General features: G+C 73.9%; 49 protein-coding genes. 25 read left to right on the forward strand and 24 right to left on the reverse strand.

Going from position 1 to position 50,005, the window contains the following annotated elements; translation table 11 throughout:
• Nucleotides 1-283 (forward strand): hypothetical protein (locus MNY60_RS12985; RefSeq protein WP_242360749.1); only part of this gene is annotated, 283 nt, incomplete at its 5' end.
• 42 nt (nt 284-325) lie between these two features.
• Nucleotides 326-781 (forward strand): hypothetical protein, encoded by a 456-nt coding sequence (locus tag MNY60_RS12990; protein WP_242360751.1) that lies wholly within the window; start codon nt 326-328, stop codon nt 779-781.
• A 59-nt stretch (nt 782-840) separates the two neighbouring features.
• Here the strand turns inward: MNY60_RS12990 and dnaE are convergent, their stop codons facing one another.
• The 4 genes from dnaE to MNY60_RS24300 all read right to left on the reverse strand — a co-directional run bounded on the left by dnaE (nt 841) and on the right by MNY60_RS24300 (nt 8,108).
• Nucleotides 841-4,506 carry a DNA polymerase III subunit alpha gene (gene dnaE, locus MNY60_RS12995; protein WP_242360752.1) on the reverse strand — a complete coding sequence of 1,222 codons (3,666 nt, stop codon included), beginning with the start codon at nt 4,504-4,506 and terminating at the stop codon, nt 841-843.
• A 504-nt stretch (nt 4,507-5,010) separates the two neighbouring features.
• A complete protein-coding gene (locus tag MNY60_RS13000) occupies nt 5,011-5,691 on the reverse strand; it encodes a YkgJ family cysteine cluster protein (protein ID WP_242360754.1) in 681 nt (226 codons plus the stop codon).
• 183 nt (nt 5,692-5,874) lie between these two features.
• Nucleotides 5,875-6,801 carry a tetratricopeptide repeat protein gene (locus MNY60_RS13005; protein WP_242360756.1) on the reverse strand — a complete coding sequence of 309 codons (927 nt, stop codon included), beginning with the start codon at nt 6,799-6,801 and terminating at the stop codon, nt 5,875-5,877.
• Nucleotides 6,798-8,108, reverse strand: coding sequence for a 26S protease regulatory subunit (locus MNY60_RS24300; protein WP_242360757.1), 1,311 nt, complete (start codon nt 8,106-8,108; stop codon nt 6,798-6,800). The genes MNY60_RS13005 and MNY60_RS24300 overlap by 4 nt, the downstream gene beginning before the upstream one ends.
• A gap of 209 nt (nt 8,109-8,317) precedes the next feature.
• Between MNY60_RS24300 and MNY60_RS13015 the strand changes: the two genes are divergently transcribed.
• Entirely contained in the window at nt 8,318-9,772 is a 1,455-nt protein-coding gene (locus MNY60_RS13015; RefSeq protein ID WP_242355554.1) for a DNA-3-methyladenine glycosylase 2, read from the forward strand.
• Nucleotides 9,769-10,269 (forward strand): methylated-DNA--[protein]-cysteine S-methyltransferase, encoded by a 501-nt coding sequence (locus MNY60_RS13020; RefSeq protein ID WP_242355552.1) that lies wholly within the window; start codon nt 9,769-9,771, stop codon nt 10,267-10,269. The genes MNY60_RS13015 and MNY60_RS13020 overlap by 4 nt, the downstream gene beginning before the upstream one ends.
• Nucleotides 10,270-10,428: 159 nt before the next feature.
• Here MNY60_RS13020 and MNY60_RS13025 read toward each other — a convergent pair whose 3' ends face one another.
• From MNY60_RS13025 to MNY60_RS13035, 3 genes are all read right to left on the reverse strand, one after another.
• Nucleotides 10,429-11,310 carry a neutral zinc metallopeptidase gene (locus tag MNY60_RS13025; RefSeq protein WP_242355550.1) on the reverse strand — a complete coding sequence of 294 codons (882 nt, stop codon included), beginning with the start codon at nt 11,308-11,310 and terminating at the stop codon, nt 10,429-10,431.
• Nucleotides 11,311-11,441: 131 nt separating this feature from the next.
• Nucleotides 11,442-12,092 (reverse strand): DUF6448 family protein, encoded by a 651-nt coding sequence (locus MNY60_RS13030; RefSeq protein ID WP_242355548.1) that lies wholly within the window; start codon nt 12,090-12,092, stop codon nt 11,442-11,444.
• Nucleotides 12,089-12,781: a TetR/AcrR family transcriptional regulator gene (locus MNY60_RS13035; protein ID WP_242340134.1), complete on the reverse strand. Its 693-nt coding sequence runs from the start codon at nt 12,779-12,781 to the stop codon at nt 12,089-12,091. Before MNY60_RS13035 ends, MNY60_RS13030 begins: the two co-directional genes overlap by 4 nt.
• A gap of 116 nt (nt 12,782-12,897) precedes the next feature.
• Here MNY60_RS13035 and MNY60_RS13040 point away from each other — a divergent pair, with 116 nt between their 5' ends.
• The gene (locus MNY60_RS13040) at nt 12,898-13,455 is read left to right on the forward strand and encodes a YceI family protein (RefSeq protein WP_242355546.1); all 558 of its coding nucleotides are present in this window, start codon (nt 12,898-12,900) and stop codon (nt 13,453-13,455) included.
• Nucleotides 13,456-13,535: 80 nt separating this feature from the next.
• Here MNY60_RS13040 and MNY60_RS13045 read toward each other — a convergent pair whose 3' ends face one another.
• Nucleotides 13,536-14,849 carry a hypothetical protein gene (locus tag MNY60_RS13045; RefSeq protein WP_242340132.1) on the reverse strand — a complete coding sequence of 438 codons (1,314 nt, stop codon included), beginning with the start codon at nt 14,847-14,849 and terminating at the stop codon, nt 13,536-13,538.
• Between the two features lie 336 nt (nt 14,850-15,185).
• Between MNY60_RS13045 and MNY60_RS13050 the strand changes: the two genes are divergently transcribed.
• The 10 genes from MNY60_RS13050 to MNY60_RS13095 all read left to right on the forward strand — a co-directional run bounded on the left by MNY60_RS13050 (nt 15,186) and on the right by MNY60_RS13095 (nt 26,123).
• Nucleotides 15,186-16,889 carry a methyl-accepting chemotaxis protein gene (locus tag MNY60_RS13050; protein WP_242340131.1) on the forward strand — a complete coding sequence of 568 codons (1,704 nt, stop codon included), beginning with the start codon at nt 15,186-15,188 and terminating at the stop codon, nt 16,887-16,889.
• Between the two features lie 15 nt (nt 16,890-16,904).
• Complete coding sequence (locus MNY60_RS13055; protein ID WP_242340130.1) at nt 16,905-17,780, forward strand: phosphate/phosphite/phosphonate ABC transporter substrate-binding protein; 876 nt, start codon at nt 16,905-16,907, stop codon at nt 17,778-17,780.
• A 60-nt stretch (nt 17,781-17,840) separates the two neighbouring features.
• Nucleotides 17,841-18,371 (forward strand): chemotaxis protein CheW, encoded by a 531-nt coding sequence (locus MNY60_RS13060; RefSeq protein WP_242340129.1) that lies wholly within the window; start codon nt 17,841-17,843, stop codon nt 18,369-18,371.
• Nucleotides 18,372-18,423: 52 nt separating this feature from the next.
• Nucleotides 18,424-19,617, forward strand: coding sequence for a methyl-accepting chemotaxis protein (locus MNY60_RS13065; protein ID WP_242360759.1), 1,194 nt, complete (start codon nt 18,424-18,426; stop codon nt 19,615-19,617).
• Nucleotides 19,614-19,982 (forward strand): PleD family two-component system response regulator, encoded by a 369-nt coding sequence (locus MNY60_RS13070; RefSeq protein WP_242340127.1) that lies wholly within the window; start codon nt 19,614-19,616, stop codon nt 19,980-19,982. The genes MNY60_RS13065 and MNY60_RS13070 overlap by 4 nt, the downstream gene beginning before the upstream one ends.
• Complete coding sequence (locus MNY60_RS13075) at nt 19,979-20,479, forward strand: chemotaxis protein CheW (protein ID WP_242340126.1); 501 nt, start codon at nt 19,979-19,981, stop codon at nt 20,477-20,479. The genes MNY60_RS13070 and MNY60_RS13075 overlap by 4 nt, the downstream gene beginning before the upstream one ends.
• A 3-nt stretch (nt 20,480-20,482) precedes the next feature.
• Nucleotides 20,483-22,915, forward strand: a complete 2,433-nt coding sequence (locus MNY60_RS13080; protein ID WP_242340125.1) for a response regulator — start codon at nt 20,483-20,485, stop codon at nt 22,913-22,915.
• Nucleotides 22,912-24,003, forward strand: a complete 1,092-nt coding sequence (gene cheB, locus MNY60_RS13085; protein WP_242355544.1) for a chemotaxis-specific protein-glutamate methyltransferase CheB — start codon at nt 22,912-22,914, stop codon at nt 24,001-24,003. Before MNY60_RS13080 ends, cheB begins: the two co-directional genes overlap by 4 nt.
• Before the next feature lie 123 nt (nt 24,004-24,126).
• Nucleotides 24,127-24,456, forward strand: coding sequence for a hypothetical protein (locus MNY60_RS13090; RefSeq protein WP_242339853.1), 330 nt, complete (start codon nt 24,127-24,129; stop codon nt 24,454-24,456).
• 17 nt (nt 24,457-24,473) lie between these two features.
• Entirely contained in the window at nt 24,474-26,123 is a 1,650-nt protein-coding gene (locus MNY60_RS13095) for a hypothetical protein (RefSeq protein WP_242339855.1), read from the forward strand.
• A 75-nt stretch (nt 26,124-26,198) separates the two neighbouring features.
• Here the strand turns inward: MNY60_RS13095 and MNY60_RS13100 are convergent, their stop codons facing one another.
• The 5 genes from MNY60_RS13100 to MNY60_RS13120 all read right to left on the reverse strand — a co-directional run bounded on the left by MNY60_RS13100 (nt 26,199) and on the right by MNY60_RS13120 (nt 31,014).
• Entirely contained in the window at nt 26,199-26,786 is a 588-nt protein-coding gene (locus MNY60_RS13100; RefSeq protein WP_242339857.1) for a hypothetical protein, read from the reverse strand.
• 170 nt (nt 26,787-26,956) lie between these two features.
• A complete protein-coding gene (locus MNY60_RS13105) occupies nt 26,957-28,699 on the reverse strand; it encodes a hypothetical protein (protein ID WP_242355542.1) in 1,743 nt (580 codons plus the stop codon).
• A gap of 171 nt (nt 28,700-28,870) precedes the next feature.
• Entirely contained in the window at nt 28,871-29,326 is a 456-nt protein-coding gene (locus MNY60_RS13110; protein WP_308197064.1) for a polymer-forming cytoskeletal protein, read from the reverse strand.
• Between the two features lie 166 nt (nt 29,327-29,492).
• Entirely contained in the window at nt 29,493-30,236 is a 744-nt protein-coding gene (locus MNY60_RS13115) for a DUF4440 domain-containing protein (protein ID WP_242360761.1), read from the reverse strand.
• 154 nt (nt 30,237-30,390) lie between these two features.
• The gene (locus tag MNY60_RS13120) at nt 30,391-31,014 is read right to left on the reverse strand and encodes a 1-acyl-sn-glycerol-3-phosphate acyltransferase (RefSeq protein ID WP_242339862.1); all 624 of its coding nucleotides are present in this window, start codon (nt 31,012-31,014) and stop codon (nt 30,391-30,393) included.
• 130 nt (nt 31,015-31,144) lie between these two features.
• Here MNY60_RS13120 and MNY60_RS13125 point away from each other — a divergent pair, with 130 nt between their 5' ends.
• From MNY60_RS13125 to MNY60_RS13155, 7 genes are all read left to right on the forward strand, one after another.
• Nucleotides 31,145-32,125, forward strand: coding sequence for an OmpA family protein (locus tag MNY60_RS13125; protein WP_242339864.1), 981 nt, complete (start codon nt 31,145-31,147; stop codon nt 32,123-32,125).
• Between the two features lie 399 nt (nt 32,126-32,524).
• Nucleotides 32,525-33,730: an NrfD/PsrC family molybdoenzyme membrane anchor subunit gene (gene nrfD / locus MNY60_RS13130; RefSeq protein WP_242339866.1), complete on the forward strand. Its 1,206-nt coding sequence runs from the start codon at nt 32,525-32,527 to the stop codon at nt 33,728-33,730.
• A 248-nt stretch (nt 33,731-33,978) separates the two neighbouring features.
• A complete protein-coding gene (locus tag MNY60_RS13135; protein WP_242339869.1) occupies nt 33,979-35,088 on the forward strand; it encodes a hydrogenase small subunit in 1,110 nt (369 codons plus the stop codon).
• A 3-nt stretch (nt 35,089-35,091) separates the two neighbouring features.
• Nucleotides 35,092-35,973 carry a hydrogenase 2 operon protein HybA gene (gene hybA, locus MNY60_RS13140; protein ID WP_242339870.1) on the forward strand — a complete coding sequence of 294 codons (882 nt, stop codon included), beginning with the start codon at nt 35,092-35,094 and terminating at the stop codon, nt 35,971-35,973.
• On the forward strand, nt 35,970-37,187 hold the full coding sequence (gene nrfD / locus MNY60_RS13145) for an NrfD/PsrC family molybdoenzyme membrane anchor subunit (RefSeq protein ID WP_242339872.1): 1,218 nt from the start codon (nt 35,970-35,972) through the stop codon (nt 37,185-37,187). The genes hybA and nrfD (MNY60_RS13145) overlap by 4 nt, the downstream gene beginning before the upstream one ends.
• Nucleotides 37,184-38,887 carry a nickel-dependent hydrogenase large subunit gene (locus tag MNY60_RS13150; RefSeq protein WP_242339873.1) on the forward strand — a complete coding sequence of 568 codons (1,704 nt, stop codon included), beginning with the start codon at nt 37,184-37,186 and terminating at the stop codon, nt 38,885-38,887. The genes nrfD (MNY60_RS13145) and MNY60_RS13150 overlap by 4 nt, the downstream gene beginning before the upstream one ends.
• Nucleotides 38,888-38,997: 110 nt before the next feature.
• Nucleotides 38,998-39,588: a hemerythrin domain-containing protein gene (locus MNY60_RS13155; protein WP_242355540.1), complete on the forward strand. Its 591-nt coding sequence runs from the start codon at nt 38,998-39,000 to the stop codon at nt 39,586-39,588.
• Between the two features lie 290 nt (nt 39,589-39,878).
• On the opposite strand, the gene MNY60_RS13160 is transcribed toward MNY60_RS13155, so the two are convergent.
• A complete protein-coding gene (locus tag MNY60_RS13160; protein WP_242339875.1) occupies nt 39,879-40,778 on the reverse strand; it encodes a hypothetical protein in 900 nt (299 codons plus the stop codon).
• A 228-nt stretch (nt 40,779-41,006) separates the two neighbouring features.
• On the opposite strand from MNY60_RS13160, the gene MNY60_RS13165 reads away from it, so the two are divergent.
• Entirely contained in the window at nt 41,007-41,372 is a 366-nt protein-coding gene (locus MNY60_RS13165; protein ID WP_242339876.1) for a hypothetical protein, read from the forward strand.
• A 127-nt stretch (nt 41,373-41,499) separates the two neighbouring features.
• Here the strand turns inward: MNY60_RS13165 and MNY60_RS13170 are convergent, their stop codons facing one another.
• The 8 genes from MNY60_RS13170 to MNY60_RS13205 all read right to left on the reverse strand — a co-directional run bounded on the left by MNY60_RS13170 (nt 41,500) and on the right by MNY60_RS13205 (nt 47,466).
• Nucleotides 41,500-41,940 carry a hypothetical protein gene (locus MNY60_RS13170; RefSeq protein WP_242339877.1) on the reverse strand — a complete coding sequence of 147 codons (441 nt, stop codon included), beginning with the start codon at nt 41,938-41,940 and terminating at the stop codon, nt 41,500-41,502.
• 34 nt (nt 41,941-41,974) lie between these two features.
• Complete coding sequence (locus tag MNY60_RS13175; protein ID WP_242339878.1) at nt 41,975-42,493, reverse strand: polymer-forming cytoskeletal protein; 519 nt, start codon at nt 42,491-42,493, stop codon at nt 41,975-41,977.
• 128 nt (nt 42,494-42,621) lie between these two features.
• The gene (locus MNY60_RS13180) at nt 42,622-43,884 is read right to left on the reverse strand and encodes a type II restriction endonuclease (protein ID WP_242339879.1); all 1,263 of its coding nucleotides are present in this window, start codon (nt 43,882-43,884) and stop codon (nt 42,622-42,624) included.
• 74 nt (nt 43,885-43,958) lie between these two features.
• Nucleotides 43,959-45,059 (reverse strand): winged helix DNA-binding domain-containing protein, encoded by a 1,101-nt coding sequence (locus MNY60_RS13185; protein WP_242360764.1) that lies wholly within the window; start codon nt 45,057-45,059, stop codon nt 43,959-43,961.
• A 57-nt stretch (nt 45,060-45,116) separates the two neighbouring features.
• The gene (locus MNY60_RS13190; RefSeq protein WP_242339881.1) at nt 45,117-45,383 is read right to left on the reverse strand and encodes a hypothetical protein; all 267 of its coding nucleotides are present in this window, start codon (nt 45,381-45,383) and stop codon (nt 45,117-45,119) included.
• A 111-nt stretch (nt 45,384-45,494) separates the two neighbouring features.
• Nucleotides 45,495-46,394 carry a glutathione S-transferase gene (locus MNY60_RS13195; RefSeq protein ID WP_242360766.1) on the reverse strand — a complete coding sequence of 300 codons (900 nt, stop codon included), beginning with the start codon at nt 46,392-46,394 and terminating at the stop codon, nt 45,495-45,497.
• Nucleotides 46,395-46,443: 49 nt separating this feature from the next.
• Entirely contained in the window at nt 46,444-46,938 is a 495-nt protein-coding gene (locus MNY60_RS13200; protein ID WP_242339883.1) for an asparaginase domain-containing protein, read from the reverse strand.
• Nucleotides 46,939-47,016: 78 nt separating this feature from the next.
• The gene (locus tag MNY60_RS13205; protein ID WP_242339884.1) at nt 47,017-47,466 is read right to left on the reverse strand and encodes a hypothetical protein; all 450 of its coding nucleotides are present in this window, start codon (nt 47,464-47,466) and stop codon (nt 47,017-47,019) included.
• A gap of 155 nt (nt 47,467-47,621) precedes the next feature.
• Between MNY60_RS13205 and MNY60_RS13210 the strand changes: the two genes are divergently transcribed.
• Nucleotides 47,622-48,080 (forward strand): hypothetical protein, encoded by a 459-nt coding sequence (locus MNY60_RS13210; RefSeq protein WP_242360768.1) that lies wholly within the window; start codon nt 47,622-47,624, stop codon nt 48,078-48,080.
• Nucleotides 48,081-48,109: 29 nt separating this feature from the next.
• Here the strand turns inward: MNY60_RS13210 and MNY60_RS13215 are convergent, their stop codons facing one another.
• Entirely contained in the window at nt 48,110-48,295 is a 186-nt protein-coding gene (locus MNY60_RS13215; protein WP_242339886.1) for a hypothetical protein, read from the reverse strand.
• A gap of 170 nt (nt 48,296-48,465) precedes the next feature.
• Complete coding sequence (locus MNY60_RS13220) at nt 48,466-49,263, reverse strand: hemerythrin domain-containing protein (RefSeq protein WP_242339887.1); 798 nt, start codon at nt 49,261-49,263, stop codon at nt 48,466-48,468.
• A 135-nt stretch (nt 49,264-49,398) separates the two neighbouring features.
• On the opposite strand from MNY60_RS13220, the gene MNY60_RS13225 reads away from it, so the two are divergent.
• Nucleotides 49,399-50,005 (forward strand): hypothetical protein (locus MNY60_RS13225; protein ID WP_277956992.1); only part of this gene is annotated, 607 nt, incomplete at its 3' end.

The raw sequence follows: 50,005 nt of genomic DNA on the forward strand, positions 1-50,005 counted from the left end.
CGGAGCGGCGGCGGCGCCCGCGGCGACCGCCACGGCCGCGCCGAGCGAGGCGCCGCCGGCTCCCGCCGCCGGGCTGCACGAGCCCTGCCCGGAGACCGGGTGCGCGACCGGGCAGACCTGCGTGGAGTACTGCGGCATCGCCGGCTGCGGCCCAGGCAAACCGACGTTCCGGACCTGCGAGATCCGCTGCGAGACGAGCGCGGAGTGCCCGCAGGGCCTCACCTGCGGCACGATCGCGGACGGCCCCGGGCGCGTGTGCACGCTCTCGCGACCTCCGCTCTAGCGGCGCGCCGCGCGAGAGGGGCGGGATGCGCAGGTTCTCCGCATGGAAGCGACTGCACTCCCGCGCAGGCTGGCGCTCGCCCAGGGCGCGTACTGGGTGGCGACCGGGATCTGGCCGATCGTCCACCTTCGAAGCTTCGAGGTCGTGACCGGGCCGAAGCAGGCGGGCTGGCTCGTGAAGACGGTCGGCGCCCTCATCGCGGCGGTGGGCGGGACGCTCGTCCTGGCGGGGGCCCGGCGCCGCGTGACGGAGGAGATCGCGTTCCTCGGCGCCGCGTCCGCGGCGGCGCTCGGCGGCGCCGGCGGCTGGTACGCGGCGCGCGGGCGGATCCGGCGCATCTACCTCGCGGACGCCGCGCTGGAGGCGCTCACCGTCCTCGGGTGGTCACTCGCGTGGCCGGAGACCCGCGGACGCGCCGCCCGGGGGCGGCGTGGAGCCGGGGAGTTCCGCGCGCGCGTCATCCCCATCGAGCGGAGCGAGGCGGTCCCGGAGATCTAGGTCGTTGCGTACGGGGCGGAGGATCGTCGCCGAGCTGTCCTGTCCCGGCGGCGGCCGGCTCAGCGCAGCTCCACCTCGAACCCGAGCCGCCGCGCCGACTCGAGCAGGTCGTCCGTCGGCTGCACCTTCGCCGGAACCGAGACGGTCGTCTCGCTCTGCTCCGGGACGACGGCGCGCACGGTGACCGTGCAGGTGCCGGGGTTGCGGGCGAGGAGCGCCTTCAGGTCGGTCGCGCGCTCCTTCGAGAGCCGCTCCGCGTCGATGCGGAGCGCGATCTCCGAGGTCTTCTGCTTGCGCACGAGCGAGAGCGGCTCGATGTCGATGGCGGTGATCTCCGCCCGCGGGTTCTCCTCCTCGCGGTTGTTGATGCGGACCTCGCCGTGGACGAGCAGCGGCTCGTCGGACTTGCAGAAGACCTCCCAGTCCGTCCAGCCCTTCTGCGCGGGCCGCTGGCCGGTCGCCGGGCGCGAGGCCCAGCACACCACCTCGACCGTGCCGGTGAGATCCTCGAGCGTGAGGAAGCCGAAGCGCGTGCCCTTCTCCTTGTTCATCCGCTCGCGCACCGCCGCGACGACGCCCACGACGGAGACCTTGTCGCCGTGCCGCTTGTTCGCGACCGCGGCGCAGGTGGTCGAGGCGTACCGTCGGACCTCCTTCTCGTAGCCCTGCAGCGGGTGGCCGGTGAGGTAGAAGCCGAGCGCCTCCTTCTCCAGCGCGAGCCGCACGCGCTCCGGCCACTCCTCGACGGTGAGCTCGCCGATGACGTCGCCGGGCCGCGGGTAGCGCGGCTTCTGCTCGACCTGCGCGGCGGGGAGGGCGCCGAACAGGCTCGCCTGGCCGGAGGCGCGATCGGCCTGCGCGGAGGCGCCGGCCGCGAAGGCGGAGTCGATGCCGGCGAAGAGTTGCCAGCGCGGCACGCCCTCGAAGTCGAGCGCGCCGGACTTCACGAGCGCCTCGACCACCTTCTTGTTGATCTTCTTCGAGTCCACGCGCGAGGCGAGGTCGTAGAGGCTCTTGAACGGCCCGCCCTCCGCGCGCGCCTCCAGGATGGCCTGCACGGCGGAGTCGCCCACGCCGCGCACGGCGCCCAGGCCGAAGCGGATCCGCCCCTTGGAGTTTTTGCCGGGGCGGCCCTCGCTTCGCCCACTCCCCCCCGCCTCCGCCGGGCCGAACGCGCCGAAGTCCTTGAAGGACTCGTTCACGTCCGGCGGGAGCACCTCGATCCCGTCGGCGCGCGCCTCGGAGATGTGCAGCACGACCTTGTCGGTGTTCGACGCCTCGCTCGAGATGAGCGCGGCCATGAACTCGACCGGATAGTGCGCCTTGAGCCAGGCGGTCTGGACGGTGAGGAGCCCGTACGCGGCGGAGTGCGACTTGTTGAAGCCGTACGCCGCGAACTTCTCCATGAGGTCGAAGATGCCGCCGGCGACCTTCTCGTCCACGCCGCTCTTGACGGCGCCCGCGAGGAAGCCGACGCGCTCCTTGGCCATGACCTCGGCCTTCTTCTTCCCCATCGCGCGGCGAAGGAGGTCCGCCTGTCCCAGCGAATAGCCCGCCAGGACCTGCGAGATCTGCATCACCTGCTCCTGGTAGACGATGACGCCGTAGGTCGGCTCCAGGACCGGCTCGAGCTTGGGGTGGTCGTAGACCACCTTCTCGCGGCCGTGCTTGCGGTCGATGTAGACGTCCACCATGGTGCGGCCGTCCTCGAGCTTCTGGTCGAGGGGGCCGGGCCGGTAGAGCGCGCCCGCGGCGATGACGTCCTCGAACCGCGAGGGCTTCATCTTGATCACCATCTCGGTGAAGCCCGAGGACTCCATCTGGAACACGCCGGCGGTGTCGCCGCGGCTGATGAGCTCGTAGACCTTGGGATCGTCGATGGGGATGTCGGCGGCGGTGAAGTCCTTCATCTCCGGGTGGTTCTGCTTCACCATCCGGAGGGCGTCGTCGATGACGGTGAGGGTCTTGAGGCCGAGGAAGTCGAACTTCACGAGGCCCGCCGCCTCGACCTCCTCCTTCGCGAACTGCGACACCAGCATCTCGGACTTGTCGTCCTTGTACGCCGGCACGTACTCCCAGAGCGGCTTGTCCGCGATGACGACGCCCGCGGCGTGGAGCCCGGCCTGGCGGTTCAGGCCCTCGAGGCTCATCGCGATGTCGAGCAGGTCCTTGGTCGTGACCGTCTGCTGGACGCCCTTCTCGTCGACCCACTGCGAGATGACGGTCGGCTTCTTGTAGAGCTCCTCCAGCCGCGGCTCCGCCGGCAGCTTGTCGCTGCCGAACACGAGCTCCTTGAGCGGCGGCGTCTTGCCCTGGACGGGGTCCGGGACGAGCTTCGCGATCTTGTCGCCCTCGGCGAAGGGCAACCCCATCACGCGGATGACGTCGCGGATGACCGAGCGCGCCTTGAGCGAGCCGAAGGTGATGATCTGGCCGACGTTGTCCTTGCCGTACTTCTCGCGGACGTAGTCGATGACCTCGTCGCGCCGGTTCTGGCAGAAGTCGACGTCGAAGTCGGGCATCGACACGCGCTCCGGATTGAGGAACCGCTCGAAGAGCAGGTTCCAGCGGAGCGGGTCGAGGTCGGTGATGCGGAGCGACCAGGCGACGATGGAGCCCGCGCCCGAGCCGCGGCCGGGGCCGACCGGGATCTGGTGCTGCTTCCCCCAGTTGATGAAGTCCTGGACGATGAGGAAGTAGCCGCTGAACCCCATCTTCTTGATGACGCCGAGCTCCATCTCCAGCCGCTGCCGGTAGGCGTCGCGGTCGTGCGGGTACTTGCCGTCGATCTCGCGGAAGCGCGCGTCGAGCCCGTCCTTCGCGAGCTTCTCGATCCAGGCCTCCTCGGAGACGCCGTCGGGGAGCTGGAAGCGCGGGAGGAAGGACTTCCCGAGCTGCAGCTCGACGTTGCACAGCTCGGCGATGCGGAGCGTGTTGTCGATCGCCTCGCGGTAGTCCGGGAGCGCCGCGACCATGTCGTCGGGCGACTGGATGAAGAGCCCGTCGGTGTCGTGGCGCAGGCGCTTCGGGTCCTGGAACGTCTTGTTGGACGCGATGCACATGAGGACCTCGTGCGCCTTCGCGTCCTGCCGGGAGACGTAGTGGGCGTCGGCGGTGGCGACGAGCGGGATGCCCTCGTCGCGCCCGAGCTGCGCGAGCTTGGCGTTCACGTCGAGCTGCTCGCGCATCCCGTTCGACTGGACCTCGAGGAAGAACGAGCCTGGCTCGAAGATGTCGCGGTACTCGCGCGCGACGCGCCGCGCGCCGTCCATGTCGCCCTGCCGGGCGAGGCGCGGCACCTCGCCGGCGAGGCAGGCGGTCATCCCGATGAGGCCCTTCGAGTGGTCGCGCAGGAGCTGCTTGTCGATGCGCGGGTCGTAGTAGAAGCCCTCGGTGAAGGCCTTGGAGGAGAGGAAGCGGAGGTTCGCCCAGCCCTCGGCGTTCTTCGCGAGGAGGATGAGGTGGCGGCCGATGCGCTCGGAGCGGTCGTGCCGGCCCTTCTCGCCGGCGACGTACGCCTCCATGCCCATGATGGGCTTCACGCCGGCTTCCTTCGCCTTCTTGTAGAAGTCGACCGCGCCGAAGAGGTTGCCGTGGTCGGTCACGGCGACGCTCTTCATGCCCTTCGCCTGGACGGTCTTCAGCAGGTCCTTGATGCGGATCGCGCCGTCGAGGAGGGAGTAGAGCGTGTGCAGGTGCAGATGGACGAAGTCGGTGCCGGGCATCGAGCGCTGGGTTGTAGCAGGGGGGGCTGACGCCTGCCAGGCAGCGCAACCCCGCGTTGAGTAAGCAGGTTTTATCGTCGGCCCGCGGCGGGCGCCGGCGGAGCGCGCGGCCCGGGGCGGCGCGCGCGGGGATCCCCGGTCTCGCCGGCTCGGTCCCGCGTCCCCGATCCGATTGCGCGTGCCCGTCGACGGCATCCCGTCTACAACTGCGGCCACAGGAGAAGATCATGCCCGTCAGCCCGAAGCGGAAGAAGAAGGGAAAGCCCGTGCACCGTGCGCAGCCTGCGGCTGCGGACGCGGCGGCAGAGGGCGCGTCGGCGTCGCCCGACGTCGCGGAGCATCAGAGGAACGTCGAGCGTCGCGTCGGGAAGCCGCGGAATCCGTTCGTCGAGAAGCAGGGCCCCCGGGCCTCGCAGCGCGGACGCTGACGGTCGATCGGGACCCCCCGCGTCCGCGAGGTTCGCGGCCGGGGGCGCGCGCGTCCAGGCAGCTCGGCAGGGAGGCTCACTCGAGCGGGATCCGGCTCCCTGCGAGGAACCCGGCGACCGCTGCCGGGCCGCCGAGGAATGTTGCCGTCATCCCGGACACGTCCCGCTGGCGCGCGTCGAGCCCGCGCGCGGCGAGCGCGCGGGAGAGGGTCTCGCGCGCGGTGTCGTGAAGCGCCTTCTGCAGCGTATCCATGGCCACGAGCCCCGGCTCGTCCTCCGCGAGCTCGCCGAGAGCGCGGCGACACTCGGCGGGATCGAGCGAGCTGATGCTCCGGCAGGCGAGCGGCCTCGCCGCGTGGATGGCGCAGCGCCCGGCCGCGTCCGCGAACGGGCACGCGATGCGGCCCGAGATGCGCTCCCGGTCCTCGAGCCACCGGACGCGGTCGTGGAACGCGCGGAGCCTCGCCGCGAGCGCGGACAGCTCGCCCGCCGGGACGTCTCGCCGGAGGAGCGCCGCCGCGACCGCCCCCTCGATCGTGAGCGTCCCGACGTTCACCGTGCAGCACGCCGCGCACCCCGGACCGCACGCGGGGGCGGGGCTGCCCGCAGGACGACCGGACGCGAGCTCCTCCTCGACGATCGCCCACACCCCGCCGAGCAGCTCGGCGAGGTCGGCCTCGTCGCGCGCCCGCGCGAGCGACGCCGCAGCGAGGGAGGCGACGCGTTCCTCGCAGCGGGCGACGGGGTCGTGGAGCATGGCTTTGGCGGCATTGTCGGCGGCGGCGGCGAGCGCGGGAAGGGCGAGGACGGGGCGTGCCGGGGGAAACGCCGGGTTCGCACGCGGGGTGACGCGGGCGGCCCCACGCGTCCGCGCGCGCGGCTGCGCTCCGCCCGCGCGGGGCAGCTCGCGCGACCGGATCCGCCTTCGCGCGTGCCGCGGCTACGACCGCAGCCGCCCCGCCTTCCGGTCGGCCTCGAGCCGCACGTAGATCGCGTGAAGCTGCGGATCGGTCTCCGCGAGCCGCCGGATCCCCGCCGTGCGGCGCCAGAACCAGATCCCCCACGTCGCGACGGCGCCTGCGAGCACCACCGCGAGCGCGACCCAGCGCAGAGACTCGCTCCCGCCGCGGCCGATGCGCTCCAGGAGGCGCGCGCCCTGCGTCACCCCGATCGCGACGGCGAACAGCGTGCCGCCCCCCGCGAGCTTGCGGACGGACGCGTGGGTGTTCTGCTTCGCCACGGTGAGCGTCGGGTCGAGGATCACCGCGGAGCGGAAGGCGAGCGCGGCGTCGCGCGTCCGCTTCTGCGCGTTCAGCGCGACGCCGAGGTTGTTGAGGGTGGCGGCGCGCTCCGGATCGAGCGCGAGGCTCTCCCGGTAGTGCCGCTCGGCGCGCGCAGGATCGCGCGCGAGGCAGAGGTCGCCGAGCTGCGCGTGGTAGCTGGCGTCCTCCGGGTCGAGCTCGACCGCGCGCTCGGCGGACTCGCGCGCCTCGGGGAGGGCCTTCATGGCCTCGAGGACGACCGAGCGCACGTAGTGCGCCGGCGCGAGGTCCGGGGCGAGGCGGACCGCCTCGTCCGCGGCGGCGCGCGCCTCGTCGCCGCGCCCCATCGCGGAGAGCGCGAGCGCGCGGAGCCGGTGGAGCCACTCGGAGTCCGGCGTCGCGCCGATCCCCGCCTCCGCCGTCCGGAGCGCCTCGTCGTGCGCGCCGCGCTGGAGCTGCACGCGCGCGAGCAGCGCGTGGCCCTCCTCGGCGGCGGGATCCACGGCGAGCGCACCGCGCGCGGCGCGCTCCGCCTCGTCCAGGCGACCGAGGTCGAGCGCGGCGCGCGCCCGCCCGATCAGCCCCTGCAACCCCGGCGCGCTCATGCGAGCTTGATCGCCTTTAGGTGCTCGAGGAGGTCGTCGTAGGCGCCCCCCTCGTTCGCGTAGATCGCGTGGTTGCGCGCCACCTCGAACCAGGCGCGCGTGGAGGGCTTCACGTCCTTCGCGGCGCGCGCGAGGAGCGCGTCGTCGATGGGCTGCTCCGCCTTCCTCTTGCGGGTCGCCTCGATCGCGAGCTCGGTGGCGGCCTCGACCAGGGCGGAGAGGTCCGCGCCGCTGAAGCCGTCGGTCATGCGCGCAACGCGCGCGAGGTCGGTGCCGCCCGCGACGGGCCGCTCCCCGAGCTTCAGCTCCAGGATGCGCTGCCGCGCCTCCGCGTCCGGCGGGGGGACGAAGGCCAGCCGGTCGAAGCGGCCGGGCCGGCGCAGGGCCGGGTCGAGGTCCCAGGGGTGATTCGTGGCCGCGAGGAAGAACACGCCCTCGTTCCGCGACGCGAACCCGTCCATCTCCGAGAGGAGCTGATTCACGAGGTTCCTCCCGGCGGTGCCGCGCAGCTGCGAGCGGCGCTGCCCGAGGGCGTCCACCTCGTCGAAGAACAGCACGGTCGGGGCGCGGCGCCGGGCGTTCTCGAAGAGCTCGTGGAGCCGCCGCTCGCTCTCGCCGAACCACATGTCGAGCACCTGGGACAGCCCGACCTCCGTGAAGCGCGCGCCGATCTCGCCGGCGAGCGCTCGGGCGAGGAAGGTCTTCCCGCAGCCGGGCGGCCCGTAGAGCACGATCCCGCCGCCGATCTTCTTGCCGAAGCGGCGGTACGTCTCGGGATCGCGCAGCGGCCCGAGGAAGCTCCGCTCGAGCCGGGCCTTGAGCTCGTCCATCCCGCCCACGTCGGCGAACGCGACGGAGGGAGGCGCGTCGTCCTCGATCGGCTCGCCGTCGCTGGAGAGGAGGCGGAGGTTCGGTCCGCCCGCGAGCCGCTCGCCGCGGGACGGCGTCTCTTCCTCGTCGTCGTCCTCGTCCTCCTCGTCGACGTCACCGCGGGCGTCGGGCACGCGGACGGCCGGGGAAGGGGTGGAAAGCGGCGTCGCGGGCGAGGGCGGGCCCGCGAGCGCCTTCGCCGCGAGCCGGTACGCGGCGGCGCGGCCGGGGTCGCCGGCGGCCTCGGCCGCACGGGCCGCGCCGTCGAGGAGCGGCCCCGAGCCGGGCGCGAGCCGGAGGCCGGCCTCGAGCTCGTCGAGCGCCTCCCGCGGCGCGCCGGATCCGAGGAGGTGCTCCCCGAGCGCGGCGCGCAGCTCGGCGGAGTCGTTCGCCGCGATGGCCGCGCGGAGCGCGAGCACGACGGGATCACTGGTCACGGTGCGATGCTACTCGCTCGGCCGCTCGCTTTGGAACCCGCGTGCTCGCTCATGGCGTGGCGCAGCGGGCCATGCCGCTGCCGCGCACACCCGCTCACGCCGGCGCCAGGAACGCGCGCGGGTCCGCCCGCCCCGGTGCGCGTTCTCGCCGTCGCCCCCAGGTCCGAAAACGGCCAGACGCCGTCCGCGCGAGCGGCTAGACAGGGGGCGTGATCCTCGACGCCGAAACCTGCTTTGGCGCGCTGACCGCGCGGGACCCCCGCTTCGACGGCCGCTTCTTCGTGGGCGTCCGGACGACCGGCGTCTACTGCCGCCCGGTGTGTCCGGCGCGCACGCCGCGCCGCGACCGCTGCGTGTTCTTCGCGCGCGCGGCGGAGGCGGAGCGCGAGGGCTTCCGCGCCTGCTTCCGCTGCCGGCCGGAGCTCGCGCCCGGGGGTGGCCCGGTGGACGCGGTCCCGCGCCTCGTGTCCGCGGCGGCCGCGCGGATCGGGGAGGGCTTCCTCAACGAGGCCTCGGTGGACGACCTCGCCGCGGCGCTCGGCGTCACGTCCCGCCACCTGCGCCGGGCGGTGGCCGCCGAGCTCGGCGTCACCCCGATCGAGCTGGCGCAGTCGCGTCGGATGGCGCTCGCGAAGCAGCTCCTCCACGACACCGCGCTCCCGATGGCCGAGGTGGCCTTCGCCGCCGGGTTCTCGAGCCTGCGCCGGTTCAACGCGCTCTTCCAGCAGCGCTTCGGCCGCCCGCCCTCGGCGATCCGGCGCGCCCACGGCGACGGCGCCGCGACGAGCTCGCTCGTCCTCCGCCTCGACTTCCGCCCGCCGCTGGACTGGGAGGCGCTGCTCGGGTTCCTCGCCGCGCGCTGCACGGCGCGGGTGGAGCAGGTGGAGGGCAGCGCCTATCGCCGGACGGTGCGCCTCGGCGGGCGGAGCGGCTGGGTCTCCGTGACGCGCGACCCTGGGCGGCCCGCCCTGCGAGCCGAGGTGTCGCTCTCGCTGGCGGGCGCGCTCATGCCGCTCGTGGCCCGGCTGCGCGGGCTGTTCGATCTGGACGCACGGCCCGACGCGGTCGCGACGTGGCTGCGGCGCGATCCGGTCCTCGCGCGCTCCGTCCGTCGTCGCGAAGGCCTGCGGGTCCCGGGGGCGTTCGACGGGTTCGACGCCGCGGTGCGCGTCGTCGTGGGACAGCAGGTCAGCGTCGCCGCGGCGACCACGGTGGCCGGGCGGCTCGCCGCCGCCCTGGGCGAGCCCGTCGAGACGCCGTTCCCGGGGCTCGACCGGCTCGCCCCCACGCCGGAGGCGGTGGCGGCGGCCGGGGTCGACCGGATCGCCGGGGTCGGCATGCCCGGGGCACGCGCCCGGACGATCCTGGCGCTGGCGGAGGCGGTGGCCGGCGGCGGCCTCTCGCTGCACCGCGGCGCCGACGTAGAGGCCGTACGGTCGGGGCTCCTCGAGCTGCCCGGCGTGGGCCCCTGGACCGCCGAGGTGATCGCCATGCGCGCGGCCGGCGATCCCGACGCGTTCCCTGCCGCGGACCTCGGCGTGCTCCGCGCGCTGGGCACTGCCTCGGCCCGGGTCGCCGAGGTGCGCGCCGAGGCCTGGCGCCCGTGGCGCGCCTACGCGGTGATGCACCTGTGGACCCCGGCGACGAAAGGAGCGGAGAGATGACCTTGCGTGAGCGGGTGATGGAGAGTCCGGTGGGCAGGCTGCGGCTCCTGGCGGACGGGGACGCCCTCGTGGCCGTGTACATGGAGGATCAGGGCGGCGCGCCGGTGCTCGCCGCGGAGGACGTCCGGGGAGACGCCCTGCTCGAGCGGGCGTGCCGGCAGCTCGAGGGCTGGTTCGCGGGAGAGCGGACCACCTTCGACCTCCCGCTCCGCCCCCGCGGCACGCCGTTCCAGCTCGAGGTGTGGCGCGCGCTCGCCGAGATCCCGTTCGGCGAGACGAGGACGTACGGCGAGATCGCCGCTCGCCTGGGCGCGCCCTCGGCGGCGCGGGCGGTGGGCGCGGCCAACGGTCGTAATCCCCTCGCCATCGTGATCCCGTGCCACCGGGTGATCGGCGCGGGCGGTGCGCTCACCGGCTACGCGGGCGGGGTCGAGCGGAAGCGGTGGCTGCTGGAGCACGAGCGGGCGGCGCGCCCCTCGTCCTGCTCAGGACAGTGACGGCGGCTCGGCAGACGGCTCCAGCTCCAGGTCGCGGTGGGTCACGAGCGTCTCCGGAGCGTGTGCACGGTGTCAGTGACGAGCGCGAGGACCCTCACGGCCACGTTCCAGCCTGGCAGCTGACCCGCGACTCGGCTGCGTCGAGTCCGTCGCAGGAGGTCACGGCTCCGGGGCTGACCGCCCGCGCGGCCTCGGCGCGCTCCGGTCCTCCCCGTCGCCGGCGATGGCGCCGCCGAACGTGTCGCACGCGTCGAGCCTCGCGGTGTCGTAGCCGCGGCGGAACCAGCGCGCCCGCTGCTCGGCCGTGCCGTGCGTGAAGCGCTCGGGGTGCACGCTCCCGGTGGTGGTCTGCTGGATCCGGTCGTCGCCGACCGCCGCCGCCGCGCGAAGGCCGGCCTCGAGGTCGCCGGGGTCGAGCTGCCCGCGGTCGGCCACGGTCCGGGCCCAGGCGCCGGCGAGGCAGTCGGCCTGGAGCTCCATCTTCACGGAGAGCGCGTTCTGCGCCGACGGGTCGCGCTCCTGCGCCTCGCGCACCCGGGGGGCGATCCCGAGGACGTTTTGCACGTGGTGACCGACCTCGTGGGCGATGACGTACGCCTGCGCGAGCTCGCCTGGCGCGCCGAACCGGCGCGCGAGCTCGCGATAGAACCCGAGGTCGATGTAGACCTTCTCGTCGAGCGGGCAGTAGAACGGCCCCATCGCCGAGGAGGCGTCGCCGCAGCCGGAGCGCGTCCCGTCCCAGAACAGCACGAGCCGCGACGGGCGGTAGCGCCGGCCGAGCTCGCGCGTCCAGACGTCCTGGGCGTCGTTGAACGACGCGACGGCGACGTCCTCGAGCGGGGACTCCTCCGCCTTGCGCTGCTCGACCTGCTCGGGGGACGACGGCGCCTCGCCGCCGCCCACCATCGAGAGGAAGTCCTTCCCGAAGATGAGGCTCAGCGCGGCCACGACGAGCGTGCCGCCGAGCCCCAGGCGCAGCCCCGCCCCGCCGAGCCCACGCCGGTCCTCCACGTTCGAGCTGTCCCCCCTGCCGAGTCGCATGCGTCCGCCCTCCCTTTCACAAGATGATGACGGAGGGCGGCCCTGGCGGTCGAGCCGTTGCGGGAAGCGTCGCCGGCGCTCGCGGGGATCCGGCGCGGCGGGCGTGTCCACCCGGCCGCGCCGGACCGGCGTCAGTGGACGTGGCGGGCGTCGGTGCCGCGCGCCGGCTCACGCCGGGCCTGCTCCGGAGCGTGAGCGGCCTCGGGCGCGCCCGCGTGGCCGTGCGCGCCGGGGCCCGCCGCGGCGGCCTGCACCCCCTCGACCCAGTGGACGAACGGGACGTAGGCGGCCACCCAGCGGCGGCCGGCGGCCACGTCGTCGGCCGGAGGCTTCTCGGCCGCGAGCCGGCGCCAGCGGGCCTCGAGGCCACCGTGCACGGAGTCCCGGAGGAACGCGTCGATGGCCCTGGGATCGCCCTTCGCGATCGCCTGGTCGACCACCGCCACCGCGGGCTCGACCTCACCCGCGGGCTTGAGGCCGGTGTAGGGCGCGCCCTCGCTGGCGCGGTGGACGCGGACCACGGTCTCGAAGAACCAGCGGTCGGCCACCTCGCGGGCCTCCTTGCCGGTCTTGCGGGCCGCGCGGGTCTTGGCGAAGGCCTCGCGGATCTCGGCCTCGCCGGAGGCCGGCACCCACGCGAGGACCGGGTTCAGCTGGCCCGACTCGAGGGCGGACCGGGCGGCCACGACCACCGGCCCGTCGAGCGTGTCGCAGTGGGCGTGCGCGAGCGCGGGGGAGAGGAGGGCGGACAGGGCGAGCGGCAGCAGCAGCATCGTCTTCATGGGAGTTCTCCTGGGCTTCGAGTACGGGTCAGGTGCCGTCGGGTGGGGGGCGGCGGACGGCGGGCCGCGCTCCGCGGGCGGGGAGCGGCCCCGCGGAGAAACGTCTCGAGCGTGCTCCAGACGCGCTCGGGCAGATCGGCGACGTCGCCGGGCGGCACGGCGCGCGAGTGGGCCAGCGCGAGGAGCGCGCCGAGCACCACGAGCGAGGCCTCCTCGACGCGGAGCCCCTTCGCGAGGGCGCCGCTCCGGAGCGCCTCGGCGATGCAGGCGCGGACGAAGTCCGTGGACCGGGCGCGGAACTCCTCGAGCCGCTCCGCGCCGGCCGCGGGCGCCGCGTGCGCGAGCTCCTCGGAGGCGAAGAGCCGGGCGATGCCGGGGCGGCCGCGGATCACGGCGACGCGCTGGCGGAAGAAGTTGCCGAGCCGCCGGATCGGATCGGCGTCCTGCGGCGGGAAAGCCTCGAACAGGAGCTCACCCACGCGGTCGATGGCCGCGAGGACGATGGCCTCCTTGGTCGGGAAGTGCCGGAACAGCGCCGCGTCGGTGACCCCCACCTCGCGCGCGATGGCGAGCGCGGTGAAGCGGCCGACCCCCTGGCTGGCGATGACGCGCAGGGCGGCGTCGGCGATCTCGCGCCGGCGGTCCTCGGCGGGCTTTCGTTCGCGGAGAGGTTCGGTCGTCCGTGGCATGCCGGGCTTTGTAAGTAAGTACGAACTAACTTGCCAGCCACCGCGCCGATGGGACCCATGAGGTGCGCGCGCCGCCCGTCCTTGCTCCTCCCATGGGACGACGCCATCCTGCGGCCATGGCGGACCCGGCGAGCCTGTCGAGGCGGAGCTACGGACCCGACGCGGCCCGCTGCGAGGTCCTCACCTTCCGCGAGGGGGCCCTCTCGGCCTTCGCGCACGATCTCCTCCTGCGCGTCACCGCGTTCGAGCTCGTCGTGGACCCGGTCGTCCCGTCGGTCGCCGCGCGGCTCGATCCGGCGTCGCTGCGCGTGGTGGGGGCGATGCGCGACGGCCGCCCGCTCGCGGGAGCGCTCCGCGCGACGGACGCGCGGGAGATCGAGGAGGCGATCGCGGCCACGGTGCTGCGCGCGCGGCGCTTCCCGGACATCCGCTTCGCGTCCACGGGCGTCTCCCGGCGCGACGGCGGCGGCTACGACGTCCGCGGCGCGCTCACGCTCGTCGGGGTGACCCGGCCGATCGAGGTCGCGGTGAGCCGCGACGGCGAGCGGCTCGTCGCGGAGGTGCCCCTGCACCAGCCCGCGTTCGGCGTGAGGCCGTACAGCGCGATGCTCGGGACGCTCCGCGTGAAGCCGGACGTCCTCGTGCGCCTCTCCGTGCCCGCCGAAGGCCTCTGACGCCGCCGCCCAAGAATGCGCCGGCGGCCGCCCCCGCGAGGGAACGGCCGCCGGACACTAAGTCACCGCCTCCGGCGAGCCTACTTCGGGAACTTCGGCTGCCAGGTCTCGCCGCTCTCGTTCACCCAGCCCTCGAAGCGGATCTTCGAGTCGACCTTGCGGTCGTCCCAGTAGATGTCGCTCGTGGCGACGTACTTGCGGAGCGCCTCGAGGACCGTCTTGTAGTCGCGGCGGTCCGTCGCCGGGAGCGTCGCGTCGTAGACGCGATCGTTGAGCATCGCGATCGTGGACTTGATCATCAGGTCCTGATCCTTCCTCGGCCACTTCACGAGCACGATGTCGTTGTTCGGGTCGGCGTCGTAGCGGTTCACCTCGAGGATGTACCTCAGGGCCGCGCCCTGCTGGCGCATGTTCTCGCCGTACGACGCGAGCACGTGGTCACGCGCCACGCTGTACGCGAGCGTCTGCTGCGCGGTGTTGAGCGAGCTCCACACCTGCTTGTTGACGATCATCCAGGTGATGAGGAACTGCTGCTGCCAGCCGGGGAAGTGGACGTAGCGGACACCCACCGTGCCCGGGTTGTCGGCGGTGTTGAAGAGCGACGAGACGTCGTCGAGCGGCGTCGCGAACTCGAAGCCCTGGAGGTAGCCCAGCTTCACCGCGTCGACGAGCGAGCCGCCGCCCGGGATGGGCGCGATGAACTTGAGGTTCTTCTGGGGGATGACGCCCCGGGCGACGAGGTCGTCGCAGGCGCGGTTGAGCGTGTACTCGCCGGGCGGGAGGTAGCGGAGCGTCCAGTTCCGCTGGCACAGGCCTTCGAGTCCGATGCCCGCGCGCCCGGGGGCCTCGCCGATGGGCTCGTAGAAGTAGCCGGACAGCTGCTCGGCGTTGCCGACGATCGGGAGGACGACGACGTTCCGGTTGTTGAGGTCGAGGATCGACTGGAGCAGCTCGAGGCCGGAGCGCTGCCCGTCGTCCACGGACTTCCCGAAGAGGAAGCCCAGGTACTCGTCGAAGCCGGGCCCGAACGGCACCCCCGAGTTGAAGAGGAAGCCCCAGGTCTTGTTGAGCTCGCTGCCGGAGTTGTACGCGGCGTCGAAGCCGCCGCCGGCCGCGCCCGCCCCGACGGCGGCGACGATGTCGCCCTTGAACTGCGAGGGGATTGCCGGGATGCCCGGCAGCTTCACGAAGTTGACCCTGCCGGCGGGGCCGAGCGTGAGGTCCGTGATGCTCGCCAGCTTCGCGCCGTAGTCGTCTGCCGGCGGCCCCATGGCCGCGGCGGTGCTGAAGCTTCGGAAGTAGATGTCCGTCGCGAGCGCGGGCGTCGCCGCCAGCGCGAGGACGCCGGCGAGGAGCGCCGTGCCCGCCGCGTGCAGTGGGTTGCGAGTGTTCATGAGGTCCCCTTCAAATGCGTGGTCAAACGCTCGGTGATGGTTCACAGACCGAGGTGATTCGCGGATGGTACAGCGCGCCCCCGGGCCCAGTCGACGTGATCTCGAGCGGGAAAATCGTTTTTCAACGCGGTCGTTTCCGACCCGGTGGACCCGTGTCGGCGAGCGACCGACAGTGAGATTGAGCCGCGCACACGGACGGTGCAAAAGGGGAGCGGTTCATTTGACGCACGCGCTGTCCCCAGCTTAGGGTTCTTCACTCGCTGGAAATCTGCTCCGCCCGGCGAGACGGGCCGGGGGCTCCGTGAGCACGAGCGGCGTTCATCAGAGGTGGCGCGCATGCAGACAGCGGCGAGCACGTCCGGGCGCGAGGCGTCCCCCCGAGTGCTCGAGGCGGCCCGGAGGTCCCGGTTCGGCCTGAGCCTCAAGATCATGGCGATCGCCGGGGCGTCCACGGCGATCGTCGCGATCATCCTGGCGCTGTCCTTCGGTCGCGAGGTGGAGAAGCTCCTCGAGCGGGAGCTGACGAGCCGCGGCCGCCTGGCGGCCCTCACGGTGGCGAACACCTCGGCGAGCCTGATCTTCGCGCAGGACAGGGCGGGGCTCGAGGCGCTCAGCGCGGCGACGCTCGGCGACGTCCCGGGCGCGGCGTACGTCATCGTGCGCGACGAGCGCGGGCGCCCGCTCGCCGAGGCCCTGAAGGACGAGTTCGGCGTCGCCCGGCCGGAGGCGGTGAAGCTCGCGGACCTCGAGCTCGGGACCCGGCTCCTCGAGCGGTCGGTGACCGTGGGGGGCCGCCAGGTCCTCCACGTGGTCGCGCTCGTGACCTTCAAGGCAAAGTCCGACGCGCAGTACCTCGATCCGCTCGGGCTGGAGGAGGCGCTCGGCGCCGGGTCCGCCGGCGACGCCGGCGTGAAGGTGCTCGGCTCGGTGGAGATCGGCTTTCCGTACGCGGACCTGAGGAGCCAGATCGCCGAGGCGAGCCGGCGCGCGCTGGGGCTCGCGTCCGTCGTCTTCGTCGCCTGCCTGCTCGCGATGTTCCCCATCGCGCGCTTCACCACGAAGCCGCTCATGGAGCTCTCCCAGGCCGCCCTCGGGATCGCCGAGGGGGACCTGCGCCAGGAGGTGCGGCGCTCCGGGAGCGACGAGGTCGCGGCGCTGGGGCGCAGCTTCGCGCACATGGTCGCGGAGCTGCAGTCGATGCTCGGCGAGCTCAAGGAGGCCGCGGCGGCGCTGGCGCAGGAGTCCGACGCCATGCTGGGCGCGGCGACGCGGCAGGCCGCCATGGCCGCGCAGCAGTCCGCCGCGGTCGCGGAGATGAACGCCTCGACCCAGGAGATCGCGCAGACCTCGAGCGCGGCCATCGAGCAGGCGGACCGCGTGATCACCGTGACGCAGACGGCGGAGGAGTCGTCGCGCGCCGGCGAGGGCATCGTGGAGGAGGCGGTCGGCAGCACGACGCACGTCGAGCAGCAGGTCTCCGCCATCGCCACGCGCCTCGGCGCGCTCTCGACGCGGGTGGGCGAGATCGGCGACATCATCGGCAAGGTCAAGGACCTCGCCCTCCGCTCGAACGTGCTCGCCCTGAACGCGGCGATCCAGGCGGCCCGCTCGGCGGAGAGCGGCGCGAGCTTCTCCGTGATCGCGCGGGAGATGCGCGCGCTCGCGGAGCAGTCGAGCGCCACCGCCGGCGAGGTCCCGAAGCTCCTCGGGGAGATCGCGGAGAGCAGCGAGGCCGCCGCCGCCGCGACCCAGCAGGGCAGCGAGAAGGCGCGCTCCACCGCGGCGCTGGCGCGGCGGGCGGGCGCGACCATCGGCAACCTCGCGAACGTCTGCCGCGAGTCCGCGACCGCGGCGCGACAGATCGCCGAGAGCTCGCGCCAGCAGGCGAGCGGCGTGAACGAGATCGTGGGAGCCCTCGCGCAGCTCGCGCAGGCCGCCGAGGGCAACGTGGCCGGAAGTGAAGAGACGAGGCGCGCGGCGGAGCGGCTCAAGGCCGTCTCCAGCCGGCTCACGCGCCTCGCGGAGCGCTACCGCAGCTGAACGGAGGAGGCACGCATGGTTCGCAAGAAGAGAGCCCTGAAGACCGGGATCGCCGCGCTGCTCGCCGGCGCCCTCTCCGCCGCGGCGGGTCCCGCCCGCGCGGAGGAGCCCGTCTACGACTTCGGCGTCCTGCCCCAGGTGGCGACCGCGAAGGTCGCGGAGCAGTGGGTGCCGTTCCTGGACAAGGTGAGCGAGATGTCGGGGGTGAAGCTCCGCTTCGTCACCGCCCCGAGCATCTCCGAGTTCGGGACGCGCGCGAAGGCGGCGGCGTACCCGTTCTACTACCACAACACCCTCGCCTACGTTCAGCAGGACGACCAGTACGCCGCCTTCGCGCGCGAGGTCGGCGCGAAGACGGTGGGCGTGCTCGTCGTCGCCAAGGACAGCAAGCTCTCCCGGCTCGCGGACCTGAAGGGCTCGACCGTCGCCATCCCGAGCGCGGGCTCGTTCGGGGCCGCGGTGCTCCCGCTCTTCGCGCTCCAGAAGGAGGGCGGGCTCGAGCTGCAGAAGGACGTGAAGGTCGTGGTCGCCGGCTCCCACGAGGCGGGCTACCAGGCGGTGCTGCAGGGGAAGGCGACCGCCTCGGGCGGGCTCACGCGCACCTTCGAGCTCCTCCCCCAGGCGGATCGCGCCAAGCTCCGCGTGCTCTACACCACCAAGGCGTACTCGCCGCTCCCGTTCGCCGCGCGCAAGGACGTGCCGGCCGACGTGGTCGCCAAGGTGCAGAAGGCCCTCGTGGCCTTCGCGAAGGACCCCGCCAACAGGAGCATCCTCGAGGCGCTCAACATGAAGCAGGGCTTCGAGGCCGCGAAGCCCGCGGACTGGGACGACGTCCGCCACGCGCGCGACGACCTCGTCCGCGTGACGAAGACCCTGTCGAACGGCAAGTGAGCTGCGCGCACGGGCGGCCCGAAGCGTGAGCACCCCGAGTCGCACGCCACGGGAGCGGGCATGAGCGAGCTCGGAGCGCAGCGCCGCGCGCTCGTGGAGGAGCTCCGCGCGATCGAGCGGGAGTATCAGCGCGTTCGCGCGGGGCTCGTGGCGCTCGGCCCGGGGGAGCGACTCCCGGGCCTGTACCTGCTCGCCGGCGTGGCCGCCGGCCGGGTGCTCCTGCCCGCCGCCCGCGCCGCGGAGCTGGCGCGCCGGGTGGCCTTCGACAAGGTGCCGGGCGCAGCGCCCTGGCTGCTCGGGAGCTTCGTCTGGCGTGGACGCCCCGCGCTCGCCGTCGACCTCGGCGTGCGTCTCGGCGGCGCGAGCGCGCTGTCGCTCGACGCGATGATGGTGATCCTCGACGGCGCCCCCACGGTGGCCCTCGTGGTGGAGGAGGTCCACGGCCTCGTCGAGGATCCGCTCCTCGCCGAGGGCGCCGCGGGAGCGGGGGAGGCCTCGCGCCTCGTCCTCGGCGCCTGCCGGGTGGGAGACGAGGCCGTCCCCGTCCTCGCCCCCGAGCTCGTGGAGCGGGACGCGCTGGAGCAGTCGTGAACCCCTCGCTGCCGGACGCCGGAGCGGCGTCCCCCTGGTCGGAGGTCTTCGAGTGAACCGGACCGAGAGTCCGAGCGGGCGTCCTCGCTGGCGGCGCGGACGCCTGGCGCTCCCGCTGCGATGGGGGATCCTCCTCGTCGGCGGAACCGCGCTCGCCGCGGGAGCGGCCTCGGCGCGGCTCCCGAGCGGAAGCGGCCTCGCCGTGATGGGGGTGGCCCTCGCGGCGGTGCTCGTCGCGGCCACGCACCTCGCGCGCCCGGCCGAGCGCCTCGCCGCGGCCGCCCGGGCCGCGGTGCGGGGCGACCTCACCCGCCCGCTCGTGCCCGAGGGCGCCGCGGAGGTGAGGCGGGCCGGGCGCGATCTCGACGCCTTGCGCCTGACGCTGGGCGCGACGCTCGACGAGCTCTCGAAGGCCTCGGCCCAGCTCGCCGAGGACTCGAGCCTCCTCGCGGGCGGCGTCTCGCGGCAGTCGGCCCTCGCGGCGCGCCAGTCCGCCGTCGTCGCCGAGACGAGCACGACCGCCGCGGAGATCGCCCAGACGGCGCGGGCGGCGGCGCTCCACGCGGAGGAGGTGGTCGAGGTCGCGCAGCGCTCCGAGGACCTCTCCGCCGAGGGCCAGCAGGTGCTGGAGCGGACCGTCGAGACGATCCGGAGCCTCGCCGGGCAGGTCCAGACCCTCTCGCGCGCCATCGCCGATCAGGCGCGGCGCTCGCGGCACATCGGCGAGATCGTCGCCGGTCTGAAGGATCTGGCGGAACAGACGAGCCTGCTCGCGCTGAACGCCTCCATCGAGGCGGTGAAGGCTGGCGATCGCGGGCGCGGGTTCTCGGTGGTCGCCGTCGAGATGGGGAACCTGGCCGAGCAGTCCACCTCCGCCGCCGGCGACGTCCGCGGCATCCTCGCCGAGATCGAGAAGGGGACGCAGGCGGCGATGCAGGTGGCCGAGGAGGGGACGCGCCGCGCGCACGGCGCGATGGAGCTCGCGGCGGACGCCGCGAAGGCGATCTCCGGCCTCACGCGGGCCATCCGCGACTCCTCTCTCTCCGCCCGGCAGATCGCCAACAACACGCGGCAGCAGGGCATCGGCGTCGAGCAGATCGTCGCCGCGATGTCCGACCTGTCCTCCGCGTCCGAGGAGGCGGTGGCCGGCACCGAGGTCGTGGAGCGCGCCACCGCGAGCCTCTCCTCCCTCGCCGCCCGGCTCGGCGAGGCCACCGCGCGGACCCGGAGGGAGGAGCGCGCATGAAGGTGCTCATCGTCGATGACACCCACACGCTCCGCTCGCTCGTCCAGATCTACCTCATCGCCCAGGGCTGGGAGTTCAGCGAGGCGTGCGACGGCGCGGAGGGCCTGCAGAAGGTGCGCGCCCTGCGCCCGGACGTGGTGATCTCCGACGTCAACATGCCGGTGATGGACGGGTTCGAGCTGTGCGCCGCCATGCGCAGCGACCCGTCCCTCCGGCACATCCCGGTGCTGCTCCTCACCATGCTCGGGGACGAGGGGTCCCGGCAGCGGGGGGTGCTCGTCGGCGCGAGCGCGTTCCTCACGAAGCCGGTGTCGCCCCTCCAGCTCCGGGACGCGGTCCGCAAGGTCACGGCGGTGATCCGGTGAGCGCGCGCGCCGCGGCGGAGGCCGCCCGGGCCGAGGCGATCCTGCGCGAGCGAGCCCGCGAGCTCGCGCAGGCGCGGGAGGAGGAGCGCGCCGAGGTCCGGGTGATCCTGCCCTTCGAGGTCCTCGGGGACAGGTACGCGGTGGAGGTGACCCGGATCCACCAGGTCCTCGACGCCCGCCGCGTCCACCCGCTGCTCGGTGCGCCGCGCGGCGTCGTCGGGGCCATCGTGGCGCGCACCCGCCCGGTGCCGGTCCTCGATCTCCGCCACGTGCTCGGGCTCGAGGGCGGCGGGCTCTCGGACCTGCCGCGGGTGATCGTCCTCGACGACGAGGGCGATCTCTTCGGCCTCGCGGTCGAGCGGGTGGGCAGGCGCCTCGAGATCCCGCTGGCCGACCTGAGGCCGCCGGAGAGCGGACCCTTCGCGTGGGTGACGCCCGATCGGCGGGCCGTCCTCGACCCCTCGCGCCTCGGCGTCGCGGAGCGCGACAGGAGCTGATCCTTGGCCGACCTCCTCGAACGCGTATGGCCGGTCTTCGAGGCCGAGACCCGCGAGCAGGTCCAGGCGCTCGCCGCCGGGATCATGGAGCTCGAGAGCGCGCCGTCGCCCGGCGCCGTCGTGCCGCTCCGCCGCATCGCCCACACGCTGAAGGGCACGGCCGCGAGCCTCGGCCTCCACGACATCGAGCAGGCGGCGCACGCGGTGGAGGACGTGCTCGTGCTCGCTGACGGCGGCCGGGGCCTGCCCGCCGGGGCGGTCGAGGCCGTGCTGCGGGCTGCACGCGCGGTCGAGGAGTCGCTCACCGCGGCCGCGCAGGGGCGGATCGCCGACAGGGACGAGGTGCTCGCGGGGCTCGGGGCCGTCCTTCCCCGGGAGGCGGGGGCGCCGGACCCGCGCGGCCGGCCGTCGGCGGCCGGCCCCTCGGCCGACGTCGAGGTGCTCGCGGCCGAGCTCGGCGCGGTCTGCACCTCGGACGGCGAGGCGCGGTCCTCGCACGTGGCGCGCGCGCGCGAGGCGGCGAGCCGCCTCGCGGCCGCGCTGCGGGGGCGCGCGGCGGAGCTGGCCAGCCGGGTCGAGGCGACGGTTCGCGAGCTGGAAGGCGGCGGCGACGACCTCCCGAGGATCCTCGCGCGCGCCGCCGCGGAGGTGGTGGAGCTGCGCGAGGTGGCGGTGGCCGCGGAGCCCCGCCCCGCCTCGCCGCCGGAGGGCGCGGCGCGGTCGAGCAGGGACGAGGAGCGCAGCGTCCGGGTGGACGCCACCCGGCTCGACACGGCGGCCGCCGACGTGGATCAGCTCGTCGTCGGCGTCTCTCGCCGCGAGCGCCGCGGCCGCGACCTGGAGCGGACGGCCCAGGCGCTGCGCGAGGCGCTCCTGCTCGTGCAGCGGGGGCTCGACGAGGCGGGGATCGCGGATGACGCTCGCCCGCGCGCCCTCGACGAGGGGCTCGAGCGCATCCGTGCGCGCGGCGCCGATCTCGGCCGCACCGCGCGCGAGCTCCGCCGGGAGGCGGAGCGCGAGCGCATCTTCGCCCAGTCGCTGCGCGACACGCTCCAGGGGCTGCGGATGGTCCCCGCGGAGGCGGCGTTGCAGTCGCTGCGCCCGGCGGTCCGGGAGCTGGCCGCGCAGCTCGGCAAGAAGGTCTCGCTGCGGCTCGCCGGCGGCGAGGTGCGCCTCGACCGCCGGGTGCTCGACGAGCTCAAGGGGCCGCTCTTGCACCTCGTGAGGAACGCCCTGGACCACGGGATCGAGGCGCCCGGCGCGCGCCGAGCGGAGGGCAAGCCCGAGGAGGCGCTCCTCTCGGTGCGGGTGGAGTCGCGCGGCGACCGCGTCGTCCTCACCGTCCGCGACGACGGCGCGGGGCTCTCGCCGGAGCGGCTGCGGGCCGCCGCGGTCCAGCGCGGGATCGTGACCGCCGGGGAGGCCGCGCGGCTCGGCGACGCGGAGGCGATCCGGCTCGCGTTCCGGGCGGGCCTCTCCACCGCGCAGGAGATCACCGCGCTCTCGGGTCGCGGCGTGGGGCTCGACGTCGTGGCCGAGGCCGTGCGGCGGCTCGGCGGCCGCGTGGACGTCGCGAGCGACCGCGGCCGCGGCGCCACCTTCGTCCTCGACGTGCCGCTCACGATCGCCGGCACCACCGGGCTCCTCGTCCGCGCCGGCGGCGGCGTGGCGCTCCTCCCAGCCGACGCCATCGAGCGCGTCCTCCTCGTGGGCGCCGGCGACCTCGGGACCGTGGCGGGGCAGGTGACGGTCTCGGTCGACGGTGACCAGGTACCGTACGCGCCCCTCGCGCGGGTCGTCGGCGCGAGCGGCCCGCCGACGACGCGGAGCGAGACCGGGGCGACCGTCGCGCTGCTCGTGGCCTCGGCCGGCAGGAGGGTCGCGTTCGCGGTGGACGAGGTGCTCGGGGAGCAGGCCATCGTCGTGAGCGCGCTCGGGCGGCGGATGTCCTCGGCGCAGCACGTCGCAGGCGCGGCGGTGCTCGACGACGGGCGCGTCGTCGCGGTGCTCCAGCCGTCGCACCTCGTCGACGCGGCGCGGCTCCCCGCGGACGCGAAGGCCCCCGCCCGCCACCGGATCGTGGTCGCCGACGACTCCCTCGGCACCCGCTCCGCGGTGAAGGCGCTCCTCGAGATCGCCGGGTTCCTCGTGCTCCCCGCCGAGGACGGGGAGGAGGCGCTCGCGCTGGCCCGGGAGTCGGGCTGCGACCTCGTCGTGAGCGACGTGCAGATGCCGCGCCTCGACGGCCTGGGCCTCACCCGGCGCCTCAAGGCGGATCCGAAGCTCTCCCACGTCCCGGTCATCCTCGTGACGTCGCTCGACGCCCCGGAGGACCGCGCGGCGGGGCTCGAGGCGGGCGCCGACGGCTACCTCGTGAAGCGCGACGTCCAGCGCGGGAAGCTGCTCGACCTCGTGCGGCAGCTCCTCCCTGCATGATCCGCTGCGTCCTCGTCGACGACGCCCGCGCCTTTCGCGCCGTGCTCCGGGACATCCTCTCCTCCGCCCCCGGGGTCGAGGTGGTGGGAGAGGCGGGCGACGGGCGCGAGGCCGTCTCGCTCGTGAAGGCGCTCCGGCCCGACGTCGTCACGATGGACGTGCGGATGCCACGCCTCGACGGGCTCGCGGCGCTCGAGGAGATCATGCGCGTCGCCCCGACGCCGGTGGTGGTGGTGAGCGGCGAGGCGGGCGGCGAGGCGCAGCAGCTCGCGTTCCGCGCCCTCCAGCTCGGCGCGATCGAGGTGCTGGCGAAGCCGCGCGACCCCGGGACCGCGCGGTTCGAGCGGCAGGCCGAGGCGATCCGCCAGGCCGTCCGGGCGGTGGCGGGGCTGCTGCTCGTCGGCCGCAGGCGGGCGCCGCGGCCGCCTCCCGCGCCGCGCCGCGAGGAGCCGCGCCGCCCGGCGCCGGAGCGGGCCCGGGTCACCGTGCCGGAGGCGGGCGTGGCGCCGGAGGTGCTCGCCCTCGTGGCCTCCACCGGGGGTCCGGCGGCGCTCGCCCGCATCCTCGCGCGGCTCCCCCGCGATCTCCCCATCCCGCTGCTCGTGGTGCAGCACATCGCGGCGGGGTTCGAGGCGGAGCTCGCGCGCTGGCTCGACTCGCTCACGCCCCTCGCCGTCGGGCTCGCGGTGGACGGCGCCCCGCTCGCGCCGGGCACGGTCCACCTCGGCGCTGACGGGCGGCACCTCGGCGTCCGGGGGCGTACCGTGCGGCTCTCCGACGAGCCGCCCGTGCACGGCTTCCGGCCCTCGGGCACGCAGCTCTTCGCGTCCCTCGCGCGCGAGCTCGGGCCGCGCGGCGGCGGGATCGTCCTCTCGGGGATGGGCCGCGACGGCGCCGAGGGCCTCGCGCTGCTCCGCGCCGCGGGTGGCTACACCGCCGCGCAGAGCGCCGCCTCCTGCGTGGTCTACGGCATGCCGAAGGCCGCGCTCGACTGCGGCGCGGCGGCCCGCGAGCTCGATCTCGACGAGATCCCGGAGGAAATCCTCCGGCTCGCCAGGCGCGAGGTGCGCGGCGGCGCCCCGGTCTGATCCGGGCGCCCGAGCCCGGGTGTCCCAGCAGCGCCGCGGGGATTGACTGTGCGTGTGGAATCACGGAAGGATCGCGTCCACACTCGAGGCGTGCCGGTCGCCGGGCCGGCTCCGGGGGCTCACATGAAGCGGCTTCTCCTCGCGGGCGCGGCCGCGCTCCTCTCTGCGATGCCTGCGCTCGCGCAGACGGCGCCGGTTCGGTACGTGTTCGTGGCCGTGGACGCGGTGGAGATCCGCTCCACCACGATCAAGGTGACCGGGGTGGTGGACGGCGAGAGCGCCCCGCAGACCGTCACGATGACTTTGTCCAGCTCCTCCGGAGTGGACAGCGTGGCGGCGTGCGAACGACTGGCGCTGCTCGCGATGACGCGACCGGGCCAGTTCCTCTTCGAGATCCAGGGATCCACGACCTACAACCTGAACGTGTGCAAGCTCGCGCGGGCCACGCCCTAGGCGCGCGCGACGAAGTCATGCGCGCCACGCCCTGGATCCTCGCCGCGCTCGCGGCCGCCTCCGTCCACTGCGGGGGCGGCGGAGCGGGCAGCTCCGATCCCGCCACCCTCGACGCCGATCGCGACGGCGTCGTGCGCGCGCAGGACTGCAACGACGCGGACCCGAGCGTCTGGCGGCCCGTGACGGCCCACCCCGACGCGGACGGCGATGGCTGGGGGGCGGCGACCGAGGGGGTGACCTGCGCCGGCGACGCGCTTCCTCCGGGCTGGGCGGTCGACGGGAGCGACTGCGACGACGGCGACGCCCGCCGCTGGATGCTCGGCGAGGCGTATCCGGACGCGGACGGCGACGGGTGGGGCGGCGGCTCGCTCGCGACGATCTGCCGGGGCGAGGCCCTCCCGCCCGGCTGGGCCGACGCGGCGACCGACTGCGCGCCGGACGACGCCGCGCGCTGGACCGAGCGAGCGTACCTGTACCGCGACGCCGACGGCGACGGCGTCACGACTCACGGAGTGGGCGTCGTCTGCAGCGGCGACGCGCTCCCGTCCGGCTACGCCATGGACGCGAGCGGCCAGGACTGCGACGACGGGGACCCGGCGGCGTTCGTCTGGACGGAGGCGTTCGCCGACGCGGACCTGGACGGCCACGGGGGCCCGGCGGGCACCGTCTGCGCAGGGTACGCGCTCCCTTCCGGCTGGGCGTCGACGGGCGGCGACTGCGACGAGGGTGACGGCGGGCGCTGGCAGCGGCTCTCGTACGTTTACGTGGATCGCGACCAGGACGGCTACACCGCCCACGAGAGCGGCACGGTGTGCAGCGGATGGGGGCTCTCATGGCCGTACTCGAACGTGTCCGGCTGGCGCGGAGACGGCGACTGCGATGACGCGGACGCGGCCACACACCTCGCCATGTACGGGTACGCGGACGCGGACACGGATGGCGTCGGGGGAGGCGCCGCCGTCGCGCTCTGCACGACCGGCCGGCTGCCCGCGGGATACCTCGCGACCGGCGGCGACTGCGCCCCGGACGATCGCGATCGGTGGCGCGAGTACGCGTACACGTATCGCGACGCCGATGGCGACGGGCACTTCGTCTCGTCGGCCGGCACGCTCTGCTACGGCACGGCCGTCCCGACGGGCTACGCCACCTCGTCCGCCCTGCCCTTCGACTGCGACGACGCGGACCCCTCGGTTCACAGCGCGCTGTGGGGTTACGCCGACGCTGACCACGACGGCGTCGGCGCGGGGCAAGGCGTGCTGTACTGCACCGCGGGCACGCTCCCGGCAGACTGGGTCGCCGCGGGGACGGACTGCGCGGCGGAGGACGGGGGCCGCTGGCAGGTGCTCCCCTACGCGGGGCTGGACGAGGACGGGGACGGATTCACCACCCGCGCCGCGGGCAGCCTCTGCGCCGGCGCCGCGCTCCCCGATCCCTACCGCGCGAAGGTCGCCGGGAACGACTGCGACGACGCCGACGTGGCGCTCTGGCGCTGGACGGTGCTGTACCCGGACGCGGACGGCGACGGCATCGGCACGCCGCCGCGGGAGATCCGCTGCCTCGGCGACGCGATCCCCGCCGGCTACTCGCTCGAGGGCTGGGACGCGTATCCCGCGGACCCGGGCGCGCTGGTGGTGGAGGGGGACCCGCTCGCCGTGCTCCAGCCGTAGGGCGCCGCGAGCGGGCGGATCAGGGAGCGCCGCGACCGCGACGGGGCGGGGGCGGTGAGGGAACGGGTCCTGACCTCAGAACGTCGCCCGGATCGTGACCGGCGCGCCGCCGGCGTCGAGCGCGGGGAGGGTGCCCTCGAGCGTGCCGTGCACGGCGAGCACCTGCGCGTCGGTGGCGCCCGCCGGCGGGATGGCGGTGAAGCGGGTCGCGAGTGCGCCCGTGCCGGAGCTCGGGTCGAGCGGATCGAGCGGGGCGAGCGCCTCGTGCGTCTCCGCGTAGGTGCCCGCCTGGACCGAGCCCGTGCCGCGCGTGGCGGTGCCGCTGTCCACCGTGGTCGCGGTCGCGGACCATCCGTACGGCTGGTTCAGCGCCGGCCGGCCCGTGAGGAAGAACCCGACCTGGGCAGCCGGCTCCGGCAGCGCGCTGCCCGCCACCGGCTGTCCCCGGTAGGCGACCAGCATGAAGACCCACTCGTTCGTCGGCATGCTCGGCATGGACGAGTAGTCGTAGGCGGTCGCGATGCACCAGAGGTCCTCGGTCACGGCGCCGCGGACCTGGAGGCTGCAGCCGAAACCGCCGGGCGCGGGCTGCGAGTCGCCGCCGCCGCAGTCGAAGGCGAGGAGCGGGAGCGAGAGGAGGGCGAGGAGGAGCTTCTTGCGCATGGGGACCTCTCCGGAGAGGCCGCGGATCCTATCACGCACCGTGACGTCGCAGCGGATTGACGATGGGTGGAGGAGGCCCGCGGACGAGGTGGGCGCCTCGCGCACCTCGCCCGCGCTGGCCCGGGTCGGCTCGAGCGCCGCCGCGAGGTGAGGCCCCGCCCGGCGGCGGGTTACTCCGCGTCCCCGATGAGCGCGTCGAGCCGCGGCGCGTCCTCCTCGGAGAGCTGCTCGCGCGGGAGCGCCCGCGCTGCCGCGCGAACCTCGGCGCGCGCGGGGTCGCTCGTGGCGAGCCGGGCGCGTGCCTCGAGGGCGAGGAGCTGGAAGTCGGCCGAGAGCGCCCGGACGTCCGCGCCCGCCAGCGCGGCGCGGGCGGCGTCCGCCTCGTCGCGCGCGGAGTGGTAGGCGGCCTTCACGACCGCGAGCTCCGCGGCGGGGGCGCCGGCGGCGCCGTCGATCCAGCGGGGCGCGGCCGCGACGTCGCCGTCCGCGAGCGGCTCCGCGAGGAGCTGGGTGGCGAGGTGCGCGTGCAGCTCGGCGCGGCTGGCGGGGAGGTGCGGGCGCTTCACGCCGCGCAGGTACTCGAAGGCGCGATCGAGCCTCGGCCAGGCGGTGGCCTCGTCGCCCTTCACGAGCGCCGCGACGCCCTCGCCGTAGTCGGTGAGCGCCGCGTCCTCGCGCGCGATCGCCGCCTCGAGCCGCTCGACGAGCCCCGCGTCCACCGGGGTACCGTCGAGGTCGCCGCGGAGGCGGTCCGCGTCGGCGAGATCGCCCGCCTCCATGAGCGCGAGCACGAAGCGCATCCGGCGCGCCTCGTCGACGCCGCCCCCGGCCTCGAGCGAATGCCAGCGGGCGAGCGCGTCGTCGAAGCGGCCCTGCGAGGCGAGGCGGCTCGCCTCGCGCGCGGCGCCGTCGTGGCGGAGGTCGCCTCCGGCGAGCGCGAGCAGCCCGCCGGCGATCGCGATGCCGGCGGCGAAGAGGAGCGGGCTCCAGCGGGGGAAGGAGGGGAGGTTCCGCGCCTGGGCGCCGGGCGCCGGCGCCAGCGCGAGCGGGACGAGCCCCTTCCTGCCCATGTGGCGCGTCAGACGCCGGTCGATCACGCGCGGCACGCCGATGAGCAAGAGGAGCATGAGCGCCGCGAGGCCAAGGCTCTCCGCCTCGCGGTTCGCGAGCGCGTCGGCGAGGAGCGCGAGCCCCAGGCCGAGCATGGCCATCGAGCCCAGGAACTCGAGCGCGCCGAAGAGGTGGTGGCGCAGGTAGAGGTCGCCGAGGCCGGGCACCCAGGTCGAGAGCCGCGCCGCCTTCTCGGGATCGCGGAACGGGATCCGGCAGGCGGGCGAGGGGCACGTCGCGATCGCGCCGACGGGTCCCGCGACGACGCCGAGGCAGGCGGGGCAGAGGTGCTGGAGCGAGGGCTCCGCGGCCTTGGGTCCGTCCACCGGCGGGAGGAGCGCCTCGAGCCGCTTGCGGTCCGCGGCCCTCAACCCCACGAACCTGAGGCACGAGCCGTCGGCGAGCCGGATGCGCCAGCCCGACAGGAGGTGACGGCCCGCGCCGCGCAGGGCGGGGAGGGGGACCTGGTTCTTGATGTCGCCGGGCCGGCCGCGGCCGTCGAGCTGGACGAGGAGCAGGCGCCGGTCGGTGAGCACGAGCGCCGTGATGTTGTGGACGTACGCCGGGGCCCCGCCGAACGCGTACTCGAAGAGGAAGTAGCGCATGCCGCGCGCCGCGTAGCGGATCGTCTCGCCCGGCGCGAGCGCCGTGCGGAGGACGCCCGCGATGCCGTCCACGAGCTTCGCCCGCTGCGCCTTGGCGCGCCGGCCGAGGAAGCCATCGGGCTCCGGGTAGAGCGACGCGGCATCGACCGGCAGCGCATCCGTGCCGGGGGCCTGCGGGTGGATCGCCAGCTCGCGCATGAACGCCGTCCCTTCTCACATCGTGAACGCCCTTCCGTACGGGACGGTGAGCGGACGGTCAATGTGGGGACGCGTGGGAGGCGTCAGCGGACGTTCACGACCCGGCGCGGGGGCCGGTCGCGCGGCTGCGGGCGCGTACACGGTGCGTGCACTGCACGCGCCCGCGGGGCGCTACTGCTTCGCCGGGGCGGGGGCGGGGGTGGACTTCACGGGCGCGGGCTTCTCGCTCGAGCCGCCCGGCGTCATCTTCACCGAGCCCTGCAGCAGCGCGCCCTTCTGCACCTCGATCGCGGCGGTGTCGACGTTGCCCCGAACGCGCGCGGCGCGGTGGAGCTCGACGCCGGTCTTCGCGTGGATGTCGCCGTTCACCTCCCCGAGGACGACGACCGTCCCGCAGGTGATCTCGGCGTCGATCCGCGCGTGCTCGCCGACGACGAGCACGTCGTTGGTCACGATCGATCCCTTGAAGAGCGCGTCGATCCGGACCGTGCCCCGGAACGTCAGCTTCCCCTCGAACTCGGCCCCCGCCCCGAGGAGCAGATCGCTCGAGCCGGTGGGCGCCGCGCTGGGGCCGTTGGCGATGGGGTTCGGCGGTGCGGCGAGATCGTCGCGCTTGATCATGGACATCAGGTGGGCTCCTCGGGGGTGGGTGCTGCGACGCACCACTTACACCCGGGCGACGGCGAGCATTCCCGCGCTCGCTCGATCGCCCCTCCCGGAAGAGACCCGAGGGAGGCACGGGCGCGGAACCCCGCGCCCGCGCCCCTCGCGCTCGCTCTGAAAAGCGTGTGCGCTACTTCGTGCCGGTGTCGCTCCCCGCCGGGGCGCCCTGCCCCTCGGAGACGCCCGGCATGTCCCCCCAGCCGCCCTCGATCATCGCCTTGATCTTCCACTCCCCGCCCTTCCGGACGAGGAGCAGCGCGCTGCGGCCGGTGGTCTTCTTCTTGCCCATCGTCATCGTCCAGTTGTCGTCCACCGTCGCGAGCGCGTCGGAGACGAGGAAGATCTTCGGGGCGTGAGTCATCTTCAGGTCCTTCATCGGCTTCCCGTAGACGGGCTCCATCATCTTCCGCCACTGCTCCTCGTTCCACGGCCCGCCGACGCCGTCGCCGGCCTTGTTGTCGGTGACCATGAGCACCGGGAAGTCCACGAGCGCGGCGGCCGCGTCGAGCTCGCCCTTCTGGCTCGCCTGCTGCAGCTTCTTGAGGAGCGCCGTGATCTGCGTCTGGCCCTGCTTCTCCTGCGCCGGCGTGACCTTCCGCGGCGTCCAGCCCGCCATCGCCTCGCCCATGTCCTTCCCGTGCGACGGCGCGGGCTCTGCGGCGCTGGGCGCCGGAGCGCTGGGCTCGGCGGCGCCGGGCGCGGGAGTGCCGGGCGCGGGGGTGGCGGGCTCGGCGCTGCCGGGCGGAGGAGTGCTGGGCTCGGGGGTCGAGGGCGATGGGCGGGTGGGCGCGGGCGGGGTGCCCGCCCCCTGGCCGAGCACGGCGATGGGGACGAGGAGGGACAGCAGCGCCAGGAAACGAACGGGGCTCATCATGAACGGCTCCTTCCGTGGATGACACGGGTCGTGCACCCCGAGTAACGGGCGCGAGCGGGCGTGGCACCTCCCTGCGGCGGTCTCCCCATCGGTGAGGTCGCTCGGCCGGCGCACGGCCGGTCGCCCGGGGAGATCCAGCGGCCGCGGCCGCGGCTCAGCGCGCTCGCGCGGAGCGGAAGCGGATCTCGCTCGCCTGCTCGGGGTGCTTGGCGGTCTTGTCCGCGTAGAAGGCGCGGATCCGCGCGAGGTCTGCCTCCTCGTCGCCGGTGAGCGGCAGGTACTCCGAGAGGCCCACGGTGCGCGTGCGGTAGTCGATGAAGGCGAGGCCGACGGGGACGCCGGTCGCGAGCGCGATCCGGTAGAACCCGGACTTCCAGTGATCGGTGTACGAGCGGGTGCCCTCGGGCGCGATGGCGAGGAACAGCCGCTCGCAGCGCGCGAGCTCGCCCTCGAGCAGCTCGATGATCCCGGCGGGATCGGCGCGGTTCACCGGGATGCCGCCCATCCGCCGCAGCAGCCCGCGGAAGGGCCAGCGGAACAGCGTGTGCTTCCCGACGAAGGTGACCGGGAGCGCGGAGGCGAGCCGGGCCAGGTATCCGACGACGAAGTCCCAGTTCGACGTGTGCGGGTACACCACGATCACGCAGCGCGGGACCGGCGGCCAGCGGATGTCGGTGCGCCAGCCGGCCGCGGCGAGCAGCGCGCGCGCGACGCGGGCGGCGACGGTGGGTGACGGGGAGTCGGGGCGCGCTGTGGGCGCGGGTCGTGGGTGTCGCAACGAACCGAGCGTGACACGGGACGCCCTTGCCTACAAGCCGTGTGGTAGGCGCGGCCACCCTGGCGCTTGCCCGCCTCCTGACGCTCGGTGGAAGAATCCTCCGTTTTCCCCCGGCGAAAGGGAGCGCTGCATGCCGAAGTTCGAGGAGGCGGAGCTGCTCGACACGCGCGACGTGATGGAGCTCGACCGCGTCGAGGCGAGGCGCCCGAGCCGCGCACCGTGGGTGCTGCTCGTCCTCACGCTCCTCGCCGGCACGGGCGTCGCGGGCTGGCTCCTCTACCGGCTCCAGCTCGCGCGCGACGAGGCAGCCACCGCGGCGCAGCGCCTCCAGGGGGTCCGGGCCGAGCTCGACGACGCGCGGGCCCAGCGGGCGGACCTCGCGCAGCGGCTCGGGCAGACGGAGATCGAGAAGCAGGAGCTCACGACCGCGAAGGCCGAGCTCTCGCAGGACGTGCAGGCGAAGGACGAGCAGATCGCGACGCTCCGCGGCGAGTTCGACGAGCTCCAGGAGAAGATGAAGGCGGAGATCGAGAAGGGGAACATCCGCCTCTCGCAGGAGCAGGGGCGGATCAAGGTCGACATGGTCGACGAGATCCTCTTCGACGTCGGCGAGGCGTCGATCTCCACGCAGGGCGAGGAGGTGCTCTCCCGCGTGGGAGCGGTGCTCGCCCGCCTGGCCGACAAGCGCATCCAGGTGTCCGGGCACACGGACGACCTGCCGATCTCCCCGCGGCTCGCGGACCGCTTCCCGACGAACTGGGAGCTCTCCGCCGCGCGCGCGATCACGGTCGTGCGATTCCTCGAGGAGCGCGCCCATGTCCCCGGCCGCCGCCTCGTCGCCGCGGCGCACTCGCAGTTCGATCCGATCTCCGCGAACAAGACCGCGAGCGGGCGCGCGCGCAACCGGCGCATCGAGATCCTGCTCACGCCGGAGATCGATCCCGATCGGAAGGCGACCCTCGCGGCGGCCGGGAACGCTGCGGCCGCTGCTCCGGCGGCCGCGCCCCGCAAGATCGCCGCGGCGACGACGCCGGCGGCGGCGCCGAAGCGAGCCGCGCCGGCGACGGCGGCGGCCCACAAGCGCGCGGCGGCGAGCCGGACGAAGCGCTGACCCGGCGAGCTCGCAGGCGGGGTTCGGCGACTGAGCTCCCGCGTCCGGGTCCGTCCAAGAGGTGAGCGGGCCCTCCCCAGGGTGTGCACGGATTCGACGGCCGTGGAGAATCGCGACGGTCCTCGCGATCGCCGCCGGTCATCCTCGATTCGCCTCGACTTTCGGCGCGGTTGCCCGCGGCCGGCCGTTGAGCACGGCAACAGCCCGGGGCGGGTCCCCTCGCTCGCGCGCGGCGCCGGGTGAAGGATTCGCGCGCCAGTCGCGCGTTCGGTGCGGCGCGCGGCCGGTCCGCGCCTTGGCGCCGGCCTTGCGATGCGGAGGGCTCGGGGCCGGCAGCCGCCCGGGGCCGTCCGCCGCTGCGGGCCCCTCACCGCTCCCTCCGGAGCGGGGAGGTGGAACATGGCCCACGCATCCGTGGCTCCCGTCGCAGGCCCGCTCCTCACCCGCGGCACGAAGCTCGCGCTCGCCCTCGCCGCCGCCGCGTCGGTCCTCGTGTCGATCCGGCTGTTCGCCGGGCTCGGGTCGATCACCGCGCTGAACGACGGCTTCGCGTGGGGGCTGTGGAAGCCGCTCAACGTCGTGACCTTCACCGGGGTCGGCGCGGGCGCCCTCGGCCTCGCGCTCGTCGCGCACGTCGCGAACCGCGGCCGTCACCACCCGCTCGTGCGCTCCGCGGTGTTGACCGGCGCGATCACCTACACGCTCGCCGGTCTCTCCGTGCTCGTCGATCTCGGCCGCTGGTGGAGCGTGTGGGGGCTCGCCGTCCCGACGCGCTGGAACGTGCGCTCGGTGCTCCTCGAGGTCGCGCTCTGCGTCGTCGCCTACTGCGCGGTCCTCTGGCTCGAGGTGCTGCCCGTGCTGCTCGAGCGCTGGCGCGACGCGCCGGGCGCGCGAGGCCGGCTCGCCGCGCGCGTGCTGCCGCGCCTCCAGCGGATGTTCCCCTTCCTCCTCGCGCTCGCGATCGTGCTGCCCTTCATGCACCAGTCGTCCCTCGGCGCGCTCTTCCTCTTCGCTCCGACGAAGCTCCACCCGCTCTGGTACACGGGCTGGCTGCCCGCGCTGTTCCTGCTCTCCTGCCTCAGCATGGGCTTCGGCGCCGTGATCGTGATCGACACGCTCTCGCACCTCGCCTGGCGGCGCACGCGGGACGTCCGGCTGTGCGGCTCGCTCGCGCTCGTCATGGCGGCCCTCTCGTTCGCCTTCGTCGCGCTCCGGGTCGGGGACCTCGCCGCGAGCGGCGCGCTGCGGCACGTCACCGGCTGGCGCGGGGTGCTGTTCCTCGTCGAGCTGGGCCTCTTCACGTATCCGGCGGTGCGGGTGCTCCGGCGCTCGTACCGCGAGGACCCCGGCCTGCTCTTCTGGGCGGCCCAGCTCGCGGTCGCGGCCGGGGCGATGTACCGGTTCGACGTCTACCTCGGAGCGTTCACGCCGGGTATGGGGTGGAGCTACTTCCCCTCGCTCGCCGAGATCGTGTTCTCGGTCGGCCTCGCCGCCGCAGGCGTCGCGCTGTACGTCGTCCTCGTGAAGCGGCTGCCCATCCTGAGCGGCGTCGCCCGCGCCGCGGAGCGGCGGCCGGAGGCCGAGCGGCTGCGCGCGCACGCCTGAGTGACGAGGCGATCGGCCGCCGGCGCCGCCCGCGTCGCGCTGACGCGAAGGGGTCAGAGTCGTGTCCGGCAGCGCGGTTCATCCGCAGCTCTACTCATTTTTGCGCACTGCCCAACCTCGCGAGATTCCGAACGAACGCAACAAATGCGCGCGTTCTTTGCGTTGAGTGACGGAGGTCAAGGTTGGCGTCGGAAAACGGCGCCCATCATCGCACCCATCCGCGGACACCCCGCGGGAAGGAGGGCGCGATGCCGCACCCGACCTCGGTCGCGGAGACCTCCTCGCTGTCACGGCGAGACTTCATGAAGGTCTGCACCACCGCCGCGGCGGCGGTGGGCTTGCCGGCGTGGGCGGGCGAGCGCATGGCGGACGACGTGGCGAAGGGCAAGAAGCCCTCCGTCATCTGGCTCCACTTCCAGGAATGCACCGGCTGCACCGAGTCGCTCCTGCGCACGAGCCACCCCGACGTCGCGGCGCTCATCCTCGACCTCGTCTCGCTCGACTACCACGAGACGCTCCTCGCCGCCGCCGGCGTCCAGGCGGAGGACGCGCTCGCGAAGGCGATGGCGGAGAACGACGGCAAGTACGTGTGCGTCATCGAGGGCGCGATCCCCACGCGCGAGGGCGGGCGCTACTGCACCATCGCAGGCCGCACCGCGCTCGAGATCGCGCGCACCGTCGCGGGCCGTGCCGGGGCGATCGTGGCGATCGGCTCGTGCGCGTCGTGGGGCGGTGTGCCGTCGGCCGCGCCGAACCCGACCGGCGCGACCGGCGCGCCGGAGGTGCTGGCGGGGAAGACCGTCGTGACGCTGCCGGGCTGCCCGGCGAACCCCTACAACCTCCTCGGCACCGTGCTCCAGTTCGCGACGTTCGGCACGCTCCCCGCGCTCGACGGCAAGGGCCGGCCGAGCTTCGCCTACGGCCGCGTCATCCACGAGGACTGCCCGCGCCGGCCGCACTTCGACGCCGGGCGGTTCGCGAAGACGTTCGGGGACGAGGGGCACCGGAACGGCTGGTGCCTCTACAAGCTCGGCTGCAAGGGACCGCAGACGCACGCGAACTGCTCTCTCCTCCCGTTCTGCGAGGTGCCCGGCGCCTGGCCCATCGGGATCGGCCATCCCTGCGTCGGCTGCACCGAGCAGCAGATCGCGTTCCGCGTCCCGCTCCACACGACCGTCGAGGTCCAGAAGCCGACCGGACCGATGGCGTACCCGGGGATCTCGCCGGAGCGCGGCGAGGTGAGCGCGGTCTCCGCGGGCGTGGCTGGGCTCCTCGTCGGTGGCCTCGCCGCCGCGGGCTACGTCTCGTCGCGCAAGCTCGCCGGGCAGGAGCCCCGGGAGCCGCCGAAGGAGGAGTAGGCCATGCCGACCGTCTCCCGACGCACCGTCCTCGGGACGCTCGGCGGCGCCGCCGCGCTGGCCGCGGCCCCCGCGCCCGCCTCGGCCCGCGCCCCGAAGCCGCCGCACGGGGACGATCTCGGGCTCCTCTTCGACTCGACCCGCTGCGTCGGCTGCCGCGGCTGCGTCGCGCGCTGCCGCGAGGCGAACGCCCTCCCGGAGGACGTGAAGCTCGTGGACGGCGCGCCCTACGACGCGCCGCTCGATCTGAACGACCGGACGCTCACGATCATCAAGCGAACGGGCGACGGGCCGGGCGACGCGTACGTGAAGGCGCAGTGCATGCACTGCGCGGACCCCGCCTGCGTCTCCGTGTGCATGCTCGGCGCGCTCCACAAGGGCGAGCGCGGCGTGGTGGCGTACGACGTGGACCGCTGCGTCGGCTGCCGCTACTGCCAGGTGGCCTGCCCGTTCAACGTGCCCCGCTTCCAGTGGTCGTCCGCGACGCCGCGCATCGTGAAGTGCGAGCTCTGCCGGCACCGCTGGCGCGAGGGCAAGGGCGCGGCCTGCGCCGAGGCCTGTCCGCGAGACGCGGTGGTGTTCGGCACGCGCGCCGAGCTTCGCGCCGAGGCGCACCGGCGGCTCGACGCGGAGCCGGGGCGCTACCGCGGCGGGGTGTACGGCGAGCGCGAGGGGGGCGGCACGGGCGTGCTCGTCCTCTCCGCCTTGCCGTTCACGGCGCTCGGCCTGCCAGCCCTGGGGCCGGAGCCGGTGCCCGCGCTCGGCGAGACGATCCAGCACGGCATCTATCAGGGCTTCGTCGCGCCGGTGGCGCTCTTCGGGGCGCTCGCCTGGGTCACCTGGCGCAACCGGCGCGCGAGCGGCGGCGGGGAGGAGGAGCCATGACGTCGGGAGCGCGCGCGGTGGGAGGGCGGCTCCTCACGCCGACCTTCAAGGTCATGCTGGTCCTGTGGGCCGCGGCGACCGCGGTCGGCGTCGTGCGGTTCACGCGGGGGCTCGGCGCGGTCACCGCGATGAACGACGGCTATCCGTGGGGGCTCTGGATCGCCTTCGACGTGGTGGTGGGGACCGGGCTCGCGAGCGGCGGGTACGCCATCGCGCTCCTCGTCTTCGTCCTGAACCGCGGCCGCTATCACCCGCTCGTCCGGCCGGCGATCCTGACGAGCGCGCTCGGCTACTCCGTCGCGGGCATCGCGGTCATGTTCGACGTCGGCCGCTACTGGGCGCTGTGGAAGGTCCCGCTCATGCCGTGGCGCTGGAACACGAGCTCGATCCTCCTCGAGGTCGCGCTCTGCATCATGGCGTACCTGGCGGTGCTCCTCGTGGAGCTCTCGCCGGCCCTGCTCGAGCGCTGGGCCCGCGGGAGGCATCTGCGGCGCGAGGCGTTCGCGGCGCGCTGGCTGCCGCGGCTCTCGCGCGCGCTGCCCTTCGTGATCGCGCTGGGGCTCGTGCTCCCCACGATGCACCAGTCGAGCCTCGGCTCGCTGCTCGTCGTCGCCGGCACGAAGGTCCACCCGCTGTGGCACACCGGCGCGCTGCCGCTGCTCTTCCTCCTCACCGCGTTCGGCATGGGCTACGCCGTGCTGTACTTCGAGACGATCTTCTCGAGCGCCGCGTTCGGGCGGCCGCTCGAGACGCGGCTGCTCGGCTCGCTCGGCGTGTTCATCGCGGGCGTGATCCTCGCCTTCGTCGCGGTGCGGTTCGCCGGGCTGATGGGCGCCGGGCGCCTGGGCCTCACCGTCACCTCGGGGACGCTGTCGTTCTTCTTCTGGGCCGAGACGCTGCTCCTCCTCTCCGCGGCGGGACTCTTCCTGCAGCAGTGGGTCCACGCGAGCCCGGTCACCCAGCTCCAGGCGGCGCTCCTCGCGCTCGCCGGCGGCGCGCTCTACCGCATCGACGCGTTCCTGGTCGCCTTTCAGCCGGGCCACGGCTGGCGGTACTTCCCGTCGCTCGGGGAGATCCTCATCACCCTCGGCTTCATCGCCACCGAGACGATGCTCTACATCGTGGCGGTGCGGCGCTTCCCGATCCTCGCCGGCGTGAGCGTCGCCGCGGCGGAGCGCCTGCCCGCCGGGGTCCAGGAAGGAGCGGCATCATGACGAGCCAGCGCATCACGATCGACCCGGTCACCCGGATCGAGGGGCACCTGCGCATCGACATCGAGGTGGACGGCGGCGCCGTCCGCAAGGCCTGGTCGAGCGGCACGATGTGGCGCGGGATGGAGCTCATCCTGAAGGGCCGCGACCCCCGTGACGCGTGGGTGTTCACCCAGCGCATCTGCGGGGTGTGCACGACTGTCCACGCGATCGCGTCGGTGCGCGCGGTGGAGAACGCGCTCGGGCTGCCGATCCCGCTGAACGCGCAGCTCATCCGCAACCTGCTCGTCGCCGCCCACGCGCTGCACGACCACGTGGTGCACTTCTACCAGCTCTCCGCGCTCGACTGGGTGGACGTGACGCGCGCGCTCGAGGCCGATCCGGCGAAGGCCGCCGCGCTCGGCGGGAGCCTCTCGTCCTGGCCGGGGAACTCGCGGGCCGCCCTCGCGGCCGTGAAGGCCAAGCTCGACGGCTTCGTGAAGGCGGGGCAGCTCGGGATCTTCCGGAACGGCTACTGGGGTCACCCGGCGATGCGCCTCTCGCCGGAGGTGAACCTCCTCGCGGTCGCGCACTACCTGCAGGCGCTCGACGTGCAGCGCAAGGCGAACCAGGCGGTCGCGATCCTCGGCGGCAAGACGCCCAACATCCAGAACCTCGCCGTCGGCGGCGTCGCGAACGCGATCAACCTGGACAGCCCCGCCGCGCTCAACATGGAGAAGCTGTACCAGGTGAAGACGCTGCTCGAGGAGGTGCAGGCGTTCGTGCACCAGGCGTACTTCGCCGACGTCTGCGCGGTGGCCGGTATGTACCCCGACTGGCTGCGCCACGGCGCGGGCGTGACGAGCTACCTCTCCGTCCCCGACCTGCCCATCGACGCGCCCGGGACGAAGTTCGATCTGCCCGGCGGGACGATCATGGCGGGCGACCTCTCCACCGCGCGGCCCTTCTCCTCGTTCAGCGATCCGTACTTCCGCGACAACGTCACGGAGTCGATCGCGCGATCGTTCTACGAAGGGGACTGGCAGAAGAGTCCGTTCGCGGAGGAGACGGTCCCGAAGGTCCAGGACTGGCAGCCGGAGGGGAAGTACTCGTGGGTGAAGGCGCCGCGCTTCCAGGACAGGCCGATGCAGGTCGGTCCGCTGGCGCAGGTGCTCGTCGGCTACGCGCTCGGCCACCCGCGCATCCGCTTCTGGGCCGACCGCTGCCTCGACGTGGCCGGGACGGTGGCGGGCGCGAAGCTCACACCGGCCGTGCTCCACTCCACGCTCGGCCGCCACGCCGCGCGCGCCATCCGGACCGCGGTCCTCGCCGAGCTCGCCCTCAAGCACTGGCAGCTCCTCGTCGAGAACATCGGCCGGGGCGACACGGCGGTGTTCAACGCGCCGACCTTCCCGAAGAACGAGGTGCGGGGGTTCGGGTTCCACGAGGCGCCGCGCGGGGCGCTGTCGCACTGGGTCGTCATCGAGGACGGCGCGATCAAGAACTACCAGGCGGTGGTGCCGTCGACCTGGAACGCCGGGCCGAGGGACGGGAAGGGGCAGGCCGGGCCGTACGAGGCGGCGCTGGTCGGGAATCCGATCGCCGACCCCAAGCTGCCCCTCGAGGCGCTGCGGACCATTCACTCCTTCGATCCATGCCTCGCCTGCGCGGTCCACACGGTGGACGGGGAAGGGACCGAGCTCGGGACGGTCAGGGTGGGGTAGGGCGTCACCGACCGGCCGCGCTCACCCACGTCGGTTCGTTCGTCGGAGTGCGGCAAGGATCCGCGCGCCCGTGGGCGCCGTGTGGTTACACGACACGCGGAGGTCCTGCCATGCGCGATGGGAAGCCCGTTCGAGCCCGCCGGCTGCTCTCCTGGACGTCGATCGCTCCTGCCCTCGTGCTGGCGGCCGCCGCGCACGCGCGACCGGCCGCTGCGCAGCACGGGCAGGAGGCCGAGGCACCTCACGCAGCGGCGCCGTTCCAGATCCCGGACTCCATGCGCGCAGAGCACGCGAAGATCCACGAGGAGCTCGTGCGCGCGACGAAGGCACCTGCGGCGGTCGGGCAGGCCGCGCGAGCGCTCGCCGAGGTGCTCCACCCGCACTTCGTCCGGGAGGAGGAGATCGCGCTCCCGCCCCTCGCGCTGCTCGAGCCGCTCGCGGCCGGGAAGTACGACGCGAAGATGGCGGAGGTGTTGAAGCTCACCGACGCGCTCCGCGAGGAGCTCCCGAAGATGCTGAAGGAGCACGAGGCCATCGGCGCCGCGGCGAAGAAGCTCGAGGCCACGGCGAGGAAGGCGGGGAACGCGAAGGTCGAGCAGCTCGCGAAGGACCTCCAGCTCCACGCGCGCACCGAGGAGCAGGTGTTCTACCCGGCGGCGCTCCTGGTGGGAGACGCGGTCAGGGCGCGGGGTTCGCGCTGACCTCTTCGCTTCGCTTCGGCCAGACCGAGAGTAACCAGCGTTCGGCCAGACCGAGAGTATTCGAGAGTATTCGGCCAGACCGAGAGTAACCAGCGGCGGATACGGCAGGAGAGGGCGCTCGATGCGCAATCTCGGCGTCATGGTTAGGCAGTCCGGCGACTCACGCCCGCCTGCGAGTGACGTTTCGACGCGCTTTCGGGCTGTGGACGCGAGTTTCGCTGGCTGCGCGCGCACCCCTGCCATGGAAGCGCGCGGAACCGACCCACTGAGTCCGTGAGCGAGAGCGGATCCTACGCTGCGCCGGCGCACCGCACGCCGTGGAAAAGGCGCAGGTGGTAGGTGCCGGCGGGGAAGACCACGGTCCGCACACCCGAGCTCCACTCGACCAAGGCCTGCCGGTACTCGACGAGGAAGGACCGGAGGCGGAGGAGGCCCTCGATCCTCTTCCACTTGTCGCGCGCGGCAATCCGGGGCTTGAGCTCGAAGCGAGGCTCTCCGGCAGGCGGGCTCGCAAACGGGTTCTGCGCCAGCACCCGCGTGACGCCGACGAACCGGCGGCCCTTGGTGGCGATCTCCTGGTGGTGCCTCTTCTCGAGCTCCTGCACGGCGGCCGAGAGCGAGGCACGGAACTCGTCCGCAGAGGCGAAGCCCGGCGGGGCTGAGAGCTCGAGCTCGACAGTCTCCGGGAGGTAGCCTTTGGGGTCGAAGAAGAAGCTCGGCCTTCGGGCCACGAGCTTGATGGTCCCGATCTGCTCTGGGGCAGTCCAGAGACCCGGCCACTCCGCGCCCCGCCTGACGAGTCCGGCGGCGACGGGATTGGCGAGCACGTACGCAGCCTTCGCGAGGACGTCCTCAGCATCGAGCGGCTCGACCGCACTGTAGCTCCCGTCGGTCGCCCAGAAGCTTTCGAAGCGGCCGAGCGAGGCGTTCACCGCGCGTGCGACGAGAGAGTCCAGGTACTGCATGAAAGCCGGGAGGCGTCCTTCGGGATCGGTGACGATGAGGTGCGCGTGGTTGGAGAGGACGCAGAACACGTGGACGAGGACGCCGTGGCGACGGGCTGCGAGGGCGAGGACGTAGAGGAAGATCTCGTTGATGATCTTGGACGGGCGAAGGAAGAAGCGGCGTTCCGAGCAGCGCCGCGTGATCAGGTAGACGGTGCCTGGCAAAACGCGGCGAGGAGCAGTCATGAGAACGGCGGCAAAGCAGGCATCGTGCCGCCGCCGGGACATGTTGTTGCGAGCCATTCGGAGGAGCGGTCGGCAGGAGAGACCGCGCCGCGGGCGGTCGGTCCGCGGAGCGGTACTCTCGGTCGGGTGCACGCTCCAGGCGCCTCCCAGCCCTTCGGGCGTCGCGGTCGTGGGCGTGCGCCGGGCGGGAGGGAGGCGTATGGGGGCGCGTGAAAGGAGGAGACGCTCATGAAGCTCGCCCTGTGGACGACGACGATCGCGGCGCTCTTCATCGCGGCGGCGCCGAGCCTGGCGGCCGACACCACGATGGCAGGAGAGGGGAAGGGCAAGTACCTCGTGACGGTGAAGCACACGCCGGAGGAGTGCCTCGCGCGGATGGACGAGGTCGCGAAGGACAAGAAGCTGCTCGGCAAGGCGGAGTGGGGCTGCATGTCGGGCGACCACACGATGTACCTCACCACCGAGGCGAAGAGCCCCGAGGACGCGATCAACAAGGTGCCGGAGGCCGAGCGGAAGGACGCGAAGGCGGTGAAGCTGACGAAGCTCAGCGAGGCGCAGATTCGCAAGCTTCACGAGGAGCACGGCGGGAAGTAGCGGCTCGCGAGCGCGGTCGACCTCCCGGCCGCGCTCGCGCCACTCGGCGCCCGATCGTCCTCAGCCGGGCCGTCGTCGGGCGGTCGCTCTGGGGTCGCGGGGGCGCGTCGGCCGGTGAACGTGCCTCTTACTTCAGCAAATCCTTCACGACGTGCGCGCCGAGCGTACGCAGCCCCTCGTCGAGCAGCGCCTTGCCGCGCGGCGTGGCGAGCGTCCCGCGCATCGCCTCGGCGGCGAGGCCGATCTCGAGGTCGAGCCGCACGAGCACCGCCGAGACGGCCGGCGTCGCCGGGGCAGGCTTGGCGCGCGCGCGGCGCGCGAGCACGCCCGCGGAGAGCTTGTCCATGAGCTGGTCCTCGGTCGTCCGCGGGCCCTGGAGCGCGCGGAGCGCCTCCGAGAACCCGCGGTACACGTCGTCCAGCGCCGCCGGCACGGCGAGCGCCTGCGCGAGGCGGTCCTGTGCCTCCTCTTCGTCCACGCTGCGCGCCGCCGCATAGGTCGGCGCGAGCAGCAGGACGAGATCCTTCTGCGTGAGGACGTGCGGCAGGCGGCGCGAGAAGAGCGGCATGCGACGGTCCTATCACGCCGCGCGCGTGCGGCCCCTACTCCTTGCGGATCCGGACGTGGCAGTCCGCGTCGCGCAGCGCGGCCGACACGGCCCCGACGACGCGCTGCGCCAGGCTCTCCCCGTCGATCATGGCTTCCACGGAGTGGCGCTCCCCTTGGAGCGCAGCCCCCTGCGCGACGAGCAGCTTGCCGCCGACGGTGGTCGCGTTCCCCTCGACGCGCGCGCCCTTCTCGAGGCGGACGTTCCCGCCCACGGCGGTGACGTCGCCCGTGACCGCAGCGTCGCTCTCGATGACGACGTCTCCACCGAGCGCGACGGCCTCGTCGACGGTCGCGCCCCTCTTGACGCGTACGCTCCCGCTCAGCGCGACGACGTGCCGGGGGTGCTCGCCGGCGGAGACCACGACGTCGCCGCTCCGGACGATCTCGTCCTTGCCGGTGATCTCCACGTCGCAGCTGCGCTTCGTGTCGGCGGCGATCGCGGCTGCGGGCGCGACGGCGAGCACGAGGGGCATGGTGACAGCGAGGGACGCCACGATCGGAAATACGCGCATGGGGACCTCCGGGGCGAGAAATCGTACGCGGGTCCGACAGCGATATTTCGCCCGCGACGTTCACACCCAGACGAGGGTCGATCCCGGCTCGAGGAGCGTGCTCGCGCGCCTGGACGTTCCACCGCCCTTCAGCCGAGCCGCCTCGCCACTGCCTTCAGGCCGGTCCCGAACCGCGCCATCGCCTCCCGGTTCCGCGCGAGCTCGCCGTAGGGGAGCCAGCGAACGTCGAGCTCGCCGATCCGTCGGAACGCCGGGCGGGAGAGCTGCCGCCGCACGTCGTCCTCGCGATCGTCCGGCGCGACCAGGAAGATCCCGCGGAGGCCTCCCGCCTGCGTCTCGGCGAGATCGAGCATGCGCATCACGCCCGTCTGGATCGTCGTGGTGTGCTCCACCTCGAAGGCAGCCTCGACGCGGCCGGATCCTGGCTCCAGCCAGAGGACGTCGATGAGCGGGATGAACCCCGATCCGGCGCCGCCCGCGAGTGACGGCGGCAGCTCCGCGAGGCATCCATCGCACAGGCGGCCATCCCCCCAGGGCCGGTTTCGATCGTTCGACGCGATCCACACCCCATAGCCGAGCGCGCGCCCCAGGTCGCGCAGCCAGGCCTGGATCTCGGTGTGAGTCCGGTCGCCTGCCGACGCGGCCTCCCGCGTCTTCCGCTCCTTCGCGCTCTCCTCGCGCACCTTCGCGAGATCCGCCTGCCAGGCGGTGAGCGCGGCTGCGTCGTCGGCGCGCGGCGGCGCGCGGTAGCGGCCCGAGCCGACGTCGAACAGGAGGCCTGCCACGGCGCCGAGGTCGTTCGAGAGGAGGTCCCGGTGCTCGGCCACGAGCCGGAGCGCGCCCTCGCGGAGCGCGAGGTAGTCGTCCCACCGCCCGAGCTTCACCTTCGCGCCCGCGAGCGCGTTGTAGCCGTTCACGATGGCGGTGTTGAAGGGCAGCGCGAGCGTGGGGTGCAGGAAGTAGAGGAGGTTCGCCGCGGCGGGGCCCAGCCCCTTGATCCGGCGAGCGGCGAGCCGGCGGACCTCGGCGAGCAGCGCCTCCTCGCCGCCGCAGCACAGGCAGGCACCGAGGAACCGGCCGAAAGCGAGCTGGTTCTCGCGGTCCTCGTAGATGTCGGGAATGCGGAGCTTGGGCTTCCAAAGGAACGCGTGGTCGGCGCCCTTGAAGATCTGGCGCTGCTCGGCGATCGCGCCGACGGCGGTCTCGAGGGACGAGCCCTTGTAGACGTTGCCGAACGCGCCCGCCTCGATCTCCGCGACGACCTTCTCGATGCCGCGGCGAATGGAGCGGAAGTTCTTGAGCCGCTCGTCCCACGTGAACCAGGTGCGGTAGGTGCCGCCGGGATCGTCGCGCCAGCGTGCGACGAGGTCGCGGAGCGGGGAGGTGGTCATTCCGGGAGTCTACTTCTCACGCGCGCCATTGCGATGACGGTCGCCGGAGCGCGCGCCGGCGGTCGAGGTCGCGGTCACCCCCGCCGCCCCCGCGCGGGAGCCGCCTCCTCGTCGTTCACCACGAACCCGACGAGCCGCGCGCCCTCTTCCTCGAGCGCGTCCCGCGTGCGTCTCGACAGCGGCGCGAACGGCTCGAGCTCGAGCTTCGTGCGCTTGCCGGTACCCGCGATCCGCCACCTGCCGGCGGCGAACCCGTCCACGAGGAAGGTCGGAGGGACGACCAGGTTCTTCGTGGTGAGCGCCTTCCGGTGCGCCTCGGCCACGACGCGGCGGCGGTCGGCATGGGCGAGCAGCAGGTTGTCCCACTCCGGCAGGAACCGCACGGGCGCGGGCGTGTCCTCCGGCGGACGGGGAGCGCGGGGGAGATCGAGGAGCTCCCGCCCGTCCTCGTCGCGGAAGCTCCGCAGCTTCGGCCGGATCGCCGCGAGCGAGCCGTCGAGCCTCCCGAGGCCCGACCACGCCTGCAGGTCCGCCGCGGTCGCGGGGCCGAACGCGGCGAGGTAGCGGACGGCGAGCGCCTCCGGGGAGCGCTCGTCCGGGATCGCCTCACCGAGCCACGCCTCCGCCACCGCGAAGCGCCCCGAGCCATGGAACGCCCACGCGTCCTCGCTCGGGACCTGCACGAGCGGGAGCTGGGTGCGCACGGCGTAGGCCAGCGCGCGAAGGTCCACCCCCGGGAACCGCGCGCCGAGCAGCGGCCGGAGCTCGTCGAAGGTCCGCGGCTCCTCCTCGAAAAGCGCGCGGGCCGCGGCGATCACCCGCGCGAGGTCCACGTTCACGAGGCGGTCCGCGACGATCCTGGACGCGGCGTCCAGGGCGGGCTGGAGGGGACCGCGGAAGGCGAGGAAGTCCGCGGCGGTGACGAGGTGGAGCGTCGCGCGCATGAGCGGCCCGCGGACCACCGCCCGCGACGCGACGAGCCGCCTCAGCTCCTCGCGGCGGAACCCCTCGACCCGCGACCAGAGGCCGATGAACGGCGGTCGCGCGAGCTGCGCCTGCAGGCCGGCGAGCCGCTCGATGGCGCGGAGCACGGGGACGCGCTGGCGGGCGAGGAGCAGCTGGCGCGCGAGGGTGGCTCGGTTCAGGGCGCGGAGCGAGAGCGGGCGGCCGGGCACGCGAGGAAGATAGCGGCGCGCCCGCGCCGCCGCCGCACCTTCACCGAACGTCGCGCGCTACTTCTTCGCCTTGCCCGCCGGCTTCGCCTCCACGCTGGTCGCCGTCATCCGGTACTCGACCGTCACCTTCTCGCCCTTCTTCACCTCGCCCGTGATCTTCGTGTCGGGCGTGCGGGCGATCTCCCACTTCTCCTTGCCCTTCTGGACGGTGACGCTGTCCTCGGTGACCTCGAGGACCGGACCGGTCACCTGGTAGGTCTTCGTCGCGGCGAGGGCGGGGGTGGCGAGCGAGCCGAGGAGGAGGGCGAGGGCGATCCGCTTCATGGTCAACTCCGGGTTCGGGTGGCCTTCGAGGTGGTGAGTTGGCCGCGAACGTCACTGCGCGGAAAGAGTTCGAATGGGGTCCCTCGCGCGGGTCCGCCCGCCCGGTCCGCCTCACGCCTCCCGCCGTGGCTTCCGACCCTTGCCGCGGACGGTCGCAGCGGCGCGAGACTTCCCGGCGGGCGCGCGGCGCACGATCTTCGAGCGGGCTGCGGCCTTCTTCGGGCCCGCCTTCCGGGCGCGCGCGCGGCCGGTCCGGGCCGCGGTTCCGAGATCGAGCTCCGGGTAGTGCCGGAAGATGCCCCACTCGTTGAAAGGGAGGCGGCGGTCGGACGCGAGGTACGCCGCGATGCGCGGTCGCGCGGCGACGGCGTCGTGCAGGGCGGCGAGCCGCGGGAAGCTCCGCTCGTGCTGGCGCATCGCGTTCGGGAACGCGTAGCGGAGCCCGGCGATGATCTGGAACGTCGAGAGATCGGCGTAGCTGCAGTCGCTCCCGACGAGCCACCTCCCGCCGCCGGCGGGGTTCGAGTCGAGCGCGCGATCGAGGTACCGCAGGAAGAGCGGGATGCGCTCGCGCACGAACGCCTCCGCGTTGCGCTTCGCCTCGCGCCGCTGGGCCTCGTAGTAGAGGGAGGTCGCGACGGGGTGATGCGTGGCATGGGTCTCGGCGACGAGATCGGCGATCGTGAGCTGGATCTGGTGCGCGCGCAGCCGGCTCGCCTCGTCCTCCGGGACGACGCCGATGCGCGGCGCGAGGTACTGCAGGATCGCGGCGGTCTGCGCGACGAGGACCTCGCCGTGCCGGAGCGCCGGGGGCCCGAGCGGTGTGAGCCACGGCCCGGGCTCCTCGAGCAGCCGCTCGATCGCGGCGGCGCCGCCGCCCTCCGAGTCGGGCATGCGCCCCACGTCGTCGTACGGGACGCCCGCGTCCTCGAACGCGAGCCGGACGAACTCGCCGCGGCCCTGGAGGCCCGGCCAGTAGAGGAGTTCCCATCGCGGTTCGGAAGGAGCCATGGCCCGGACGTTCCCTCGGGCGGCTCCGGGGCGCGAGCGCCCGGGCGGGTCACACCTCCTCGAAGATGCCGCTCTGCCGGTTCTTCCGGACGTGGTCGCCCGGGAAGACGCGGCCGTTCATCGCGACGTAGACGCCGGGCGGCAGCACCTGCGCGAACGAGATCGCGCTGCCGAGGTTGAAGAGCCCGTCCGAGGAGCCGAACGCGTAGGGGACCATCGCGCCGGTCAGGACGATCGTCTTGCCGAGCCCCGCGTCCAGGAGCGCGCGGGCGGTCTCGGCCATGGTGTCCGTCCCGTGCGTGATCACGAGGCGCTGCTCGGCGGCGCTCCGGCAGTTCTCGACGATCGCGCGGCGATCCGCGTCGGTCATGTCGAGGCTGTCGATCATCATGAGCGTCCGCACGCGCGTCTCGACGCGGCAGCGCGCGAGCCGCAGCATCTCGTGGACGTGCGTGTCCTTGAAGTACAGGCGCCCGGTCAGCTCGTCGTACTCCTTGTCGAAGGTGCCGCCGGTCACGAACAGTCGGATGGGCTCGGTCGCCATGCCCGCAGGATATTGCGGAACGCGGACAGGCGCACGGGGGGCCGCCAGCCGCACGAGACGACCAGGCCAGCCGGGGCCTCAGGCGCGGCGGGACCGTCTCTCCCGCTCGGCGCCGGCGTCGAACCACGCGCGCGCCGACGGGCGCAGGAGCGCGACGCCGATCGTCCCGATCGGCAGGACCACCACGAGCGCGAACGCGAGCAGGGGGAGCGCGGCCGTGCGGGCCGAGAGCAGCGCGGCCACGAGCCCGATGAGCATCGCGAACACGCCCAGGCACGCCGCGATCGGCATGGTCCAGCCGACCGCAGTCATGCGGACGTCGGGGCGCTGGAGGAGCGCACCGCGGATGAACGCGACGATCCCGCCCGCGACGAGGAGGCACAGGACCGCGGTCGCGGCGGAGCGCAGCATCGCCTCACCCTGCCCGAGGAGCCGGACGCACCAGACGCCCAGCGCCAGGGCCTCGGCGCCGACGACGCCGGCCGAGGCGATCGCCAGGACGACGCTCTGCGGGGGGCGGCGGAGCACGCGGTGACGCTAGCACATCCCCATGCACCGGCCGTCTCCCCGATCGCCTGGGCCACGGGCGCCGGGCGACCTCCCGGGTCCCACGCGGCGCGTCGTGCTTACGATCTCCAGGCGAGCCGTTCGCGCTCCAGGAGCCGGCTCGGGGAGGAGGAGGGATGGCAACACCGCGCCGGACGACGCCCGGGGCCGCCTTGTTCGGCCTCATCCTGGTCGCCGAGGCGACGACGTTCCTCGTCTTCGCCGCTGCCCACCACGGGCACCCGCTCGCGCTCGGCGCCCTCCGGATCGAGGAGCCGCACATCCCCCTCGCCACCGTCGTCGAGGGGCTCTGCGGCCTCGTCCTCCTGTGGGCGGGCTACTCGCTGCTCGCGGGCTCGTGGCGCTGCTGGCGCGCCGCCGTGTCCGCGCAGCTCGTCGCGCTCACCGGCGCGCTCGCAGGATTCGGGGCGCTCGCGCTCCGGCTCGCGCCGCGCACCCCCATCAACGACGCGTATCTCCGCGGGATGCTCGTGCTCCTCGCCGCGGGCCTCGCGCTCTCGCTCGCGCAGCTGTGGCGTGCGCGCGCGCGGAGGCGGTCCGCGGCCTTTCTCCGCTGGCGCGGCGCGACCGGCTGAGCCGACCCCGTAGGCGGCGCGCTGCCGCGCTACCGGTCGTGCCCCTTGCCCTTGGAGTGGCAGCGGCCGTCGCTCCAGCGGTGACCGGGCGGGCAGCTCTTCGCGGGCGCAGCCACGGCGCCGCTGCTGGACCGGCGGTAGACCGGGCCGCCGTGGACGATGCAGCCGGTTCCGAGGAGCGCGACGGCCATGACGGAGGCGACGAGGGTCTTCATGCGGGCTCCGGAGCCCTTCCCGGGCGAGGAACGAGGTCGAGGCTGCACCGTGAGGCGGGCAGCCGGGCCGGGAACCTCGCACGGGCGGTCGAGGAGCCACAAGGGCGCGCGAGTGCGCCGAGGCGCGGCCGGGTAGGGCGCGGTCGGACCCCGGGCGCGGGCGCGCGACGCTACTGCGCGGCTTCCGGCTGGAGCTCGCGACCGACCTCCTCTACGCCCTCGCCGATCCGCTGCTGAGCGCGCCGGGCCGCGCGCACGCCGCGCCGTATCCGCCGCTCGACCGCCTCGGGCTGCACCTCCGCCCGCGCCTCCTCGAGCCTGCGCGTGAGGCGCCCGCGCGCGCGGCGCACCGCGTCCTCGCCACGGCGGAGCGCCGAGTCCACGAGCTGCCGGCTCATGTCCACCGCCATGTCGACGAGCTGGGCCAGGCCGTCGCGGCTGCGGTCGAGGGCGCCGGCGGCGAGCCCTGCGAACATGGCGCCGGGCGGCTCGTCCGGCGCGAAGGGATGGGGCCGCGTCGGAGCGATCCGCTTCGCGCGCTCGAGCGCGGCGCCGAGCTCTCGCAGCTCCTCCGTCGTGTAGGCGCGCTCCATCGCAGGAAGGAGGTCGCGCTCCTCCTCCTCGACGTGGTGGCGCACGCTCGCGATGAGCACGCGGACCTTGGCGTCGAAGCGAGGGTCGGTCGCCCGCAGGGTGCGGATCTCGGTGAGCGCGAGCTTCGCGACGTGGTGCTCCTCGAGGGCGACGAGGACCGCCGGCTCCTTGGACGCGCCGTCGACCACCTGCCGCACGCGCGGGTAGACGAGCTGCTCCTCTATCGAGGCGTGGATCGAGAGCTCGCGGACGATCCTCGCGGCGAGGTCCTCCCGGTGCGTGGCGCTCCGGGAGCGCTCGAAGGCCTGGAAGAGCTCCTCGACCTCACGGTGATCGTCCTCGAGCACGGCTACGGCGTCGCGTGGCGTGGGCATGGCGCGAATGTCCGCACCTCGCCCGGCGGACGCAACGCGTCATCCGCGTCGCGCATGCCCCCGTGTCACCCGGACGGCGTCCGTAGATCCTTTCGCCCGCTCGTCCGTTCACCTCGCGAGAGAGAGGAGCCGACCATGCACGTCCGTGTACACGTCCTCGCCGCTGCCTTTGCCCTGCTGTGCGCAGTTCCCGGCGCCCGCGCCACCGCCCGTCCGCCGGAGCGGCCCGCGCAGGCCGGGCCCTACTCCATCCAGCTCACCGACGAGGAGGGCAGGGCGCTGCCGACCTTCTCCCACCGCGGGCGCACCTACGTCCTCGGCTCGCTCGGCGGGAGGTACCTCGTGCGTGTGCGGAACGACTCCGGCCGCCGCGTGGAGGTGGTCGTGTCGGTCGACGGCCGCGACGTGATCGACGGACGTCCCGCGACGTGGACGAAGCGGGGGTACCTCGTGGAGGGCTGGTCCGAGGTGGCCATCGACGGGTTCCGGACGAGCCGCGAGTCCGTCGCGGCGTTCCGCTTCTCGAGCGTGCCGCGCTCGTACGCGGCGCTCACCGGCGATGCGCGCGACGTCGGCGTCGTCGGGGTGGCGGTCTTCCCCGAGCGCGAGCTCCGCCCCGTCGCGCCGCTCCGCCGCGCCGAGCCGCTCGAGGACGAGGGCCGCGCCGGCGCTTCCCCGGAGTCGCGCCGGTCCGCGCCGGCCGGCGAGGCGCACGCGGACGCCGCCCCGGCGCCGCAGGCCT

It is taken from the genome of Anaeromyxobacter sp. SG17, assembly GCF_022690695.1.
In the GTDB taxonomy this organism is placed as follows: Bacteria; Myxococcota; Myxococcia; order Myxococcales; family Anaeromyxobacteraceae; genus Anaeromyxobacter; species Anaeromyxobacter soli.

Excerpts from the sequence above, each read along its gene's own strand:
- MNY60_RS13190 (WP_242339881.1), bottom strand. The coding sequence starts at position 45,383 with ATGAAGCGGATCGCCCTCGCCCTCCTCCTCGGCTCGCTCGCCACCCCC.
- cheB (WP_242355544.1), top strand. The coding sequence starts at position 22,912 with ATGATCCGCTGCGTCCTCGTCGACGACGCCCGCGCCTTTCGCGCCGTG.
- MNY60_RS13195 (WP_242360766.1), bottom strand. The coding sequence starts at position 46,394 with ATGGCTCCTTCCGAACCGCGATGGGAACTCCTCTACTGGCCGGGCCTC.
- hybA (WP_242339870.1), top strand. The coding sequence starts at position 35,092 with ATGCCGACCGTCTCCCGACGCACCGTCCTCGGGACGCTCGGCGGCGCC.
- MNY60_RS13175 (WP_242339878.1), bottom strand. The coding sequence starts at position 42,493 with ATGCGCGTATTTCCGATCGTGGCGTCCCTCGCTGTCACCATGCCCCTC.
- MNY60_RS13040 (WP_242355546.1), top strand. The coding sequence starts at position 12,898 with ATGGCGGACCCGGCGAGCCTGTCGAGGCGGAGCTACGGACCCGACGCG.
- MNY60_RS13095 (WP_242339855.1), top strand. The coding sequence starts at position 24,474 with ATGCGCGCCACGCCCTGGATCCTCGCCGCGCTCGCGGCCGCCTCCGTC.
- MNY60_RS13060 (WP_242340129.1), top strand. The coding sequence starts at position 17,841 with ATGAGCGAGCTCGGAGCGCAGCGCCGCGCGCTCGTGGAGGAGCTCCGC.
- MNY60_RS13100 (WP_242339857.1), bottom strand. The coding sequence starts at position 26,786 with ATGCGCAAGAAGCTCCTCCTCGCCCTCCTCTCGCTCCCGCTCCTCGCC.
- MNY60_RS13020 (WP_242355552.1), top strand. The coding sequence starts at position 9,769 with ATGACCTTGCGTGAGCGGGTGATGGAGAGTCCGGTGGGCAGGCTGCGG.
- MNY60_RS13150 (WP_242339873.1), top strand. The coding sequence starts at position 37,184 with ATGACGAGCCAGCGCATCACGATCGACCCGGTCACCCGGATCGAGGGG.
- MNY60_RS13170 (WP_242339877.1), bottom strand. The coding sequence starts at position 41,940 with ATGCCGCTCTTCTCGCGCCGCCTGCCGCACGTCCTCACGCAGAAGGAT.
- MNY60_RS13110 (WP_308197064.1), bottom strand. The coding sequence starts at position 29,326 with ATGTCCATGATCAAGCGCGACGATCTCGCCGCACCGCCGAACCCCATC.
- MNY60_RS13165 (WP_242339876.1), top strand. The coding sequence starts at position 41,007 with ATGAAGCTCGCCCTGTGGACGACGACGATCGCGGCGCTCTTCATCGCG.
- MNY60_RS13000 (WP_242360754.1), bottom strand. The coding sequence starts at position 5,691 with ATGCTCCACGACCCCGTCGCCCGCTGCGAGGAACGCGTCGCCTCCCTC.
- MNY60_RS13125 (WP_242339864.1), top strand. The coding sequence starts at position 31,145 with ATGCCGAAGTTCGAGGAGGCGGAGCTGCTCGACACGCGCGACGTGATG.
- MNY60_RS13030 (WP_242355548.1), bottom strand. The coding sequence starts at position 12,092 with ATGAAGACGATGCTGCTGCTGCCGCTCGCCCTGTCCGCCCTCCTCTCC.
- MNY60_RS13025 (WP_242355550.1), bottom strand. The coding sequence starts at position 11,310 with ATGCGACTCGGCAGGGGGGACAGCTCGAACGTGGAGGACCGGCGTGGG.
- MNY60_RS13115 (WP_242360761.1), bottom strand. The coding sequence starts at position 30,236 with ATGATGAGCCCCGTTCGTTTCCTGGCGCTGCTGTCCCTCCTCGTCCCC.
- MNY60_RS13070 (WP_242340127.1), top strand. The coding sequence starts at position 19,614 with ATGAAGGTGCTCATCGTCGATGACACCCACACGCTCCGCTCGCTCGTC.
- MNY60_RS13005 (WP_242360756.1), bottom strand. The coding sequence starts at position 6,801 with ATGAGCGCGCCGGGGTTGCAGGGGCTGATCGGGCGGGCGCGCGCCGCG.
- nrfD (WP_242339866.1), top strand. The coding sequence starts at position 32,525 with ATGGCCCACGCATCCGTGGCTCCCGTCGCAGGCCCGCTCCTCACCCGC.
- MNY60_RS13035 (WP_242340134.1), bottom strand. The coding sequence starts at position 12,781 with ATGCCACGGACGACCGAACCTCTCCGCGAACGAAAGCCCGCCGAGGAC.
- MNY60_RS13050 (WP_242340131.1), top strand. The coding sequence starts at position 15,186 with ATGCAGACAGCGGCGAGCACGTCCGGGCGCGAGGCGTCCCCCCGAGTG.
- MNY60_RS13105 (WP_242355542.1), bottom strand. The coding sequence starts at position 28,699 with ATGCGCGAGCTGGCGATCCACCCGCAGGCCCCCGGCACGGATGCGCTG.
- MNY60_RS13210 (WP_242360768.1), top strand. The coding sequence starts at position 47,622 with ATGGCAACACCGCGCCGGACGACGCCCGGGGCCGCCTTGTTCGGCCTC.
- MNY60_RS13135 (WP_242339869.1), top strand. The coding sequence starts at position 33,979 with ATGCCGCACCCGACCTCGGTCGCGGAGACCTCCTCGCTGTCACGGCGA.
- MNY60_RS13220 (WP_242339887.1), bottom strand. The coding sequence starts at position 49,263 with ATGCCCACGCCACGCGACGCCGTAGCCGTGCTCGAGGACGATCACCGT.
- MNY60_RS13215 (WP_242339886.1), bottom strand. The coding sequence starts at position 48,295 with ATGAAGACCCTCGTCGCCTCCGTCATGGCCGTCGCGCTCCTCGGAACC.
- MNY60_RS13155 (WP_242355540.1), top strand. The coding sequence starts at position 38,998 with ATGCGCGATGGGAAGCCCGTTCGAGCCCGCCGGCTGCTCTCCTGGACG.
- MNY60_RS12990 (WP_242360751.1), top strand. The coding sequence starts at position 326 with ATGGAAGCGACTGCACTCCCGCGCAGGCTGGCGCTCGCCCAGGGCGCG.
- dnaE (WP_242360752.1), bottom strand. The coding sequence starts at position 4,506 with ATGCCCGGCACCGACTTCGTCCATCTGCACCTGCACACGCTCTACTCC.
- MNY60_RS13090 (WP_242339853.1), top strand. The coding sequence starts at position 24,127 with ATGAAGCGGCTTCTCCTCGCGGGCGCGGCCGCGCTCCTCTCTGCGATG.
- nrfD (WP_242339872.1), top strand. The coding sequence starts at position 35,970 with ATGACGTCGGGAGCGCGCGCGGTGGGAGGGCGGCTCCTCACGCCGACC.
- MNY60_RS13160 (WP_242339875.1), bottom strand. The coding sequence starts at position 40,778 with ATGACTGCTCCTCGCCGCGTTTTGCCAGGCACCGTCTACCTGATCACG.
- MNY60_RS13055 (WP_242340130.1), top strand. The coding sequence starts at position 16,905 with ATGGTTCGCAAGAAGAGAGCCCTGAAGACCGGGATCGCCGCGCTGCTC.
- MNY60_RS13200 (WP_242339883.1), bottom strand. The coding sequence starts at position 46,938 with ATGGCGACCGAGCCCATCCGACTGTTCGTGACCGGCGGCACCTTCGAC.
- MNY60_RS13045 (WP_242340132.1), bottom strand. The coding sequence starts at position 14,849 with ATGAACACTCGCAACCCACTGCACGCGGCGGGCACGGCGCTCCTCGCC.
- MNY60_RS13180 (WP_242339879.1), bottom strand. The coding sequence starts at position 43,884 with ATGACCACCTCCCCGCTCCGCGACCTCGTCGCACGCTGGCGCGACGAT.